Source organism: Commensalibacter sp. A3DC (assembly GCF_047307945.1).
Lineage (GTDB): Bacteria > Pseudomonadota > Alphaproteobacteria > Acetobacterales > Acetobacteraceae > Commensalibacter > Commensalibacter melissae.
Window position 1 is genome coordinate 1 of record NZ_JAXOQA010000008.1, and the last position, 41,933, is coordinate 41,933.

A 41,933-nucleotide genomic window follows, 5' to 3' on the forward strand; every position below is an offset into this window, starting at 1 on the left:
TGTCGATGATTGTTTTTTTGGCTAATGCCTGGCAAATCTTTTGCGGGAACGGAATAGGATAAGGTTGAAATCGATATAAATATCGTACATACAAATATCCTGATAAAAATATTCAATTTTCCATCCCTTATCGCTATTTCTTTTTTCCTTAATAAAGAATAATTATATTATTCTATCCTACTGTTTTTTATAGATTGTTATAAAATCAGTATAATATTATTTTTTTTCCGACTAAAGGCTTTTTGATTAATGTCATCTTCTAAAACCGAACCTGAAACAAATTATCAAACCCTTTTACAAACGCATCCAGACTTTATTATTGATGAAAAGAAGGGGCTCTGTTTTGGTAAAGTTCCACTTCAATCTCTTACTGATCATTATGGTAGTCCTGTATGGGTAATCAATGCAGATATATTAACATCACGTTTTCAAAAACTTTCTAAAGCATTTCTGCAAAACAAAATGGACATTTCTATTCATTATGCTGTGAAAGCAAATGATCATCTGGCCATACTTGATCTTTTGGCAAAAGAAGGAGCGGGAGTTGACATTGTCAGTCTGGGTGAATTAAAGAGAGCACTAAAAGTCAATATCAACCCACGAAAAATTTGTTTTTCAGGAGTGGGAAAAACAGAGGAAGAATTAAGAGCCGCCATTCAATTAGAAATAGGCCAAATCAATGTTGAGAGCCGTGAAGAGCTTCATCTTATTTCTAAAATAGCAATGGATACAGGAAAAAAAGCTGCAATTTGTTTAAGAGTCAATCCTGATGTCGATGCCAGAACGCATCATAAAATTACTACAGGTTTGGCGGAAAACAAATTTGGTATCGCTTATGAGCAAGCTCTTCAGGTTTACAAAGAAGCAAGCCAACTGGATAATATTCTCCCATTGGGATTTGATGTCCATATTGGTAGTCAGATTTCATCTGTAGAGCCCTATAAAAAAGCTTTTTTAAAAATGGCGAAACTTGTTAAACAAGCACGTAAAGAAGGATTAGAGGTCTCTGTTCTAGACTGTGGAGGTGGTTTTGGCATTTCTTACTATGACGAAAAAGAGTCCGACCCATATGCTCTAGCTAATTTAATGCAAGAAATTTTCTCTTCCCTTAATATCCGTATTTGCATTGAACCTGGCCGCTGGCTGGTTGGTCCGGCAGGCATCCTGATCAGCAAAGTAGTCAGAAGAAAAAACAATGGACCAGATGCATCCCCTTTCATTATTCTTGATGCTGCCATGAACGACCTTTTGCGTCCAGCGATGTACGATGCGTGGCACGGTATCTTACCTATACAGGCTGAAATATATAAGCGTCCCTTGGAAAAACAGAATATTGACGGTCCAATATGCGAATCCAGTGATATTTTTGCTCGCCAACGGTTACTTCCACAATTAAGGGAAAATGATGAAATTGCCATTCTGGATGCCGGTGCCTATGGACATGTCATGAGTTCCTCTTATAATGCCCGTCCCCAAGCTTTACAATTGATGATCAAGGATAAAAGATTATTTGTTATCAAACCACGACAAACATTTGAATCCTTATGGAATAATGAAACTATACCCAACGGATAATTGATTTATATTATACCGAACAAGTAAGCACAGTCATTATGGCATTCAAATTGGTTTTCTTTTATTTATAAAGGTCAATAAATAAAAATATATTTAATAAATATGTTTTTATTTCATTAGGTTTTAATCAAAAAAAGCACTTTATTTTTTTAGTGCTTTTTTAAAAATTATTTCAGTCTATAGCTCACACCATAATCGCATCAAATTATGATAAACATTTGTCAACTCTAAAATCTGAGGATCATTATCATCCATTCTGGTTCTTAACTTAATAATCGACATATCCAGATCAAATAAAACCCGCCTCTTGTCAGAATCTCGAATCATTGACTGGGTCCAGAAAAAAGATGCCCAACGACTGCCACGCGTTATTTTACTGACAGAATGCAAGCTGTAGGTTGGGTAAACAATCATGTCGCCAGCAGGAAGCTTGATTGATTGCGCACCACTTGGATCATGCATGATCAGCTCTCCACCATCATAATCCACAGGATTATTTAAAAACAAAGTCGAGGATACATCCGTTCTGATACGCATATTGGCTTCATGAATTGGACGTAACGCATTATCAACATGATCGGGAAACTCCATGCCTTCATCATAACGGTTGAATAAAGGCGGGCAAACCCGATAAGGAACAACTGCGGAATTGAAAATCGGATTACGTCCCAGAGCTTTCAATATAATTTCTCCCAATTCTTTACTTTCGGATGATTTCTGGTCAATTTGTATATTACGCTTGACCTGGGCAGATTGTTCACCTGCTGTTACCTTACCATCTACAAAAGGCGCCCGTCTATAAACAGACTGAACGTAAGCCAACTCTTCTTTATTTAAAACTTGAGGAATATGAATGATCATCAAACTAACCTAATTATATTTTGAAGTTATTCTAACATGTTCAAACTGAACATAAATGCTCTACCATTAGATGGTGTCACACGATTACTGAATAAAGAGTCATAGTTCAAACGGTTGGTCAGATTGTAAATATTGAACGACACTTTCCAATGATCGTCGAATTTATGAGAAAGCATGGCATCAATCGTTACATTTGATGGTACTTTTGCATTGTTTCTGTTATTCAAATAAACTGGTCCACGCCATGTTACACCTCCACCAATCAACAGGTTGTATGGTGTATTGGGCATTATATTATACGTTGTCCATAAATTTCCCTGATGAGAGGGAACATAGAACATGCGATTTCCCTTGACATTAGGCGTTAAAGAACCTGTAACTTTGCTATGATATGCAGCAAAGGCACCATAAACGCTCCAATTATTCGTAATATTACCGGATATACCCAATTCAATCCCCTGATTGTAACCTTTGTCACCCGTACTTGTCACCGCTCCTGACAATGGATCACTAACCATCTGGTTGCTTTTTTCAAGATGGAACAAAGATGCTGTCAGTCCCAACCGCTGATTCAAAAGACTCCATTTTCCACCCAGTTCATATAAATGGCTTTTTTCCGGTTTCATTCCGTTTTGACCATCCTTCATCGGTGCATACGAATTCGTCAAATACATACCTAATGGCGTTGTAGAGGATGACCATGTGAAATAGTAGGCCTGATTTTCATCAGGATTGAAGAGCAAACTTACTGTCGGATTGAACACATTATCGTTCGTCGACATACGGTGCGTTGTAAAGGATTTGCCCCCTTGGGTATTATAAAACGCTTCCCAGTTGTCATAACGGAAACCACCCTTAATTGACCAGGCTTTGGTGAACCATATCTGGTCATACAAGAAAACACCAACATCACGGGAATGCCCATATCTACGGGATGGATCCCCTACTTTACTGTTGGGATCACCAGGCATGATATGTATTGGATAATCAATCGCATCCGTTGGATGAACAAGATTGTTGTTTGGCAGGGATGCGGAAAATTGCCCGTAATGACGGCTTTCATGAGCATAGGCAATGTCAACACCAGCCGTTAATTGATGTTTGATAAAACTTGTATTGAAATTGGCAATTGTTGATAAAACGTTTTGGAACGACCAAGTGCTCTGTTCATATGGACTTGGACCTGCCGTTTGAATAATAGCATCCTGAGGACGACCATCAAAATATGGGTCACTACAATCTGCTGGCGTACATTTAGGTCGTGTAACAGAAAACTGACGTTGATAATTACCATATCGAGTATCGTTATGGATAACAATATCAGGAGTGATGTTATAGGTTAAGCGTCCCGTAACCTGGTTATCCTGGGTTTGGTCCTTATCCATTTTGTTACCATACCAATTTCCCCTTCTTATTCCATATTCAGTCGCAGGTCTACCAATTGTATGACCAGGTTTTGTAATTACAGGAACACCATAATCAGGAATGCGATCATCCTGTTGATGTACAAATTGCAAAACATAACTTAAATCTGTTCCCAGACCAAAAGCTATGGATGGCGCCAGACCCCAACGATGGGAATATAAATTATCTCTTCCCACAACATTATTGCTGTTGGCCATACCTTCCATACGAACAGCAATATTATCATTAATCTGCTTGTTCAAATCAAAAGTGCCACGGTAATAATCACCGTTTCCACCAGTAAATTCAGCTTTATATTGATCTTTCAAAATTGGTTTTTTTGTTACAACATTAATGGCACCACCCGTAGTTCCATTCCCAAATACAGATGAAGATGGACCCTTAATAACCACAACATTTTCATAATTGAAACTGTCACGGCTATAAACACCGAAATCTCTCAGGCCATCTTCATAAATATCATTCTGGGCCTGAAAACCGCGGATGAGAAACTGATTTCCGGACATGCCGCCACGTCCCTCCCCAACGGAAGAGGTTACCCCCGGTACATTTTTTAATGCTTCATCAAGAGATTTGACATTTTGCTCTTCCATAATTTTGGCCGGAACAAGATTGATATTCTGAGGGGTATGCATGATATCCTGTGGCATCAAACTGACACCTGTATTCTGCGTCAGAATATTATCATTCTTTTTTCCACGAACAAGAATATGCTCATTCGTTGTTGACTGGTTATCTGTTGTTTGATCTTTTGTTATTTGTTGATTTACTTTATTTGCTGATGCTGCAACAGCATTGTTCGATTTTTCTGCATTTGCAGATTTGGTGATAGCGGCATTCCCTAATAATCCGACCATTACTGCCAATGATACAGGTTGAAGCGTCCTTTTTATTCCTGACAATTTAAAAATCCATCCAATAAAATACTGATAATGATAATTAATAACATGAGATATTGAGAATCATTATCAGTATACAGATACAATTGCAACTGGCGGAAATCAAATAAATCATGATGGTTTGCAAATGAATAAATGGACAACAAATATTGTAAAATTGTTTTTTACATATTTTTAAAGAGTTATAATAAATTTCATCCGTTTGAGATTGACTGAATTTTAATTCAAATTTTCAAAATATGTGATAATAATACAATAGGTATAAAAAATAAATGTTTTATAAATATGACAAATTATTGGTTAATTAAATCGGAACCTTCTGCTTTTTCATGGCAGGAACAATTGAGAAACAAAATCGAACCCTGGACAGGGGTGAGAAATCATCAAGCGAAAAAAAATCTACAATTAATGAAAAAAAATGATCTGGCTTTTTTCTACCATTCCAATGAAGGTAAGGAAATTGTTGGTATTGTAAGAATTGATAAAGAGGCCTATCCCGATCCGACCGATACAGAACACAGATGGTTTTGTGTGGATGTAGAGACAATATGTTCGGTACCTGTACCCATTACCCTAAAAAAAATCAAATCCATTCCTGAACTGGAAGATATAACACTTATTAAACAATCCAGATTGTCAGTAATGCCAATCAGTTCAGAACATTGGAAAATTTTATGTGATCTTGGAAATGTGAAATTATAAGTCAATTCATTTTTTCTTGCTAAAATTTAATAAACACTTGGACAAATTATGAAAAATAACAATAAACAAATTCCCGATCATATTCATCTTTACCAGCATGATATACCTTCCGGACTAGATCTTGGAAAAATAGTCGCAATTGACACTGAGACCATGGGATTAAATCATGATCGAGACCGGCTTTGTTTGATTCAGTTAAGCAAAGGGGATGGACAGGTTCATATTGTCCAGTTTGTACCCGAACGGCTTGGTGGTAAAGGGTTCAATTCCTGCCCCAATCTAAAAAAATTACTTACTGATCACTCCATTGCAAAATTAATGCACTTTGCCCGATTTGATGTCGGGATATTACAAAAAACCTTTCAAATAAGTATGAAATCCGTAATTTGTACAAAAATTGCAGCTAAATTGGTCAGAACTTTTACGGATAAACACGGACTGGCTGTTCTATGCAGAGAATTACTCAATATTGAATTAAGTAAACAGCAACAAACTTCAGATTGGGGTTCACCAACCCTGAGCATTGAACAATTGACCTATGCAGCTGCAGATGTTCTTTATCTTCACCAATTGTGGGAAATCTTGAAAGTTTTATTAATCAGGGAAAACCGTTTGGAAATTGCAGAAGCCTGTTTTTCATTTTTACCAACAAGAGCCACCCTGGATCAGCTCGGATATCTAGATCCTGATATATTCGATCATCGTGGTTAAGAATTTAACAGTTTCATTTCATTTTGAAACTCTATATATATTATTATATCTGTTTTAATAATAATTAAATTTAATCAAGTGCATTGAAATGACCAAAATTGCCTCATCAGAGATTGATACAGCTCTTGAAGCTCTATCTATAGAATCTAATGGCATCCTGGATTTGATTAATGCACTTCGAGACAAAACCGAACTTACTCAATCTTTCTTGGAAACCGCCAATCTCATATCTGAAATTAATGGTCGGGTGGTATTAACCGGAATTGGCAAATCTGGGCATATTGCAAAAAAAATTCAATCAACACTGGCTTCCACTGGTACACCATCTCTCTTTGTTCATCCTTCTGAGGCCTCTCATGGAGATCTGGGAATGATTCAAAAAGATGACATCATTCTGGCTGTATCCGCTTCTGGTGAAACCCAGGAATTATTCAATATAATTATTCATGCAAAACGATTCAGCATCCCATTGATTAGCATAACAACCAATCCGCAATCGACCTTGGCAAAAAATTCCAGCATAATTCTCTCACTTCCCCATTCAAGGGAGGCATGCCCACTGGGATTGGCACCAACGACCAGCACGTTAATGCAACTGGCAATGGGAGATGCCCTGGCAATAACGTTATTGAAAATGAGGCACTTCACCGCATCAGATTTCGGTATTTATCATCCCGGAGGTAGATTGGGCAGCAGACTTAAGATTGTTGAAGATTTAATGCACACAGACAAGGATATCCCCTTGGGGCATTCAAGGATGCCTATCACAGATGCAATCATGGAAATGACTCAAAAAGCCTTGGGTTGCATTGGTATTATTTCTGAAAATGGGAGACTGATCGGGCTGATAACAGATGGCGATCTAAGGCGAGCATTCAACAAAGATATAAGAAAATTGACAACTCAAGAAATCATGAATCCCTCGCCCCTGACCATTAAATCCGATATGCTGGCTGCTGAAGCGCTGAAACTCATGAATAATGATAGTCATCCCATTACCTGTTTATTCGTCGTGGATTCCAGAAATCATCCAATAGGGGTTTTGCACATTCATGACCTTTTACGAGCGGGCATTGCATGAATATGTCAACAAACAGTCAACCGAATGAAGAATCTAGTTCTAAAAACAAAATTGAAAGAACCGATTTTCAGGACAAGGAAAAATATTTAAATCATAGATCACAAAATATCATTGAAAGACGGCATATTCCTAAACCCGCAGAAATGGAACGCCGGAACACCATTATGAAGTGGGTTAAATGGGGCCTACCAATTACAGCCCTTGTTTTGTTAAGTTCCATTGCTGTCTGGCCGGAGATTGATCGGGCTTTGCATACCAACAAGGAAGTGATGAAACAGCTTTCCCGTATCAAGATTGAAAGTGGAACCATGATTGACGCTACTTTTCATGGCTTGGATACACATAATCGACCCTACACCATAACATCTGAAAAAGTTGTTCAGAAATCTAACAATAGCAATCTTATCCATCTAGGCAATCCAAAAGCTGATATTTTATTGCAGGACAATGTTTGGATGATGGTCACGGCAGACAAGGGAAATTATACACAGCATGAACAGGATTTAGGATTGATAAAACATGTTGTTTTATACCGAAATGATGGAGTTTTCATGTATAGCGATATGGCAGACGTTGCTTTAAAGTCTTCTGTTGTGACTGGCAACAACTGGATTCATGCTGAAGGACCCTTTGGCATCTTGGATGCCCAAACCTATTTCCTTGACTTGCATGCCGGAATTGCTCAATTTAAGGGACCAGGCCGATTGGTCTTGAATGATGATAAAAAAAATAATTCCTCCAATCCTACTCAAGCTAAATCATCGGAATAAAATTGATGAATAAACGCAATTTATTACCTTTTGCCATTTCAAGTATCTTTTATGGTTTTTTCAACATCCATACTGTCCATGGTCAAAGTATAGATCTATCACATGGTGGACAGATTACGGTTACAGCTCTTGGAGGATTTGACTGGGATCAAAACGCCAAAAAAGTGACCGCCTATAATCAAGCCAAGGCAGTTCGTGAAAATGTAACGGTCACAGCAGACAGACTTATCGCCTATTATCGAAAAAAAGCTGGCGATACAGAATCAAAGTCCTCCCAAAACCCCAATCCTCAACAAAAAAGCGGTGATATAACTCAAAGCGATTCAGGTTCAAATGAAATATATCGTCTGTACGCTTATGGTCATGTTCATATTTATACGAATACCGATCAGGCCTGGGGAGATAAAGCAGTTTATGATATTGATCAGGCAACCCTGGTTTTAACGGGTAAACATATGAAATTAACCACCCCTCAAAATGTCATGACCGCAAAAGATGCCATGGAATATCACTCCCAAACCAGAATGTCAGTTGGTCGGGGTGATGCAACCGTAATTAATATCAAGGATGGTCGACAAATCAATGCGGATGTACTGGTTGGCTATAGCAGCCCTGATGATCAAAAAAAACCTGAACAAAAAAATAACGTGACTGACAGTAAGAAATCTGATGACCTTACCAAATCCGGAAAGTTGGAAAAAGTCAACGCATTTGGTAACGTTGTCGTGCGAACCCAATCTGAAACTGTTCGTGGAGACCGCGGTGTTTATGTTCCCAATACAGGAATCGCCCGCATCGTGGGCAATGTTCATATCACAAGAGGCCAAAACCAGCTAAATGGTCATGCTGCCATTATCAACATGCATACCGGTATTGCTCACATGACAGAAATGCCTGGTCAAAGAGTCCAGGGACTGGTCGTTCCAAACCAAGCAAATCAAAATAATCAACCAAGCGATAAAAAATAGTTTTTAATTTTTATAAGTGAGTTTCAAATTCCATGCCTGAAACCGAATCTGCTTCCAATAATACATCATCAACCAAAAATTTACCTGATAATGAAGGGCTATTTGCAGACAACATAGGAAAAACCTATAAAAAACGACAGGTTGTCAAAAACGTGTCTTTACGCGTTCATCGAGGAGAAGCTGTCGGTCTTTTGGGCCCAAATGGTGCTGGCAAGACTACAAGTTTTTATATGATTGTTGGGTTAGTTCAGCCAGATACAGGATCAATTCGTCTTGATAACACAGATATTACCAAATTGCCAATGTATCGGCGAGCAAGACTTGGCATTGGTTATCTGCCTCAAGAGGCAAGTATATTTAGGGGGTTGAATGTAGAACAAAATATTATGGCAGTTCTGGAAGTTGTTGAATCCAATGCCGATAAAAGACATGAAACGCTTGATGGATTATTGGCGGAATTCGGAATTTCACATTTACGACATTCCCCCTCCCTTTCCCTATCTGGTGGAGAAAGACGCCGTTTGGAAATCGCCCGAGCGCTTGCCAGCGATCCGAATTACATTCTTCTGGATGAGCCCTTAGCTGGAATTGATCCAATTGCTGTCGGAGAAATTCGTGATCTTGTTTCCCATCTCAAGGATCGTGAAATTGGTGTGTTAATTACGGATCATAATGTAAGAGAAACCCTGGAAATTATTGATAGGGCATATATCATGAACAGTGGCCAGCTTCTTATGGAAGGACGTCCTGAAGAAGTGGTCGCTCATGAAGATGTACGTAGAGTTTATTTGGGGGAAAAATTCACATTATAATTCACCTTAACGGTTAAAAGTTAACTATAGATCTTACCGTTAATCAAAATGATAGAACAATTACCACCCACGCGTTGATAAAGCTTTAATTTTGAAAAATTAGATACTAGAATAGTAAGGAATATAACTAAGGGAGAACCGTAATGGATATTTCCATCTTTGGTAATAAAATTGATATTCCTGATTGGTTTAGAAACAAGATTAATCAAAATCTTCAAGAAATCACGCAAAAATATTTTAAAAATATCGTTGATTGTTCAGTAACATTTAACAAATCCCCATCCGATTATCGTTGTCAGATACATATCCATGCTTCTCGATCCCTTTCATTACGTGGAGAGGCAAATGCAGATAATGTACAAGAATCTTTTAATATTGCCCTTGAACATTTACATAACAGACTGAAAAAATATAAGGGAAGGTTGATTACAAAAAGAGATCATGCCCCTCCCGCTCATGAATTATTCGAAGGCAACCAATATATTATTGATAATGATATCCCCTTGGAAACATCGGTGGAATCTCAAAAAGATGCAAAAATCATTGATAAAAAAACGACTCATATAGACACATTATCGCTTCAAGATGCCATCATGGTTCTAGATTTATCAGAAAGACCGGTATTGATGTTTAAAAATCTGGATAATAACCGTATCAATGTCATATATAAGCAAAATGAAGATAGGATAATCCTACTGGATTCAGGAATGATATCTTGAACAAAAAACAGGGAGTTATCCCTGTTTTTTATATTGAATATTATCTTGTTATTATCAATTAATGAACCATGATAGGCATCATTTCCTGCTGCAAGATCGCAGCATATGCTGTCTTGGCATTATCTGTCACTGCCATAGGTGTCCCATCAGCCGCATGAATGGCAAATGCCTGTTCACCATTGATCGTGATTTCCTTTACGTAAGCCAGTTGGGACACACCCAAGGCTTTTAGCTGATTGTCTGTTAAATGACGAACATCAACAACGTCACTACCTTCCTGGGTCGCAATTAATTTAGATTTTTCCTTGATGTCGAAATCTTTCATAATTGATCAAGACCTCCTTTAAAAACAGATGGCAAGATAATCCTGCATCTTTTAATATAATATCATTCTTTTTCTGTAAGTTGCAAACTTCGTATCGCACCAGAGCGATAGGCATCTGATGTGCCAACTTTCTGTGACATAACTTTATTATATGATTTACGCCTTGCATTGGAATTTTGTACTATTTCAATATGGCGAATTCTTGTCTCCGGTTTGGGACGGATAATATCAATATGAAGCAAACCATTATCCAGCCATGCTCGTTCAACCTTGATACCCTCAGCCAAAATAAAAGCTCTCTGAAATTGCCTTGCCGCAATTCCTCGGTAAAGAAATACACGCTCTTCATTATCTTCAAGCTGCCTGCCACGAATGACCAGCTGATTATCTTCCTGCGTTATTTGCAAATCTTCCATCATGAAACCAGCCACAGCCAAGGTAATCCGTAAACTGGAAGATCCAATTTGTTCTATATTATAGGGCGGATAACCATCAGAAGTCGATTTTGCCGCTCGTTCTAAAATCTGTTCCAAATGATCAAAGCCCAGGAACATAGGCGATGTAAAAAGCCTTCCTGACATGAAAGCCCCCTCCTTTAATATATTGAAGCGAGACATATAACTAGGCCCAAAATGGCACCTATCTATATTTATTATATGGAATAATCGCCAAGGACTACAAGTATTATATCTTTTAAAATTAGATTTCGCACTATAACAAAATATTGTATTAATATATTAAATCTTTATATAGACAATGATAGAATAATTTAAACTATGGCACAAATTTAGAAAATGAATGACGATATTGAAACAAGACCTGTTTTACTTGCAACCAACCCTTTTTTACGTAAAAAAAACAAAATCGTTGAAAAAGAGGATTTGAAAGACGTAAAAGAACTTTTACCCATGATGTTTGAAACCATGTACAAGGCAGGTGGTATCGGTTTGGCTGCTCCTCAGGTTGGAATTGGGCTGAGATTTTTCGTTATTGATCTCATGCAGAATAATCAGTCAGAAAAAATTGTCATTATAAATCCTGAAGTTATTGAGAAATCAGAAGAATTGGAAAGTTATAAAGAAGGTTGCTTGTCTTTTCCAGATCAATATTCCGATGTAATTCGCCCTGAAAAAATTAAAATCAGCTATATGGATATTAATGGAAGTCGCCAAGAAATGGAGGCTGATGGATTGCTTGCACGTTGTATTCAACATGAAACAGATCATCTTGATGGAATATTGTTTGTGGATCATATTTCAAGCCTTAAACGTAACATTATTATGCGTAAAATTATCAAAGAGCAAAAAAGACACCGCTAATTATATATACGAGAAGCTAGGATGCGTATTGTCTTCATGGGAACACCGGATTTTGCTGTTCCCGCTTTACAGGCACTTTATCAAGCCGGACATGAAATTGTTGCCGTATATTGTCAACCTCCCCGCCCTGCTGGCAGAGGGAGGAAAATAACTCCCTGTGCCGTGCAAAATATTGCCGAGCAATTGCATATTCCCGTCTTTTCACCCATCAAATTAAAAAACCAGCCAAAAGAATTTGAACAGTTCGCTTCTTTTAATCCTGATATAGCCATAGTTGCAGCTTACGGACTTATTCTACCTGAGGAAATACTTACACTACCTAAATTAGGCTGTATCAATATCCATGCAAGTCTTCTTCCACGCTGGCGAGGAGCCTCGCCCATTCAGACGGCAATCTGGTCAGGTGACCAAAAATCAGGTGTCAGCATAATGCAGATGGACAAAGGTCTTGACACAGGAGCCGTTTATATTGAAAAGTCTATTCCAATTACAAAAAAAACGACAACTCAAATTCTTCACGATCAACTTGCGCAATTAGGGGGTGAACTCATACTTGAAACCCTTTCAGAATTGACAGAAAATCCAAATTCAAAACCAGTTCCACAATTATCAGGGCTCGCAACCTACGCTAGGCAATTGACAAAAGAGGATGGCAAAATTGATTGGAATCAATCAGCTGAATCTATTGATCGACAAATTCGTGCCTTGACACCCTGGCCTGGGACATTCTGCTTTCTAGAAGGAAAATTACTTAAGATTCTTAAAGCTGAGCTCAGCTCTCAATCAAGCATGGCAGAATCTGGAACAATTATACATCCTGATTTTTATGTGGCATGTGGTGAAAATCAGGTCCTTAAAATTCTGGAATTACAATTGACTGGAAAGAAAAAAATGCCAATCAATGAATTTCTCAAAGGTTATCATCTCAAATTAAATACAAAACTTGTCTAATGAATTTTACCATACAGAGATGGGCCGTCAAAATCGAATATGATGGTACAGGTCTTGTTGGATGGCAACGGCAGGATAACGGCCTTTCTGTTCAGCAAATATTAGAAGAGGCTGCCTGCAAACTATGCAACGGTCAATTTAAAATAGCCAGCATTACCGCCGGTCGGACAGATGCCGGTGTTCATGCCTTGGGACAAGTGGCCCATCTTGATTTTCCGGCACATATACCCTTAACAGCCAAAAAAATTCGCGATGGCTTAAATTACTATATGAAACCTCATGCCGTTACAATCTTGCAATCAGGGCTGGTTAATGCAGAATGGAATGCACGTTTTTCTGCAATAAAACGAAAATATATTTATGTCATTCTCAACCGTCAGAGCCGTCCTGCTTTGGATATTAATCATGTATGGCATGTACGAAAGAAATTAAATGTCGATGCTATGAACGAAGCTGCTCAAACCTTATTGGGAAGCCATGATTTTACATCATTCAGAGCTACTGCATGTCAGGCAAAGTCACCAATCCGTATTTTGGACAAATTTAACGTTTATCAAATTGATGATAAAATTTATTTTGAAACACAGGCCCGTTCATTTTTACATCATCAAGTACGTAATATGGTAGGAACCCTTAAAATGATTGGAGACGGATATTGGCCAATAAAACAGGCCTATGCAATTTTACAGGGTAGAGATAGAAAATTGGCAGGAATCAAAGCTCCTGCAACTGGTTTGTTCCTCAAGGAAATAACCTATCCAGATGACCCTTTTCAGTGAACAGCTGACAATTCATGTGATAATCTGACAAGTGTATCACTGTTACAAATTGACAAAACAAACAACAATATTACTTCTGAAAAAAACAAACTGATAACAACGATTAGAGATTGTTTATTGTTAATCTGTAATCCCACTTTAATCGTCATCCATGATATCCAGATCATGTAAGCCAGATATAAAATCATTAAAACCGCCATAAAGCCCAATATAATTGATGGCGTAAAACCAGGTAACGATACAATCATCATACCTATAATCAAATCTAAAATTGGCATCCATTGACACCAACAATAACTTGAAACTGTTCTTTTCCAAAATCTTTCCTTATGCCAAAGGACGGAAAAAGAATGAATCAAAATCGGTATAAGTAATACTGTACATAATTTATATAAAAATAATGATATGGTAAAAATAAATAAATATGCTTTTTTTGCCTGAACAATACTTAATATATTAAAACCATCAATGACCACTAATAATGCTATCCACGGTGCCAGAGCACTTAACACTCCATCTGTTGAAGAGGGAAACAAATTTATCCCTTCTTCTTTACCACCCCCCAGAGCAAGCATTCCCTTGAAAATATCTTTGAGCTTTGAATCAGAAGATTTCTTTTGATTATTTGAATTAAGTGTCATAGGAAATAATTTTTCAAAAACTGTGTGTAAATTGAACTTAATTTTTTTAAATCTTCAATGGGTACAGCTTCATTCACTTTATGCATAGTTTGCCCGACAAGACCAAATTCAGCAACATTACAATAATTTGAAATAAACCGGGCATCGGAGGTTCCCCCCCCTGTATCCAGACGTGGTTTGACAGATGATATTTCTTCAATTGCCAAACGAATTGCCTGCACTTCATTTCCTGGTTCTGTCAAAAATGCCTCACCAGATACAACTATATCTATTTGACAATGTTCTGCAACACGTCTTGCTTGAGTTTCAATCCAGCCTATTAAAGAATTTCCATTATGTAAATGATTGAAACGAATATTTAACCGCGCCGTCGCAGTGGCAGGAATTAAATTTGTCGTTTTATTCCCTACATCAATAGATGTCACTTGAACAGATGAAGGCTGAAACCATTTATTCCCCTTGTCTAAAGATAATGTTGTTAAAGAGGATAATATTTCTATCAATTTATGAATTGGATTATCTGCAAGATGAGGATAGGCGACATGTCCCTGGATACCTTCAACAGTAATAACCGCATTCAAACTACCCCGACGCCCAATTTTAATTACATCACCCAACTCCTGTGCTGATGTTGGTTCACCCACCAGACAAAAATCAGGAATATGTTTTTTTTCCTTCATCCACTCAAGTACTTTAACAGTACCATTAACACCGGGCCCTTCTTCATCTCCGGTAATCAAAAAACTTAATGACCCAGTAAAATTAGCTTGAAGAGATAGGAAATTTTCAACCGCTGTTACAAATGCAGCAATGCCACCTTTCATATCACAGGCACCACGTCCGTAAATGATATTATCTTCAATAACGCCTTGAAAAGGATTGTGTTGCCAATGATTATTCCCCGCAGGAACAACATCTGTATGACCAGCAAAACATAAATGTGGCTTTCCTGTCCCGTAACGCGCAAAAAAATTCAAAACGTTGTCATTACCTTCACCATAAGGCAAATCATATATTTCAAAACCGATCTTTTTCAGTCTTGTTTTTAAAATATCCTGCGCTCCAAGATCTTGTGGTGTAACTGACGGACAACGAATCAGATCTTGCAATAGCTTCACGGGATCGTGCATATTAAATGGAACCAATCTTTTTCAGTATTTAACTTCTTAACAGCTCATTGATTGAAGTTTTTGAGCGTGTCCTTTCATCTACACGTTTGATAATAACCGCGCAAGCCAATCCAGGTAAAGTATTGCCGTCTTCACTTACCGCTTTTTTAGGCGGAAGGGTTCCGGGAACAACAACTGAATAAGCTGGTACCCGTCCCATGAACACTTCTCCGGTATTACGATCAATTACTTTCGTTGACGCACCTAAAAATACACCCATTGAAAGGACACTGCCTTTTTCAACAATAACTCCCTCTGCCACTTCACAGCGGGCTCCGATAAAACAATCATCTTCAATAATGACTGGAGCAGCCTGCAGGGGTTCCAATACTCCACCAATACCCACACCACCACTGATATGACAGTTTTTACCGATTTGTGCACAGCTCCCAACCGTTACCCAAGTGTCAATCATGGTTCCACTATCCACATAGGCACCCACATTGACAAAACTTGGCATCAAAACAACATTTGAAGCAATATAGGCTGAACGACGTACAATTGATCCTGGAACAGCACGAAAACAGGCTTTTGCAAAATCGGCATCCCCCCAGTTGTTGAATTTTAATGAAACTTTATCATAAGCGGCAATGCCAATTTCACTTTTCATGGCATGATTATCGTAAAGACGAAAAGACAAGAGTACCGCCTTTTTAATCCATTCATGTATTGTCCATTTTTGATCGGCTTGTGTTGCAACCCGTAACTTGCCAATATCAAGAAGATTTAATACTTGATCGACCGTTTCCCTTGCAACTCCCTGTGTTGTGGGCGATAATTGGGCCCGATTTTCCCATAATTTATCAATTTCATTTTGCAAGGCATCTATATCTGTCATAAATTTTTTCCCTTATCAAATAATAAAATAATTTATATTATAATACTTTACCAGAACGAATTAAGGTCCCTGATCCACCTTCAGTAAATAATTCCAGTAAACAGGCATGTGGTACTCGTCCATCCATAATTACTGCAGCTTGGGCGCCAGCTTTAACTGCCTCTAGACATGTTTCAATCTTTGGAATCATTCCACCTGTTATAATTCCTGATGCTATTGCTTCCTTGGCTTCCTCTTCCGTTAATTCAGAAATAAGATTTCCATCTTTATCCAAGACACCCGGTACATCAGTTAACATAAATAATCTTGATGCCCTGACTGCTCCGGCAATTGACCCTGCGGCAATATCGGCATTAATATTATAGGTTTGCCCCTGTTTATCGGTTCCAATAGGTGCGACAACAGGAATTAGTCCAGAACCAGATAAAGCATATAAAACCCTAGGATCAATATGAACAGGTTCACCAACCAGTCCCAAGTCAATTGTTTTCTCACACTTGAGAGTTTCATCCCAGACATGTTTAACAAGCTTGTGCGCCTCGATTAAGCCGCCGTCTTTACCTGATATACCCACTGCCAAAGCGCCAGCCTGATTAATGAGGGTCGCAACCTGCTTGTTGACTGTCCCGGCCAGAACCATTTCAATCACATCAATTATAGCCTCACTCGTAATACGCAAACCATCAATGAAATTCGATTCAATTTCCATCCGCTTCAGCATTTGATTTATTTGGGGACCTCCCCCATGAACAATTATTGGATTGATTCCAACCTGTTTCAAAAGCGCAATATCATGACCGAAATCGTTTGACAAGTGATTGTCAACCATGGCATGACCACCATATTTGATAACAATCGTATCACCCGTATAGCGTCTTAAATATGGCAAGGCTCTTGCAAGCGTCTTGGCTTGTTCATGCGCCTCTTTGGCAGCTTCCTTAACTGACTCTAACGATTGATGATTACCCATAATAGTTAAATCCTGATGATTCTCTTAGATAAGCTGAGCCAAATCAGCCCGAAGTTCTTGAATACCTATATTTTTTTGACTGCTTGTAAAACGTATATAAGGATAGGCAGCAGTATGTTTTGCAATCAAGTCCTTTATCTCTTGTTCTTTTTGTGAAAATTGAACCGAGCTCAAACCATCACATTTTGTCATTACAATCTGAAATGTAACAGCCGCTCTATCCAATAAATTCATAATCTGATGATCACTTTCTTTAAGCTCTATACGAGCGTCAAGCAAAAGCATAACCCTTAAAAGCGTTGGTCTTCCCCTTAAAAAGGAAAACATCATCTTTTGCCAATCTTTTTTAACGGATTGAGAGGCCTTGGCATAACCATAGCCTGGCATATCAACAAAGACCAAACAACCACCAATATTGAAAAAATTCAATTGTTGAGTTCTTCCTGGCTCTGAAGAAGCTCTTGCCAGCATTTTTTGTCCTGTTAACGCATTAATCAAACTCGATTTACCTACATTTGAACGTCCGGCAAAAGCAACTTCCGGTAATAAGGAGGGTTCAAGCTGATTTAACCGTTGTGCACCAAAGAAAAATTTTGCTTCTCGAGAAAAAAGAAGCCGCCCAGCTTCAATAAACTGGGCATTTTCATCATTTTGATGAGTGGATATGCCATCTTTTGAAAACATGGCCACCTATCCTTTTTTTGATTTAGAAATGGCTTGCTTTTCCTTGATTGCCATATGTTTTTGAATAACAAGCTGCTGAATTGCTGTTAACAGGTTATTCCAACTATAATAAATTACCAATCCAACAGGTTGCGTAGCCAGTACAACCATAAAAATAACTGGCATCAATTGAAACATTTTCTTCTGGACAGGATCAATTACTGCAGGATTCAATTTTTGCTGCAAGAACATTGTTGCCCCGAATAACAAAGGCCAAATACCGACATGCAACAAAGGTGAAATAACAGAAGGATCAAAAGGAATAAGACCAAATAAATTCAGTATATTCGTTGGATCCGGTGCTGACAAATCATGAATCCATCCAAAAAACGGCGCATGTCGCATTTCAATTGTGACGTACAAATCCTTATACAAACACCAGAAAATCGGAATCTGAATTAACATCGGCAAACAACCACTGGCAGGATTTACCCCCTGCTCCTTGTACAATAGCATCATCTGCTGATTCATCTGTGCCTGGTCGCCTTTATAGCGTTCACGAATTTCTTTCATTTTTGGCTGCAATTCTTTCATCTTGCCCATCGAATGAAATTGTTTTGAAGCCAAAGGATAAAAAACAAGCTTTACAATCAAGGTAAATGTTAATAAAGCAAGACCGAAATTACCCCATAAACTATTTAACCAATCCAGAACGATAAAAATTGGATAGGTAAGAAATGAAAACCACCCGAAATCAACAGATTTCCAGAAATTGGGAATATGATATTCTTTTTCATAGCGGTTAAGAAGGTGAAGTTCCTTCGCACCAGAAAATACATTTCCATCCGTTACGACAACCTCACCAGGTCCTACAGAAATTGGCTGTTGTGAAGTGAAACCAACCTGGTATGTCCCTTTTTGATTTTCTGAATCTCCTGAATTATTCGCATGATCTTCTGGAACAAATCCATAATGAACTGTCACATTCTTATCCTGTTGTGGAACAATGGCATTTAACCAGTATTTATCGGTTATACCCGCCCAGCCCCCTTTACTGTTCTGACTCCAGGCAATATGATGTTCCCCTTTGGAATTTTCCCGCAGATATTTATAGGAATTTTGTTCCAGACGATCATTTATAATTCCTAATGGCCCTTCATGCATTAAATAGCCGCCAACCTCTTTTGGTGCATATCCACGATTAACACGTCCGTAAAAAACAAAATGAACGGGTTGACTTGATTTATTCTTAACCTTTTGCTCAATATGAAAAAGATATTCCTTATCAAGTGAAATAATTTTCTGGAATTCAATTCCTGCACCATTATCCCAAGTCAGGGTTAAAGGGTGGCCAGGAGTTAATTTTTCTTCATCCGCCTTCCATACAGAAGTTGAATCAGGAAATTTAACAGACGTATTATCCGTATTAAACCAACCTGTTTCAATATAATTGGGTTTTTTACTATCTGCCTTGTCAAGGACTCTAACCAATGGTGAATCAGCTTTAACCGTTTCATGATAGTTTTTTAAAACCAAATCATCGAAAACAGCACCCCGAAGATTGATTGATCCTTTTACAGCGTTTGCCTCAAAAGGAATTCTCACTTCAGGACCAGTCACTTTTGCTATTGTTTTAATTTCATGAGGAATATTGGACTGGGACTGTCCGGTTCCAGTTTGTTGAGTCACCTGTTTTTCATTTTCATGCACTGAAGACGTTTGAGGCGTAAAATATTCAAATGCAAAAAGAATTAAAACAGAAAGTAAAGTCGCCAGAAAAAAGCGCTTATTATCCATTCAAAGCCAGCCAATCATTCTTTGTTTTAGAAAACTAATAACTTGTTTTTTTTGGAGGAACAGGGTCATTTCCACCCGCATTCCAAGGGTTACATCGCAAAATGCGCCATCCACCAAATAAAATGCCCTTTACAACACCATGTTGTTCTATAGCTATCTTCATATATTCACTACAACTTGGATTAAAACGACAATTATGTCCCAAAAATGGGCTTATACACAACCGATAAAAATCAATTGAATGAATAAGCAATTTTTTCATTTACGCATCAAATTTCATGCCAGCCTTCTTTAAAGCATGGTAAAAATCGTGGACGATATGGGGATAAGGTTTTGAAAAAGTTTTGTTACGTCCTATTAGAACCAAATCAACCCCACATAGACATATTTCTTTTCCAGCTTGATAAATCACGGCTCGCAATCGACGTTTTATACGGTTTCGCACAACCGCGTTTCCTACTTTTTTTGTCACGGTAAACCCTACCCTTCCCGGTTGATTATCATGCCTGTTCAAGAATTGTAATACCAAACTGGATGTAGGGATTTTTTGCCCTTGAGCAGCCACTTTCAAAAAGTGCACTCTTTTTTTCAAGTGTAAAAGCTTAAAATCTGATTGAATTGACTGAACCCTTTGTAACCTTATCTTTCTAAAAAGTCGTTCTGACAAAGCAGATCTTACGCAGAAAGACGTTTACGACCTTTGGCCCTACGACTTGAAATAACCTTGCGACCGCCAACAGTAGCCATACGTGCACGAAAACCGTGGCGATGTTTACGAACAATTTTGGAAGGTTGATAGGTACGCTTCACGAAATTTCTCCTTAAAAATATTGCAAATTGTATTTATTCCAGAATAAGCCATCAAAGGTCAACAGAATAATAACTCTTAAAAAGCTGTTTATAATCTGATTATGGGAAATCGTCAATCAAACTCAATAGCCATAAAATGTTTTTTATGATATTTTAAGAGAATTACTCAATATATATAATGCTTGAAAATGACATTTCATAAAAATCAATTCCATTTATGCAAAAATTTATTAAATTATGTTGTCTATTTGCTTGAAGGCGTTTTGGTTTATTTAATTTTAATGTTACTCTATAAATACAATTTAGATATAAAGCTGATTTTGCTATCTGGTTGCCTGATTTTTTGTGCAACTCTTTTTCTAATGAATTTCTTGTTTCAATCGCAAATATATAAAGTTAAAAACAATCATTATCGACAACTTTCACTTTTAAGACATGATGTTAAGGGCTTGTTATCACCAGCCTTATTACAGGCCGATCGCATCATCCTCAATAAGTCTGCTGATAAAAAAATTATTCAATCAGCAGAATCAATCGCCAGTTCTATTGAAAAAACTTCTGATTATCTAAATTCCACAAAAAAGATTGATAATTTATTCTAATTATTTTGAATGAGTTCAATTTTGTAACCGTCTGGATCCTCCACAAAAGCTATGAATGTTTTCCCAAATTTAACGGGTCCTGGTTCACGAGTAATTTTGCCACCCGATTGTCTAATTTTCTCAACCAATTGGGTAACATCATCAACACCAAAAGCAAGATGACCAAATCCTGTTCCCACATTATAGGGCGTTTCACATCCCCAATTATAGGTCAGTTCGAGTTCTGCCCCACCTTTGTCATTACCTTGATAGGCCATATAAACCAATGTATACTTACCCTCTGGCACATCCTTACGACGCACTTCATGAAGCCCCAGTGTTTTATAAAATGAAATGGACTTGTCAAGATCGAAAACCCGAAGCATTGTATGTAAAAACATTGACATTCAATTTTCCTTACGCAAATATTTTTGTTCAAATGTCACAGGATTATAGCTTAACAGAAACAGGCCTTTTTGATTTGCAATTGCAACCATTTCGTCTTTGTGGATTAATAACGTTCCCTCTGCCTCGAAGGCGATACCTCTTAATCCGGAATAATGGGCATTATATACCGTTTTTGGACCAATGGTTGGCATATCGGCTTTTCGTTCCTGATTCGGTTTGACCTGTTTGATCAAAATGCCGCCCAAACCTGGTTGCTGACAGTCTTTCGCCCGTTTTAACATGGCATCAGTTCCTTCCATGGCTTCTACAGCAATAACCAATTCATTTTGAACAATACAAGCCTGTCCAATATCAAGCTCTCCTATAACTTTATTAATTTTAATTCCTTTAACAATATCCTGTAAAGCCAATTTATCTGGAATAACATCTCCTAAAATTCCCTCATATACAGGCTGTAAAAATTCATGAGCTCCTCGTACCGTAAACCCTTCCTCATTTAGCACACGAACAAGGGAGGCAAGCAATCCATCATCTCCAGCAAAAAGGGCCTTACCTATTTTTCCTAATATTCTTACCCCTTCCGAGTCTGGACGAAGATCAAAAAACGATGGTCGTTTCACTGGTCCAATCAAGACAAGTTCTTTACAATTATTCTGGCGTAAAATATTTAGAATATGTCCTGCAGCGGCTAATCTTACATATTCATGTGGCCAAGAGCTGACAATATGAGGTTCTGCAAAATCCTTAAAAGCCACAATAAAAATAGAATATCCTTTTTTCTTTGCAGCTTCTGCAACCTTTCCTGGCAAAGGTCCTCCTCCTGCCAAGATACCTAAAACAGGCTGTTGTCGGTTTTTATCCATCTAATATTTAATCATCATTTTCAGAAGAGGAAATCATGCGTCCAACTTTAACCAATCCACGTCGGCTCGGATTCTGAATAAAATCCAGTATTTCCTTTACACGCTCAATATGTCCATATTTTTCGTGCGCTAATTTCAACCGTTCATCAAAAACCATTTCTTGTTCATTTTCTTTCGGGAAAAGTATTCGATAAACACCTCTTAAAGCATGCAACTCCTGATTTTTAACCCCATTTCGTTTCAGCCAAATCCAATGCATTCCCACCAAACGGGCCCGATTACCTATTACACTACCGTAGGGTATGACATCAGATTCAACTCCTGTTACACCCCCTACCAAGGCCCCTCTACCAATTCTTACGAATTGATGAATAGCTGCACATCCCATAATTCGGGCATCATCATCTATGTGAACATGCCCCCCTAGGACAACATTGTTCACAATGATCACTCTATCTCCTAAATAGCAATCATGTGCAATATGAGAGTTAACCATTATCAGACAATCGGAACCTACGCGGGTCACCCCATTTCCGATAGCTGTTCCGCGATGAATTGTCACTTGTTCCCGAACAATGGTACGGGCACCAATGATACAGCTTGTCAACTCACCTTTATATTTCAAATCTTGCGGGGCCAAACCAATTGTAGAGAATGGATAATAGACTGAATCTTTACCCAAAACAGTTTTTCCCTCGACAATGACATTTGCTATAAGTTTTGCACCATCTTCAACAACAACATCATCACCAACAATACACCATGGACCAATATGTATTCCCTGTCCCAACTTAGCTTTTTCAGACACAATTGCCGATGGATGGATATAACAATCACGAGAGGAACGATTTTTTTGTATATTTTTTGTCAGAGTTTCCTCCATCCCCTTAAAATACTTTAAAAATAACTCAATATCTATAATTATGATAAAATTAAGTTTATATTTTAAATATTTCCATAAATGAATTTTTAGCCAACAATCATGGCACTGAAAATTGCCTCAGCCACTGAAACTCCATTAACTTTTGCTATACCGCGAAATTTCCAGACATTTGCACGGTTACGTTCTTTTTCCACATGAATATGCAATTGATCCCCTGGAACAACCGGCTTTCTGAATTTCGCGCTATCCACAGTCATAAAATATACAAGTTTACCTTCGAATTCACTTCCGAGTGTTTTTACAACCAAAACCGCTGCCGTCTGAGCCATAGCTTCAATTATTAAAACACCAGGCATAACAGGATGTCCCGGAAAATGCCCAATAAAAAACTGATCATTTACCGTAACATTCTTAATTCCTGTTGCAGAGCTTCCCAATTTTACATCAACTACACGATCAATAAGCAAAAATGGATATCGATGCGGAATAGCCTTCATTATTCCCTCGATATCAATAACAGATATATCGATTTCACTATTTATTGTATCTGATTGAACTGTAGAATTTTCTAGATTTTTATTCACGTTTTCAAACCATTATAAGAACGAAAAAATTAATTATTATTGCAAAACAAGAATGTTCATTCCTTTTCTTTTGAAGACGACTTAACAAGACGCCTTAAAAAAGCAACATTTCTGAAAAACTCTCGAAAAGGCATTGCCGGACTACCAATTACATCGGATTTAGCATCAATATCCGACATTACACCACATTGTGCACCTATTCGGGCATGTTCCCCAATATGGATATGTCCAATCAAACCTGCCTGTGCAGCAATTGTAACGAAATCCTCCAATCGGGTCGAGCCGGATATTCCAGCCTGGGCTACCACAATGCAGCATTTTCCCATTTGGACATTATGTCCGATTTGAACTAGATTATCTATTCTCGATCCCTCACCAATAACCGTATCTCTTACCGATCCCCGATCAATTGTTGAGTTAGAACCAATTTCAACATCATCTTTCAGGATAACTTTACCTATTTGAGGCACACTTAAAAAACCATGTTCACTAATGGCAAAACCAAATCCATCCTGTCCTATCCTAACTCCTGGATATAATGTAATTCTATTCCCCAGAATTGCACAGCTCAAAGAAACATGACTTCCAATTCGACAGTTTTCACCAATTTCCACACCCTGTTCAATAACAGTATGGGACCCAATAATTGAACCCTTTCCAATTTTCACGTTTGCCTTTATCACTACAAATTCCTGGATTTCAACTTCATCATCAATCTGGGCAGTTGAGTCAATACAGGCAGAAGAATGAATACCGGCTTGAACCGAACTTTTAGGATAAAACAAAGATGCTATTCTCGCCCATTCCAAATACGGGTTTTTTGTTACCAATGCATGAGAATGATGGGGTATTTTATCTGCAAAAGCAGGTGAAACAATTATTAATCCGGCTTTTGTTTGAGATAGCAAGTCAATATATCGTTTATTATCAAGAAAACTAACCTCATTTTGCGTGGCTGATTGCAAAGGTGCAATTCCCATTAAATCAAAAGATTTATCTCGACCATTGCATGCTGGAACAAATTTGGCTTCAGAAGTCCCAATAATCTGTTCCAAGGCAATAGGCGCAGACTTTTTAAAAAAACGAGAATCACCAGGACAATTATTAATTGTATTCAGATTCACTTTATAATAACACCTGATTTTATTAATTATTTAGTTGTTTTCTTTGGTTCAACCGCTTTGGTCTGAGGTTTTTGAGGTTCAGGGTTCGCTGTTGTTGGCATTGTTCCACTTTTTGCCAATTCTTCAGGATCGACATTTGCCGCAGGCACAAAAACAGATGGTAGATTTTTATTAAGCTCTTTTAAAACATCATTTGTAATATCGAGCTCATTAACGCTTAATGCGACTTGCTCACGATGTAGTACCAAATTCATATTATGACTGGAAGCCACATTCTGAATGATCTGAATCAATTCACGTTCAATCTGTCCAAAAGAAACTTGTGCCGCCTCTTGAATAATCCTGCTTCGATTGCGAAAATCCTTTTGTGCCTTTAAAACACGTGCCTGTAACTGACGTGCACGCGATTGAATTTGTTCAGAAGTCATTGTTCTAGCTTTTGCCTGAATTTGCTGCTGTTCCGAACGCCAAACTTTTTGTTCTTTTTGAACATCCTGTTGCAGATTGTCCCTACGGGCTTCCAATAATTTTGAGGCTTCAAGATAAGCGGTTGATTGACGCATAACATCCGGAACACTGATTACCCCAATTACAGCCTGTGGTGGTGGATTGGATTTTGCAATAGGGGCTGGTGTCGGAATTGGTGGTAATGGCAAAACAGGCTGATTTTGATTCTGCATGTCGGTTTCATCGGAATCATCCGTGTCAGGAACAGAAGCAACCGGTACAGCTTTACTAACATTAGCAGTGGAATGCTTTACTGTTTTTGGCGTATTGATAACAGGTTTTGTCTGGCTCCCTTTAGGAATGAACCATCCATTATTCTCGTCCGCGGCATGGACAGAATTATTAAATCCAGAAAATGAAGGAATAATCATTAACCCTGTCACCGCCAAAAAAAGCTTTAAATTTTTTGCCATTATAAATCCTTAAAACTGTTGTCCAAAACCAAATCTTAATAGTTGTACCCGGTCACGTCTCTGTTTGACAATAGGTATACCAACATCAACATTCAACATACCGAAAGGACTTTTCCATGAGATACCAGCACCAGTACTTACACGCGGTGTCATTGAATTTCCCCAAATCGGTGTATAACGATCTCCATCAGTCGCTTTATTGGTATAACGGCGTTTGACACGCATTCCTCCCAAAGCACCCATATCCACAAAATAACGACCCATTAAACCCAGATCACGTGAAGCGGGCATGGGAAAATTAACTTGTGCTGAAGCCGTGTACATGAAACGACCTCCCAGGAAATCTTCCTCACCATGGGATTTACCCTCAACCACATGACTGATTGGATGGGTTCTTGGTCCAACTCCACCATCATAGAAACCACGCAGATTGTTACCACCAAGATAAAAGTTATCAATAACGCTTCTATGATTATGTCCTGAAATATCGCTTATATACCCTGCACCACCACTGATACTCAATGTCCAATCACGATTACCGGTAAAATCATCCAGGGGGAAATACTGGGCAGCATCAATTTTACCGCGAACATATTTCGTGTCACCACCGACACCAGCAAAATCACCACCCAGGCGAACCAAGGTTCCACTGTGAGGATTCATTCTTGAATCTCTCGTGTCATAAGTAATCGTCGTACCAATTTGCGACAAGAATGAATAGCCTTTTTGATCAAGAATATAGAAAGATGAGTGGCTCCAAATATCATGAACCCTTCTTTCCATAATCGAATATGTCCATTGCTGTGACAGAACGTTATTAAACGCGTATCCGATACGGAAAGTTGCGCCATACCTGTTTTCGGCATAGTTCTGATAAGTCTGATAATTATTTTCAAGATAGAATATATCAATTCCCGCAACCATATTTTTACCCAGAAAATATGGATCTGTTATCGAAAAATCAGCTTGTCGAGCATAATAGGCCATCGTACCGTTAATTCCCGCATCAACCCCTGTTCCAAGGAAATTACGCTGCCTTAACCCTATATTTCCCAACACACCGGAATCCGTAGAATATCCTCCCCCTAGTGAGAATTCACCTGTTGGTTTTTCCTGAACATTTACAGAAACCATTCGTTTATCAGGAGCGGAACCTTTACTTTTTTCTACTTTGACAGTTTTGAAATATCCCAAATCCTCAACTGATTGCTTTATATATTTCTCGGTTGTATCAGTAAAAGGATCATTTTCAGCTATAGGCAACTCACGACGGATAACCTTATCCTGAGTCACCGTATTACCGTTAATGTCTATCCTCTCAACATAAACCCTCGGCCCTTCCATAACATCAAAAAGCAGATCAACAATCTTTTTTTCCGGGTTACGCGCAATTTCAGGTCTTACCACAGCAAAGGGATGCCCCTGTGACTGCAATGTCTCCTGAATATCTTTAGCTAAGTCATCAATTTCCTTGCCATCATAGATTTGCCCTTTACGTATTGGAATCATCCGTTGAACTTTTTCAGCTGTCACATTTTCAACATTTGAGCGGGCATCAACCTTACCCAGACGATATTGAGGCCCCTCTTCCATTGTATAGGTGATGTAAAAAGATTTATGGTCAGGTGATAATTCACCCGTAGCATTGATCATTTTGAAATCGACATAACCGTTACGTAAATAAAATCTTCGAATCAATTCCGCATCATAACGGACACGTTCCGGATTATACTGATCGGAAGAGGAAAAGAATCGATACCACGCAGCTTCTTTTGAAGAGGTTACCTGACTTAAACGTGCCTCACTGAATGCATGGTTACCAACAAAAGTAAGTTTTTTAATTAAGGTTTTAGGACCCTCATCAATTCTAAAAACAACATCAATACGATTATGAGACAGGTTGATAATTTGTGGCGTAACAGTTACTGAATAACGTCCTTTTGCACCATACATGGCTAGGATACGCTGACGATCAGAAGCAATCAGTGAAGGGGAATAAACAGAACGCGCCCTCAAGGAAGTGTATTTCTGAATATCCGTATCCTTGAGTTTGGAATTACCCTCATAAGCTACACGATTGATAATCGGATTCTCTATAACCTTGATTTGTAACGTACTGCCGGAACGATGCAGACTTATATCTTTGAATAAACCTGTGGCATAAAGTGTTTTTAAAGAACGATCCAATAAATCCTTATTAAATGGATCACCTGGTTGAGCCAGCATATAAGAAAGAACTGTCGGGGTTTCAACTCGATCATTTCCATATACTTCAATTGATTGGATAATGCCGCCCTGTTTCGTTATTTGATTATCAACAGAACGCTTTTTATTACGGGATTTTTTTATAAAACTTCGACGATAATCCGCTTTTTTATGATGAGATGCATAAGAAGTTTTACTTGTTGTTTGAGCATGTAACGATACGCACATAAAAGGAAATATGCATACAGAAGCAAACAACGCCGAACGTTTACCGGACAAATCAGCCACCCTTTATTACCAAAACAAATCCATTCAATTCAATATCACAAGAAATACAACAATTAAATCAAATTTTATTTCTTAAACTAAAGGGGTAACGATTTTTAATCCTTTTTACAAGTTTTTGATTACAGAAATTGAATAGAATTTATTTACTGTGGCTTGTAAACCAGCTTATCAAACCCAATTGTGATATATCGTTATATGTTGAAAATAAAAAAAGCAACAAAATCAATCCGAAACCGATTTGAAATGCCCATGCCTGAATTTTTTTATGCACAGGTTTACGACATACAGCTTCAATAACATAAAATAATAACCGTCCTCCATCCAACATTGGAATCGGAAACAAATTGATAAGACCTAAATTAATGGATAAAACTGCCATCATTAATATTAATTGATCAAAACCTTTTTCTGCAACTTGACCAGAAATCTGGGCTATTTTTATTGGTCCGCCCAGTTCACTCAAGGAACGTTGTCTGGTGACCATCTGCCCCAGTCCAATAACAGTGTCAGCGGTTATATTCCATGTTTCACGGAATGCATACACGACAGAATCTTCGATTGACAATCGATGTTTTTCAACAAAAATTCTGCCCATGACAATCCCCAACTGCCCTACTGATTTATGGTCAATTAATTTTGAACTAATTGTGATCGGCAATGAAACTCCCTTACCTTCTCTCTTCACAATCACCGTTGTCGTCATTCCCGGATGCTTTTTCGCAAATAAAGCCAGGGATTGAGCATCAGGATTTTTATATTTGTCAATTTGAATAATTATATCATGAGGCTTAATACCAGCTTGACTGGCAGCACTATTGGGAACAATATTTTCCACCACTGGTTTAATAAAAGGTTTACCTGAAATTGCGAATACACCGGCAAACAGGATCACGGCTAAAACAAAATTAAAAAAAGGTCCTGCAAAAATAACGATTGAACGATCCAATACAGGTTTTGCATGAAATGTCTTCCCCGGAATCCAATTTGCTTTTTGTTCATCCGTGGTATCTTCCGGATCTTCAAATCCATGCGGTTTTACGTAACCACCCAACGGAATAGGACATAACCGCCATTCGGTTCCAACTTTATCACGCCATTTATATAGCGGTTTGCCAAAACCAATTGAAAATACGTCGACATGAACCCCACGCCAACGTGCAGCCAAATAATGACCAAGTTCATGAATGAATACAAGCACTCCTAATACAAATATGAAAGAGATAATTGTTACTATAAACGCATGCATCCAGTCTTACCCTATATTTCTTAGATTAGTTATTGTAATTGTTCAGCCACTCTTTTGCGCAACGACGAGCTTCCATATCCCAATGCAACACATCTTCTAGTGAATTCGCCGTCGGTGCACCAAGTTTTTGCATGACGGTTTCAACTAGAACCGCTATATGGAGAAAACGAATTTTTTCATGAAGAAATGCATCAACTGCCACTTCATTGGCTGCTGATAGAATAGTTGGCGCACATTTACCAGCTTTCAAGGATTCACGCGCCAATCTTAAAGCTGGAAATCTTGTTTCGTCAGGTGCTTCAAAATCCAACTTTCCTGCCTTGGCAAGATTCAATCGTTCAACATTTGAATACATTCTCTTCGGCCACGCCAGAGTATGAGCAATTGGAATTCTCATATCTGGAGAACCCAGTTGCGCCAAGATACTTCCATCTTCATATTGTACCATACTGTGTACAATGGATTGAGGGTGGATTAAAACATCAATTTTATTCTCGCTTACGGAAAACAACCTGGCCGCCTCAATAATTTCCAACCCTTTATTAAACATTGTTGCTGAATCAATGGTAATCTTGGCACCCATCGTCCATGTCGGATGTTTTAAAGCCTGATCTAGTGAAACATTTTTCATCTCTTCAAGGGAAAATTTTCGAAATGGCCCACCAGAAGCGGTTAGAATGATTTTTTCAATTGCATTATATTGTTTGTCCGCCATTGACTGAAAAACAGCATTGTGCTCGGAATCAACAGGAAGTAATGTCGCGCCAGCCTCTTTCACGGCCTTTAACATCACATCTCCAGCTGAAACCAAGGCCTCTTTGTTAGCCAAGGCAACATAACGACCATTTTTAACGGCGGCCAAAGTTGGTTCCAAACCAATGGCACCAGTAATAGCCGCCATTGTCCAATCAACAGGAATAGCTGCCGCTTCCAAGACAGCCTGACGCCCTCCCATTACCTTTACAGGGAAAGAATTCAGCAATTCTTTCAATTCTGGTAAAAATTGATCTTCTGCAATAACAGCATATTCAGCATTAAGCCTAATTGCCTGTTCAGCAAGTCTTTTATAATTCTTGCCCCCAATCAAGGCAACCGTTTTGAACGCCTGGGGATCTTGCAACAAGAGATCAACTGTCGAACACCCAATACTTCCTGTACAACCCAATATTGAAACCGTCTTCATTTCCTGAAAATCCTCTTCATGTCCAAAACCAGAATGCTCCCTTAATTATTTAAACAAATATAAAGGTATATTAGGTTTTATATTAAATATTAATTGATTATTAGCTAGCGATCCACCATTCCATTTGACACCCTCTATTTCAGATGGCAGGAAGAAAGTAAGAAGAGCAACCAAAATTGATACTGTCAACAAAGCATCGCAACGATCCAGAACCCCCCCATGTCCCGGAATGATTTTGCCTGAATCTTTAACACCTAAAATACGTTTAAGTTTACTTTCAAGCAAATCACCAATTTGCGCCATAATACCGATAAGAACACTCAAGACACATCCGATAAGATAGGAATGTTCAATTCCTTGATTCAAATATCCAATGATACAGGCACCGACGCAGCCAGCACCAATCAATCCACCTATAGCCCCTGACCAGGTTTTGCCAGGAGAGACAGAAGGAATAAGTTTGGGACCACCAACAAGTTTTCCAACAAGATAGGCACAACTGTCACTTGCAATAACAACCGAAACAATCCAGATGACCATCCAGGTTTGAAAGCCTGTCATAAACCGTAGCCATAATAAAGATAAACCAGCGCCACCGATAATCACTGATCCCAACCATAATTGCGGTCCAAAGATAAAGGCAAACCCCAATATGATATAAAGTGATTGTGTCCACATCCCTTCAAGGGCGGCGCAATAGGCTATAACGGGCCAAAATAAAAACAGACATCCTTTAAAATTTTTATAACTTATTTTAAAAAGATTTTCCCATTCATATACCATTACGATACTTATAATGGAAATCATACCGATGTAATACCATTCACCCCATACGATACAAATCAAAGCAACAGGAACAATAATCACTGCAGAAACAATTCGTACAGGCAAATCCTGCCAGGAAGCTTGCTGATTACTATTCACTATCTTCTAATCCCGGTCTGACACCAAAACGTCGTTCCCGACGAATATAAATATCTATAACCCTATCAAAATCCTTTTTGTCAAAATCTGGCCAAAGCGTATCAATGAAAATTAATTCAGCATAAGCGGCCTGCCATAAAAGAAAATTCGATAATCTGCTTTCACCACTTGTTCGTAAAATAAGATCTGGATCTGGTATATCTGCCGTAAAAAGATATGATGCAAATAAATCTTCTGTTATGTCCCGTGAATCAAGCAACTTGTCAACCCGATCCTGACAAATTCTCTTAACTGCCTGAATAACCTCTCCTCTCCCTCCGTAGGAAAGAGCCAAAGTCAGGACAAGCGCATCATTATTCTTTGTCAAATATTCCACTGCATGCAAATCGTTTTGAAGATTTTGGTCAAAACGTGTAATATCACCGATTATACGAATACGAATATTCTGCTTATGAAGCTTTTTAACTTCACTTTTAAGGTAAAATTTCAAAAGGCCGGTTAAATCTGATACTTCCTCTGGAGTTCTTTGCCAATTTTCAGAAGAAAACGCATAAAGAGTCAACCATCTTATCTTTTTTTCAATAGCAAATTCTATACTTCGCTTAACCGCCTGTGCACCTGCACGATGTCCGGCAATTCTCGGCAATCCTCTTGCAGCCGCCCAACGACTGTTGCCATCCATAATGATCGCAACATGTTGGGGTATTTCACAATCATCCATAGTTGATGATATTTTGACATTATCATGAACAGTAGGTAAAACCATTAATTATCAACCTGATGTTTATGATCTATACCTGTTTAATGTCACGTTCTTTTTCAGCAAAAACCTCATCAATTTTATTGACATACTGATCTGTTATTTTCTGAATTTCATCAGACCAATCTTTTACATCATCTTGGCTGATTTCACCTTTTTTTTCAGCAGCTTTGGTTTTGTCCATTCCATCACGACGAACACCCCTCACCGCAATTTTTGCATTTTCAGCATACCGGCTTGCAGCCTTAACCATTTCATTACGTCGCTCTTCGGTTAACTGTGGAATAGGCACTCTAATTAATTGCCCGTCAGGAATAGGATTCAATCCCAACCCACTTTCCCTTATCGCCTTGTCTACAGCGGATGCTAGCGTCTTGTCCCATACTTGAACAGATAACATTCGTGATTCTGGCGCTGTAATGGAAGCGACCTGAGTAATTGGTGTAATGCTTCCATAAGCATCAACGCGAATAGGCTCCAGCAAGGCCGGAGTTGCACGTCCCGAACGCAACCCTGCCAGATCATGCTTAAAAGATTCAATAGCGCTCTGCATACGTCGTGTCAGATCCTGCTTTAAACTATTAATATCATCAACCACATCAACACCTTTTAAAATTATTAAGATTATTTAATTTATCTTTTACTTATGATTTGAAGAAGAAGCAACCACTCTGGTACAAACACCATTACCCAACAACACATTTTCAAAATTGCCCTCTTTGTGTACATTAAACACTATCATTGGCAACTTATTATCCTGAGCCAGACTGAAAGCCGTCGCATCCATGATATTTAATTCCTTGATGAGAGCCTCAGAATAGGTGATTGTATCATATCTTTTGGCATCAGGATTGTTCTTGGGGTCGCTATCATAGACACCGTCAACCTGTGTCCCTTTCAGCATAATATCACATCCCATCTCAATGGCTCGCAACGCTGCAGCTGTATCCGTAGTAAAATAGGGATTTCCCGTACCCGCCGCAAAAATAACCACCCGTCCCTGTTTTATATGTGAAATGGCCTTGTTTCTTACATAATTTTCTGCAATCTGAGGAATATCAATCGCCGACATGATACAGCTTTCAATATGATGCTGTTCCAAAACATTATGCAAAACAATTGCGTTAATCACTGTAGCCAGCATTCCAGCATAATCACCATGAACACGATCTATTCCCTTGGAGGCTGCAGTCATGCCACGAAAAATATTGCCACCACCGATTACCAAACAAACTTCCACACCAGACTTAACAACATTGGCGATATCGCTTACAATAGCGTTTGCAACTTTGGGATCGATACCATAACTACCTTCACCCAGTAAAGCCTCACCTGAAATTTTCAATAAAACTCGTTTAGGAACAATTTTTTCTGAAGAAACCATTATAAATTCACATTGTAAATAAAGTTTTTTTAAGTGGTTAAAGATATTATATCAGCCATTAAAATTTTGAAAGAATGAAAATAAATTTTAATTGATTAACAAACAATGCTTATCCTATGAAAGATCAAGCCCTATGGCTTTTAATCGATTATTTTCACTATCCCAATTCTTTCTTTCCTTAACTGTTAAAAAAACGTGACATGGCCGTTCCAATAAACGAGAAAGTTCTTTTCGGGCCCGTTCACCGATCATTCGTATTTTTTGTCCTTGATGCCCAATTATAATCGCTTTGTGATTGGGTTTAGAGACATATATTACCAAATCAACCCGTATTGAATGATCAGATTTTTCTTTGAAACTTTCTGTTTCAACGGTTATTGCATAAGGAATTTCTTCATGAGTCTTCATAAAAATTTGTTCACGCACCAACTCGGCAGCAAGCAACCGGTCTGGCAAATTGGTCAAATCATCATCTGGATATAGCCATGGCCCTTCAGGAACCTCTTTTGCCAGTGCTTCCATTAAATCATTTACACCATTCCCCTTTTTCGCACTCACCATAAAACTACGTTCTATTGAAAGTAAACTATTAACCTGATCTGCAAGAGGCAACAGTTTCTGGGGGATAATTTTATCAATTTTATTTAATACCAGCCAAATACGGCGGCTAGTTTCCTTCAATTTTTGAATTATAAGGTTAATCTCTTCATTTAATCCATTATGTGCATCCAGAATAAAAAGGGTTATATCTGAATCCACCGCACCGGTCCAGGCATTTGAAACCATCAATTCGTCCAGACGTCTCTTAGGCTTAAATATACCTGGTGTATCGACCAAAAGAATTTGAGATTGCTGATGCATAACAATTCCCAATATCCTCATTCTTGTTGTTTGTGCCTTGGGGCTGACAATTGACAATTTCGCCCCTACCATTTGATTTAACAAAGTTGATTTACCAGCATTTGGCGCGCCTATTAATGCAACAAAACCGCAACGCATCACTTATTACCCTGTCTCTTGATTTTATTAACCTTATTTAGTTTGCCCAGCAAATCCTTGGCTGCCGCACTCTGTGCACTTCTTTTGCTTCCCCCTTTACCTTGTCCCTCCATATTTTGTGCCTTGACGTTTATAATAAATACAGGCGTATGGGACGGACCCTCCTGGGAAACCAATTCATATACTGGTAAAGGCAATCCTCTTGTCAACAGCCATTCTTGCAATGCTGTTTTTGAATCTTTGGGAGGCAGCGCCTGCGCTTTCATAATATCAACCCATAATTTACGGACGAATTTTCTGACAGGTTCAAGTCCTCCATCAAGATACATCGCCCCCAAAATAGCCTCTACAGCATCAGCCAGAACACTTTCGGTATAATTGACCCCGGCTTTTTCTTCATGTGACGCAACATGAATACTGTTATGAATTTCAAGTTTTGATGCTATTTTTGCCAAAACTGTTTTGGACACAAGATTGGCATGACGAGGTCCAAGATCACCTTCCTGCTCATCCGGAAAACGTTCCAATAACCATTCCGCCATCACCAATCCTAAAACACGGTCACCAATAAACTCCAACCGTTCATTTGACCGGGCTCTTTTCTTTTTTTTATGTGCATATTTTTGTTCATACACTGCGGAACGATGGGTTAAAGCCTTTCGGAACAATGACTTTTTTACAAATTCATATCCCAGTTTATTTTCAAGTTCTTTTTCAGAAGAATTCAGGGAGTTAATAGTTATTTTTGTCATTTTACCGCTTTAAACAATCTATCCCAACGTATTTCAACTGGCCAATACCAAAATTGCCAAACTGGATGCTGACTATCATAAGAATAAAAAATAAACTGCACTTTCCCGATTAAGTGATCAATTGGGACATATCCAAGATAATCTGGCGAATTAGGATCTGTGAATCGACTGTCCGCACTATGTTCACGATTATCACCCATAGCGAAAAAATGTCCCTGAGGCACCTTGTAGATAACAGTATTATTTACGTTTAATTCCCCATTCCATAAATAGGGAGATTGTTCATATTCATCAAAATCTTTTTGCAGAATATCGTGTTTAACAATTTTACTATTGGCTGGTAGGAATTCAGTAAATCGATGATCCACTTCAACAGGAACAGAAGAATTCTCTTTATAGTGATATTCTCCTCTAAATTGACGTTCAACGGCCTTGCCATTTACGTATAAAACACTATTTTTTACCTGAACAGTGTCTCCCGGCAAACCGATAATTCTTTTTACGTAGTAATCGTAGGGAGGCTTAGTACTTCTGAAAACAGCTACATCTCCTCTTTTCGGAGCTTTATACCATAGCCTGCCTTTAAGATCCGGATGATAGAAAGGTAAGGAATAGCGAGAATACCCATAACTGTATTTACTAACAAAAATATAATCCCCAACCAGAAGGGTCGGGATCATTGAACCAGATGGGATATTGCAGGGCTCGAATAGTAAAATGCGTATAACAAGAATAATAAGACCACCCCAAAAGATAGTAGAAATCAATTCCTTGATCTGATGCCATATTGAATCATGTTTTTCATTATTTCCTGTATCTTTTACAGGTTTATTTATCTTATCCTGATTATTTTCCATATAAACAATCTATCTTGTTAAATTCCTAATAGGTGCCCGATTTAGATGCGGTATTTCAAAGTTTCACGATCACTGTTCATTTACGGTATTCATTGGAAGCATTTCAATAATAACTTGCGCAAATGCATAAGGATATTCATCACTCATGGTCAGTAAAATATTCGTTTTTTTATTTTTATCAATTAATTTTTGTAAAGATCTGAAAGCGCCATTATATAATCTTAATGTTGGTTTACCTTTTTCGTTATTGACAATTTCAATATCCTTGTAAAAAACCTCTTCTGTAAATCCCGTACCCAATGCCTTGGCACAGGCCTCCTTTGCTGCCCACCGCTTGGCATAAGTCCCAGACTTAAGTTTGTCTGATCGCGTTTCAGCCTTTTTTATCTCTTTATCAGTAAATATACGATGAAGAAAACGTTCCTTATGGTGTGTAATGACTTTTTCGATACGACGAATGTCACATAAATCTGACCCAATACCAATAATCACTTTATTTCTCCATTAATCATGAACATGATCGTTCAACATGGACAATCCCCTTGACCATTTGCAAACCATTGATAACCTGATTTAAATGTGTAAGGTCTTTAACTTCCACATCCAAAAGAATTTCGATGAAATCCATATGTCGGTTAACAATTTTCAAATTTATCAAAGAGCCATCATACTGAACAATACGATTGGCAATAGTTGCCAGAATGACGTTGTCGTTTTCCGCCACAATTTTAATACGCGCTGTATAATTTTTCTGTCTATTCACCTGGTTTAATATATCATAGTCCCAATCCAAACTCATAAAACGTTCTGGGGTAGCAGAAAAACTGTTTAATGTTGAACATTCCTTGCGATGAATAGTGATCCCCTTGCCTGTTGCAACAATACCAACAATGGCATCATCGGGAATTGGATGACAGCAACCCGCAAAATGAACCACAATTCCCTTATCCATACCTTTCAATGGGGAAGAGAATTTATGATCGTCTTTATTTTTATTTTGGCTAATACGGCCTTTATCGCTTAACCCGGGCACAAAACGAGGGGCACGTTTAATAGGTTTTAATTCTGGGTAAGCAACATATACTATATCTTTGGCAGAAATATTATCGCTACCCACCGCTATATATAATTCATCAAGAGAGGTTTGTTTAAAATTCTTTAGAACAGTTTCAAGAATTTTTTGTGATCCATCAACACCTTCCTGCCGAAAAGCCTTAGCCAACGCAACGCGTCCAGCTTCCATTTTCAATTCTTTTTGTTGATTACTGACAAAATGACGAATTCGAGCTCTTGCTTTTCCAGTAACTACAAATCTTTCCCAGGATGGAGAAGGGTTACCTTCCCGTGCAGTCATAATTTCCACTTGATCGCCATTTTTTAATTTTTGGCGCAAGGGGATAAGTCGTCCATTCACTTTTGCACCAACACAACGATCCCCAACCTGACTATGAACCGCATAGGCAAAGTCGACAGGTGTCGCTCCTCTTGGTAGCTGGATCAATTCCCCTTTCGGTGTGAAACAAAAAACGAGATCCTGATATAATTCCAGCTTCGTATTTTCCAAAAATTCATCTGGGGCTGTTGAATCTTCAAGAATTTCAAGAAGATCCTGAACCCAGCGTAATTTTTTCATCTTGGCAGCAATGCCAATAACCTGGTCATTATTTTTACTGTTTTTGTTAATAATCGGCAGCTGCTTATATATCCAATGAGACGCAACACCATTTTCAGCAATATCATGCATCTCTCTTGTACGGATTTGAATTTCAATTTTCTGATTGCGGGGAAAACGCAAGGTTACCCCCGTATGAATACTCTGATAACCATTGGCCTTGGGCGCTGAAATATAGTCTTTAAAACGTCCGGCTACAACAGGGTAATGACTATGCACTATTCCAAGGGCTGTATAACAATCCTCTTTGGTTTCAACCACAATTCGAAATGCCATTATGTCGGAAAGCTGTTCAAAGGTAACCTGCCTTCGCTGCATTTTTTCCCAAATAGAGTAACAAGATTTTTCCCTTCCCGTTACCTCGACCTGCTTCAACCCACCCTTTTGGCAGATTGCCTTAAGCTCGGCACAGACTTCCTCAATAATATCTGCACCCTGTCCACGCAAGAAATTTAAACGCGCTTTAATAGAAGCATCTGCCTCAGGTTCCAAAACAGAAAATGCAATATTTTGCAATTCCCTTTTCACATTATCCATTCCGATACGTTCAGCCAATGGCGCGTAAATATCCATTGTTTCACGAGCAATACGCTGCCTACGATCCAGTCTTTGAACATAGTGTAAAGTACGCATGTTATGCAGACGATCAGCAAGCTTGACAATCAATACACGTATATCCTTGGACATCGCCAAGACAAGTTTACGAAAATTTTCAGCTTGTTTTGTCTTATCAGATTGTAATTCAAGCCTTGTCAGTTTGGTAACGCCATCCACCAAATCTGCAACAACCTTGCTGAATTCTTTTTCTATAAATTCTCGGGTAATTTCTGTATCTTCTATCGTATCATGCAAAAGACCTGTTACGATAGAGGCAATGTCAACTTTCATATGAGCCAAAATATTTGCCACAGCCAAAGGATGTGTAATATATGGAGCCCCATTGTCACGATACTGTTTCTCGTGTGCTTGAACAGAAATTCTAAAAGCTTTCTCTACACAAGCAACATTCGCCTCCGGCTCATATTTCCGAATACGATCAATTAGTCCAGCGCAATCAATTTGATTGCTTTCACTCAAGGCTATGGGAAAGCTGATATTTTCCACTTATAATCCAAAAATTAAATGACACTCTTATTTAATTTTATAGATTATAAAACTGAAAAATAAAATTAAATTATTCCTCTTTATTTTCAGAAGCCATACGACGACGATCCAATTCATGCATTATTTGATTAATGTTCTCAAAGGAATTTGTCGGTTTGGCCTGTTCTTCCTCGATTGAAACATCTTGAAGGCCAAAGATATTTTTTTCCGCTGGGATCAGATCTGCAACCTCTTCCTCCACTGGTTCAGGTTCAGGAGCACGAGTCAGGGTACGGATAATATCATTTTTAATTGTTGCAAGATCAATTTTTTCATCTGCAATTTCTCTTAGGGCAACCACTGGATTTTTATCATTGTCACGATCTATAGTTAACGCCTCACCTCTTGAAATGTTGCGTGCTCGTTGTGAAGCATAAAGCACCAATTCAAAACGATTAGGAATTTTTTCAACACAATCTTCTACAGTCACGCGTGCCATTCAAATTAATCTCCAGATTCAAAAGGATTTTACCAATATCATATTTTTATCAAGAAATCAAATGTAAGGTTCAATACCCTGATCAGGTGGTAGTTCTGATATTAATTCATCAAGTGATTTCTTGCTTTCGGGATGAATCCAATTTGGCAATACATCTCTTAAGGGATATAAAACAAAAGCCCTTAAATGTGCCCGGGGATGCGGCACGATCAATCGTGATGAATCTTTGATGATTTTGTCATGATATGCGATTATATCGAGGTCAAGCGGGCGAGATTCATTTATCTTTTGACGTATTCTACCTGCTTTGTCCTCCAAATCATTTAAAATTGACAGTAAATCTTCGCATGGAATTTGACTATCAAATAATATGACACCATTTATATATAAAGGTTGAGATGACGGCGGAATTGGTGTAGTTTGGTACATTGGAGAAACGATCATGGAGGTATCATTAAGTTTTTTACCCAAATAATAAAATGCTTTTTGACACATTTCATAAGGGTTGTCTCCCCATGCTCCTGGAAGGTTACTTCCTACTGAAATAATAATCATAGTTTTGTAATAATTACCTAAATAAATAAATTTACATCAAAAGGATACAAAATATCTCGCCTTTTAATGTAAAATTGATATAACCTATAAAATGTTGATATAACTGATAAAACAAATTATGTATAACGATTTTTATTCTTATTTAACTCCTGCTTTCAAAAATTTTAAGGTGCTTATAAATGTTTCTTAAAAATAATGAAAAGGTCTGCTTATTTATCGATGGAGCAAACCTTTATTCCGCATCACGTAATCTGAATTTTGATGTCGATTACAGAAATTTACTCAATTTTTTTAAAAAACAATGTAACGTCATTCGTGCCTATTATTATTCTGCTGTTCTGGATACAGAAGAATATTCTCCATTAAAACCCCTGACTGACTGGTTGGCCTATAATGGGTTTCTTCTGGTTACCAAGAATGCCCGTGAATTTACAGACCAAAATGGTCGGCGAAGGGTAAAAGGAAGCATGGATATTGAATTGGCTGTCGATATGATGGAAATTGCTCCAAAAATTGATCATGCCATATTATTCAGTGGTGATGCCGATTTACGACGCCTTGTTGAATCCGTTCAACGACAGGGGGTACGTGTTTCTGTCGTATCTTCTATCAAAACCAACCCACCCATGATTGGTGATGAATTAAGAAGACAAGCCGATCAATTTATTGAATTAACAAGCATTGCACCCGAGTTCACTCGACGGCCAAATGAAGCCCAACAATAACTATACATAATCTTTATATCCAATTTTATTACAGTCTATTTTTTCAAAAAATATTTAATTTCATGATAAATTTAACACCTGACATAAATTGTAGCATTTGTCCTCGTCTTAAAAATTTTAGAGAAGAAAATAAAGAAAAATTTCCCACAGGCTGGAATGCACCTGTTCCAACCTGGGGGAATATTGATTCAGAATTACTTGTTGTTGGTCTAGCTCCGGGATTAAAAGGGGCAAACTTGACCGGGCGTCCTTTCACGGGAGATTATGCAGGCATTTTACTCTACAATACTCTTATCAAATACAAATTTGCCTCTGGAACTTATCAGGCTGATCCCAATGACGGTTTGACCCTGATCAATTGTAAAATCTTAAATGCCATTCGTTGCGTGCCACCTCAAAATAAACCCACAACGCAAGAGGAAAAAAACTGTCGCCCTTATTTGAAATCAGCAATTGAAAATATGATGAATTTAAAAATTATTTTGGCGTTGGGTGTAATTGCACATAAAAATATTTTGTCATGTTTTAACATTTCGAATTCTAAAGTGAAATTCAAGCATGGACAATATATTCAACTAAATGAAAAAATATCGCTGGTCGACAGCTATCATGTATCAAAATACAATACGAGTACCAGATTATTAACAACGGAA

47 protein-coding genes are annotated in these 41,933 nt (G+C 38.1%); 14 read left to right on the top strand and 33 right to left on the bottom strand.

Features of this window, described 5'->3' with window-relative positions:
* The first annotated feature begins 249 nt into the window (after positions 1–249).
* On the top strand, positions 250–1,575 hold the full coding sequence (gene lysA / locus U0839_RS01695) for a diaminopimelate decarboxylase (RefSeq protein ID WP_413549944.1): 1,326 nt from the start codon (positions 250–252) through the stop codon (positions 1,573–1,575).
* 177 nt (positions 1,576–1,752) lie between these two features.
* On the opposite strand, the gene U0839_RS01700 is transcribed toward lysA, so the two are convergent.
* The gene (locus U0839_RS01700; protein WP_413549945.1) at positions 1,753–2,436 is read right to left on the bottom strand and encodes a Fe2+-dependent dioxygenase; all 684 of its coding nucleotides are present in this window, start codon (positions 2,434–2,436) and stop codon (positions 1,753–1,755) included.
* Positions 2,437–2,462: 26 nt separating this feature from the next.
* A complete protein-coding gene (locus tag U0839_RS01705; RefSeq protein ID WP_230882760.1) occupies positions 2,463–4,763 on the bottom strand; it encodes a TonB-dependent receptor in 2,301 nt (766 codons plus the stop codon).
* A gap of 282 nt (positions 4,764–5,045) precedes the next feature.
* On the opposite strand from U0839_RS01705, the gene U0839_RS01710 reads away from it, so the two are divergent.
* From U0839_RS01710 to hpf, 7 genes are all read left to right on the top strand, one after another.
* On the top strand, positions 5,046–5,462 hold the full coding sequence (locus U0839_RS01710; RefSeq protein ID WP_155565563.1) for an EVE domain-containing protein: 417 nt from the start codon (positions 5,046–5,048) through the stop codon (positions 5,460–5,462).
* Positions 5,463–5,510: 48 nt separating this feature from the next.
* Positions 5,511–6,173, top strand: coding sequence for a ribonuclease D (locus U0839_RS01715; protein ID WP_155565564.1), 663 nt, complete (start codon positions 5,511–5,513; stop codon positions 6,171–6,173).
* Positions 6,174–6,261: 88 nt separating this feature from the next.
* Entirely contained in the window at positions 6,262–7,254 is a 993-nt protein-coding gene (locus U0839_RS01720; RefSeq protein ID WP_155565565.1) for a KpsF/GutQ family sugar-phosphate isomerase, read from the top strand.
* Entirely contained in the window at positions 7,251–8,024 is a 774-nt protein-coding gene (gene lptC / locus U0839_RS01725) for an LPS export ABC transporter periplasmic protein LptC (RefSeq protein WP_230882761.1), read from the top strand. The genes U0839_RS01720 and lptC overlap by 4 nt, the downstream gene beginning before the upstream one ends.
* A gap of 5 nt (positions 8,025–8,029) precedes the next feature.
* A complete protein-coding gene (locus U0839_RS01730) occupies positions 8,030–8,992 on the top strand; it encodes an LptA/OstA family protein (RefSeq protein ID WP_155565566.1) in 963 nt (320 codons plus the stop codon).
* Positions 8,993–9,024: 32 nt separating this feature from the next.
* Positions 9,025–9,804, top strand: a complete 780-nt coding sequence (gene lptB / locus U0839_RS01735) for an LPS export ABC transporter ATP-binding protein (RefSeq protein WP_122123696.1) — start codon at positions 9,025–9,027, stop codon at positions 9,802–9,804.
* Positions 9,805–9,947: 143 nt separating this feature from the next.
* Positions 9,948–10,523: a ribosome hibernation-promoting factor, HPF/YfiA family gene (gene hpf / locus U0839_RS01740; protein WP_413549946.1), complete on the top strand. Its 576-nt coding sequence runs from the start codon at positions 9,948–9,950 to the stop codon at positions 10,521–10,523.
* A gap of 58 nt (positions 10,524–10,581) precedes the next feature.
* Here hpf and U0839_RS01745 read toward each other — a convergent pair whose 3' ends face one another.
* Both U0839_RS01745 and U0839_RS01750 read right to left on the bottom strand, forming a co-directional pair.
* Positions 10,582–10,848, bottom strand: coding sequence for a DUF1150 family protein (locus tag U0839_RS01745; protein ID WP_413549947.1), 267 nt, complete (start codon positions 10,846–10,848; stop codon positions 10,582–10,584).
* Between the two features lie 62 nt (positions 10,849–10,910).
* Positions 10,911–11,429: an Hsp20 family protein gene (locus U0839_RS01750; RefSeq protein WP_122123698.1), complete on the bottom strand. Its 519-nt coding sequence runs from the start codon at positions 11,427–11,429 to the stop codon at positions 10,911–10,913.
* Positions 11,430–11,642: 213 nt separating this feature from the next.
* Between U0839_RS01750 and def the strand changes: the two genes are divergently transcribed.
* From def to truA, 3 genes are read left to right on the top strand one after another with little or no spacing between them, the layout of a single operon-like run.
* Positions 11,643–12,167, top strand: coding sequence for a peptide deformylase (gene def, locus U0839_RS01755; RefSeq protein ID WP_413549948.1), 525 nt, complete (start codon positions 11,643–11,645; stop codon positions 12,165–12,167).
* A 21-nt stretch (positions 12,168–12,188) separates the two neighbouring features.
* The gene (gene fmt, locus U0839_RS01760; protein ID WP_122123700.1) at positions 12,189–13,118 is read left to right on the top strand and encodes a methionyl-tRNA formyltransferase; all 930 of its coding nucleotides are present in this window, start codon (positions 12,189–12,191) and stop codon (positions 13,116–13,118) included.
* Positions 13,118–13,897 carry a tRNA pseudouridine(38-40) synthase TruA gene (truA, locus tag U0839_RS01765; RefSeq protein WP_155565569.1) on the top strand — a complete coding sequence of 260 codons (780 nt, stop codon included), beginning with the start codon at positions 13,118–13,120 and terminating at the stop codon, positions 13,895–13,897. The genes fmt and truA overlap by 1 nt, the downstream gene beginning before the upstream one ends.
* Here truA and U0839_RS01770 read toward each other — a convergent pair.
* Genes U0839_RS01770 through rpmH form a run of 9 tightly spaced genes read right to left on the bottom strand, consistent with a single transcriptional unit; the run spans position 13,891 to position 20,785 of the window.
* Positions 13,891–14,538: a hypothetical protein gene (locus tag U0839_RS01770; RefSeq protein WP_155565570.1), complete on the bottom strand. Its 648-nt coding sequence runs from the start codon at positions 14,536–14,538 to the stop codon at positions 13,891–13,893. The two genes, truA and U0839_RS01770, sit on opposite strands and share 7 nt — an antisense overlap.
* Positions 14,535–15,668, bottom strand: a complete 1,134-nt coding sequence (dapE, locus tag U0839_RS01775; protein WP_155565571.1) for a succinyl-diaminopimelate desuccinylase — start codon at positions 15,666–15,668, stop codon at positions 14,535–14,537. The genes U0839_RS01770 and dapE overlap by 4 nt, the downstream gene beginning before the upstream one ends.
* 28 nt (positions 15,669–15,696) lie before the next feature.
* Positions 15,697–16,545, bottom strand: a complete 849-nt coding sequence (gene dapD, locus U0839_RS01780) for a 2,3,4,5-tetrahydropyridine-2,6-dicarboxylate N-succinyltransferase (protein WP_155565572.1) — start codon at positions 16,543–16,545, stop codon at positions 15,697–15,699.
* Between the two features lie 37 nt (positions 16,546–16,582).
* Entirely contained in the window at positions 16,583–17,515 is a 933-nt protein-coding gene (argB, locus tag U0839_RS01785; RefSeq protein ID WP_155568211.1) for an acetylglutamate kinase, read from the bottom strand.
* 24 nt (positions 17,516–17,539) lie between these two features.
* Entirely contained in the window at positions 17,540–18,199 is a 660-nt protein-coding gene (gene yihA, locus U0839_RS01790) for a ribosome biogenesis GTP-binding protein YihA/YsxC (protein WP_155565574.1), read from the bottom strand.
* A 6-nt stretch (positions 18,200–18,205) separates the two neighbouring features.
* The gene (gene yidC, locus U0839_RS01795; protein ID WP_413549952.1) at positions 18,206–19,975 is read right to left on the bottom strand and encodes a membrane protein insertase YidC; all 1,770 of its coding nucleotides are present in this window, start codon (positions 19,973–19,975) and stop codon (positions 18,206–18,208) included.
* 34 nt (positions 19,976–20,009) lie between these two features.
* Positions 20,010–20,237, bottom strand: coding sequence for a membrane protein insertion efficiency factor YidD (yidD, locus tag U0839_RS01800; RefSeq protein ID WP_155565576.1), 228 nt, complete (start codon positions 20,235–20,237; stop codon positions 20,010–20,012).
* Entirely contained in the window at positions 20,238–20,594 is a 357-nt protein-coding gene (rnpA, locus tag U0839_RS01805) for a ribonuclease P protein component (protein ID WP_198185369.1), read from the bottom strand.
* Between the two features lie 56 nt (positions 20,595–20,650).
* Positions 20,651–20,785, bottom strand: a complete 135-nt coding sequence (gene rpmH, locus U0839_RS01810) for a 50S ribosomal protein L34 (RefSeq protein ID WP_110438144.1) — start codon at positions 20,783–20,785, stop codon at positions 20,651–20,653.
* 188 nt (positions 20,786–20,973) lie between these two features.
* On the opposite strand from rpmH, the gene U0839_RS01815 reads away from it, so the two are divergent.
* Positions 20,974–21,387, top strand: a complete 414-nt coding sequence (locus U0839_RS01815; protein ID WP_413549953.1) for a hypothetical protein — start codon at positions 20,974–20,976, stop codon at positions 21,385–21,387.
* On the opposite strand, the gene gloA is transcribed toward U0839_RS01815, so the two are convergent.
* The 20 genes from gloA to folK all read right to left on the bottom strand — a co-directional run bounded on the left by gloA (position 21,384) and on the right by folK (position 40,555).
* Positions 21,384–21,773 carry a lactoylglutathione lyase gene (gene gloA, locus U0839_RS01820; protein WP_155565579.1) on the bottom strand — a complete coding sequence of 130 codons (390 nt, stop codon included), beginning with the start codon at positions 21,771–21,773 and terminating at the stop codon, positions 21,384–21,386. The genes U0839_RS01815 and gloA overlap by 4 nt on opposite strands.
* Positions 21,774–22,637: an LpxI family protein gene (locus U0839_RS01825; protein ID WP_155565580.1), complete on the bottom strand. Its 864-nt coding sequence runs from the start codon at positions 22,635–22,637 to the stop codon at positions 21,774–21,776. It abuts the gene before it with no gap.
* Between the two features lie 7 nt (positions 22,638–22,644).
* A complete protein-coding gene (gene lpxA, locus U0839_RS01830) occupies positions 22,645–23,520 on the bottom strand; it encodes an acyl-ACP--UDP-N-acetylglucosamine O-acyltransferase (RefSeq protein ID WP_155565581.1) in 876 nt (291 codons plus the stop codon).
* A gap of 86 nt (positions 23,521–23,606) precedes the next feature.
* Entirely contained in the window at positions 23,607–24,062 is a 456-nt protein-coding gene (gene fabZ / locus U0839_RS01835) for a 3-hydroxyacyl-ACP dehydratase FabZ (protein WP_347400847.1), read from the bottom strand.
* Positions 24,063–24,160: 98 nt separating this feature from the next.
* Positions 24,161–25,228, bottom strand: coding sequence for a UDP-3-O-(3-hydroxymyristoyl)glucosamine N-acyltransferase (gene lpxD / locus U0839_RS01840; RefSeq protein WP_413549955.1), 1,068 nt, complete (start codon positions 25,226–25,228; stop codon positions 24,161–24,163).
* Between the two features lie 26 nt (positions 25,229–25,254).
* Positions 25,255–26,106 carry an OmpH family outer membrane protein gene (locus U0839_RS01845; RefSeq protein ID WP_122124277.1) on the bottom strand — a complete coding sequence of 284 codons (852 nt, stop codon included), beginning with the start codon at positions 26,104–26,106 and terminating at the stop codon, positions 25,255–25,257.
* Between the two features lie 51 nt (positions 26,107–26,157).
* Positions 26,158–28,581: an outer membrane protein assembly factor BamA gene (bamA, locus tag U0839_RS01850; protein ID WP_155565941.1), complete on the bottom strand. Its 2,424-nt coding sequence runs from the start codon at positions 28,579–28,581 to the stop codon at positions 26,158–26,160.
* Positions 28,582–28,780: 199 nt separating this feature from the next.
* On the bottom strand, positions 28,781–29,887 hold the full coding sequence (rseP, locus tag U0839_RS01855; protein WP_155565582.1) for an RIP metalloprotease RseP: 1,107 nt from the start codon (positions 29,885–29,887) through the stop codon (positions 28,781–28,783).
* Positions 29,888–29,912: 25 nt separating this feature from the next.
* Positions 29,913–31,070 (bottom strand): 1-deoxy-D-xylulose-5-phosphate reductoisomerase, encoded by a 1,158-nt coding sequence (dxr, locus tag U0839_RS01860; protein ID WP_155565583.1) that lies wholly within the window; start codon positions 31,068–31,070, stop codon positions 29,913–29,915.
* A 45-nt stretch (positions 31,071–31,115) separates the two neighbouring features.
* Positions 31,116–31,994 (bottom strand): phosphatidate cytidylyltransferase, encoded by an 879-nt coding sequence (locus U0839_RS01865; protein WP_413549956.1) that lies wholly within the window; start codon positions 31,992–31,994, stop codon positions 31,116–31,118.
* Positions 31,987–32,760, bottom strand: coding sequence for an isoprenyl transferase (locus U0839_RS01870; protein ID WP_155565585.1), 774 nt, complete (start codon positions 32,758–32,760; stop codon positions 31,987–31,989). The genes U0839_RS01865 and U0839_RS01870 overlap by 8 nt, the downstream gene beginning before the upstream one ends.
* 25 nt (positions 32,761–32,785) lie before the next feature.
* Positions 32,786–33,307, bottom strand: coding sequence for a ribosome recycling factor (gene frr / locus U0839_RS01875; RefSeq protein WP_155565942.1), 522 nt, complete (start codon positions 33,305–33,307; stop codon positions 32,786–32,788).
* Between the two features lie 87 nt (positions 33,308–33,394).
* Positions 33,395–34,138, bottom strand: a complete 744-nt coding sequence (gene pyrH / locus U0839_RS01880; RefSeq protein ID WP_110438157.1) for a UMP kinase — start codon at positions 34,136–34,138, stop codon at positions 33,395–33,397.
* A 114-nt stretch (positions 34,139–34,252) separates the two neighbouring features.
* Complete coding sequence (gene era, locus U0839_RS01885) at positions 34,253–35,137, bottom strand: GTPase Era (protein ID WP_155565586.1); 885 nt, start codon at positions 35,135–35,137, stop codon at positions 34,253–34,255.
* A complete protein-coding gene (gene rnc / locus U0839_RS01890; protein ID WP_155565587.1) occupies positions 35,137–35,889 on the bottom strand; it encodes a ribonuclease III in 753 nt (250 codons plus the stop codon). The genes era and rnc overlap by 1 nt, the downstream gene beginning before the upstream one ends.
* Entirely contained in the window at positions 35,886–36,746 is an 861-nt protein-coding gene (gene lepB, locus U0839_RS01895) for a signal peptidase I (protein WP_155565588.1), read from the bottom strand. Before lepB ends, rnc begins: the two co-directional genes overlap by 4 nt.
* Before the next feature lie 69 nt (positions 36,747–36,815).
* The gene (gene acpS, locus U0839_RS01900; RefSeq protein ID WP_198193030.1) at positions 36,816–37,238 is read right to left on the bottom strand and encodes a holo-ACP synthase; all 423 of its coding nucleotides are present in this window, start codon (positions 37,236–37,238) and stop codon (positions 36,816–36,818) included.
* Between the two features lie 16 nt (positions 37,239–37,254).
* A complete protein-coding gene (locus U0839_RS01905) occupies positions 37,255–39,522 on the bottom strand; it encodes a RelA/SpoT family protein (protein ID WP_110438162.1) in 2,268 nt (755 codons plus the stop codon).
* A 70-nt stretch (positions 39,523–39,592) separates the two neighbouring features.
* Positions 39,593–40,000 carry a DNA-directed RNA polymerase subunit omega gene (gene rpoZ, locus U0839_RS01910; RefSeq protein WP_110438163.1) on the bottom strand — a complete coding sequence of 136 codons (408 nt, stop codon included), beginning with the start codon at positions 39,998–40,000 and terminating at the stop codon, positions 39,593–39,595.
* Positions 40,001–40,057: 57 nt separating this feature from the next.
* Entirely contained in the window at positions 40,058–40,555 is a 498-nt protein-coding gene (folK, locus tag U0839_RS01915) for a 2-amino-4-hydroxy-6-hydroxymethyldihydropteridine diphosphokinase (protein WP_413549958.1), read from the bottom strand.
* A gap of 179 nt (positions 40,556–40,734) precedes the next feature.
* On the opposite strand from folK, the gene U0839_RS01920 reads away from it, so the two are divergent.
* Both U0839_RS01920 and U0839_RS01925 read left to right on the top strand, forming a co-directional pair.
* On the top strand, positions 40,735–41,280 hold the full coding sequence (locus U0839_RS01920; protein ID WP_110438165.1) for an NYN domain-containing protein: 546 nt from the start codon (positions 40,735–40,737) through the stop codon (positions 41,278–41,280).
* A gap of 62 nt (positions 41,281–41,342) precedes the next feature.
* Positions 41,343–41,933, top strand: a 591-nt coding sequence (locus U0839_RS01925) for a uracil-DNA glycosylase (RefSeq protein ID WP_413549959.1), incomplete at its 3' end; no start/stop codon positions are given.

What these genes read in the sequence shown, in the direction of transcription:
- U0839_RS01750 (WP_122123698.1), bottom strand. Translation starts at nt 11,429, where the DNA reads ATGTCAGGAAGGCTTTTTACATCGCCTATGTTCCTGGGCTTTGATCAT.
- argB (WP_155568211.1), bottom strand. Translation starts at nt 17,515, where the DNA reads ATGGGTAATCATCAATCGTTAGAGTCAGTTAAGGAAGCTGCCAAAGAG.
- fmt (WP_122123700.1), top strand. Translation starts at nt 12,189, where the DNA reads ATGCGTATTGTCTTCATGGGAACACCGGATTTTGCTGTTCCCGCTTTA.
- gloA (WP_155565579.1), bottom strand. Translation starts at nt 21,773, where the DNA reads ATGTCAATGTTTTTACATACAATGCTTCGGGTTTTCGATCTTGACAAG.
- U0839_RS01745 (WP_413549947.1), bottom strand. Translation starts at nt 10,848, where the DNA reads ATGAAAGATTTCGACATCAAGGAAAAATCTAAATTAATTGCGACCCAG.
- pyrH (WP_110438157.1), bottom strand. Translation starts at nt 34,138, where the DNA reads ATGGTTTCTTCAGAAAAAATTGTTCCTAAACGAGTTTTATTGAAAATT.
- era (WP_155565586.1), bottom strand. Translation starts at nt 35,137, where the DNA reads ATGCGTTGCGGTTTTGTTGCATTAATAGGCGCGCCAAATGCTGGTAAA.
- U0839_RS01700 (WP_413549945.1), bottom strand. Translation starts at nt 2,436, where the DNA reads ATGATCATTCATATTCCTCAAGTTTTAAATAAAGAAGAGTTGGCTTAC.
- def (WP_413549948.1), top strand. Translation starts at nt 11,643, where the DNA reads ATGAATGACGATATTGAAACAAGACCTGTTTTACTTGCAACCAACCCT.
- lepB (WP_155565588.1), bottom strand. Translation starts at nt 36,746, where the DNA reads ATGGAAAATAATCAGGATAAGATAAATAAACCTGTAAAAGATACAGGA.
- rseP (WP_155565582.1), bottom strand. Translation starts at nt 29,887, where the DNA reads ATGCATGCGTTTATAGTAACAATTATCTCTTTCATATTTGTATTAGGA.
- bamA (WP_155565941.1), bottom strand. Translation starts at nt 28,581, where the DNA reads ATGTGCGTATCGTTACATGCTCAAACAACAAGTAAAACTTCTTATGCA.
- dapD (WP_155565572.1), bottom strand. Translation starts at nt 16,545, where the DNA reads ATGACAGATATAGATGCCTTGCAAAATGAAATTGATAAATTATGGGAA.
- U0839_RS01815 (WP_413549953.1), top strand. Translation starts at nt 20,974, where the DNA reads ATGACATTTCATAAAAATCAATTCCATTTATGCAAAAATTTATTAAAT.
- rnc (WP_155565587.1), bottom strand. Translation starts at nt 35,889, where the DNA reads ATGACAAAAATAACTATTAACTCCCTGAATTCTTCTGAAAAAGAACTT.
- U0839_RS01730 (WP_155565566.1), top strand. Translation starts at nt 8,030, where the DNA reads ATGAATAAACGCAATTTATTACCTTTTGCCATTTCAAGTATCTTTTAT.
- hpf (WP_413549946.1), top strand. Translation starts at nt 9,948, where the DNA reads ATGGATATTTCCATCTTTGGTAATAAAATTGATATTCCTGATTGGTTT.
- rpoZ (WP_110438163.1), bottom strand. Translation starts at nt 40,000, where the DNA reads ATGGCACGCGTGACTGTAGAAGATTGTGTTGAAAAAATTCCTAATCGT.
- lptB (WP_122123696.1), top strand. Translation starts at nt 9,025, where the DNA reads ATGCCTGAAACCGAATCTGCTTCCAATAATACATCATCAACCAAAAAT.
- yihA (WP_155565574.1), bottom strand. Translation starts at nt 18,199, where the DNA reads ATGTTTTCAAAAGATGGCATATCCACTCATCAAAATGATGAAAATGCC.
- U0839_RS01870 (WP_155565585.1), bottom strand. Translation starts at nt 32,760, where the DNA reads ATGGTTTTACCTACTGTTCATGATAATGTCAAAATATCATCAACTATG.
- U0839_RS01720 (WP_155565565.1), top strand. Translation starts at nt 6,262, where the DNA reads ATGACCAAAATTGCCTCATCAGAGATTGATACAGCTCTTGAAGCTCTA.
- lysA (WP_413549944.1), top strand. Translation starts at nt 250, where the DNA reads ATGTCATCTTCTAAAACCGAACCTGAAACAAATTATCAAACCCTTTTA.
- yidD (WP_155565576.1), bottom strand. Translation starts at nt 20,237, where the DNA reads ATGAAAAAATTGCTTATTCATTCAATTGATTTTTATCGGTTGTGTATA.
- U0839_RS01715 (WP_155565564.1), top strand. Translation starts at nt 5,511, where the DNA reads ATGAAAAATAACAATAAACAAATTCCCGATCATATTCATCTTTACCAG.
- U0839_RS01845 (WP_122124277.1), bottom strand. Translation starts at nt 26,106, where the DNA reads ATGATTATTCCTTCATTTTCTGGATTTAATAATTCTGTCCATGCCGCG.
- lpxA (WP_155565581.1), bottom strand. Translation starts at nt 23,520, where the DNA reads ATGGAGGAAACTCTGACAAAAAATATACAAAAAAATCGTTCCTCTCGT.
- frr (WP_155565942.1), bottom strand. Translation starts at nt 33,307, where the DNA reads ATGCAGAGCGCTATTGAATCTTTTAAGCATGATCTGGCAGGGTTGCGT.
- U0839_RS01770 (WP_155565570.1), bottom strand. Translation starts at nt 14,538, where the DNA reads ATGACACTTAATTCAAATAATCAAAAGAAATCTTCTGATTCAAAGCTC.
- U0839_RS01710 (WP_155565563.1), top strand. Translation starts at nt 5,046, where the DNA reads ATGACAAATTATTGGTTAATTAAATCGGAACCTTCTGCTTTTTCATGG.
- lptC (WP_230882761.1), top strand. Translation starts at nt 7,251, where the DNA reads ATGAATATGTCAACAAACAGTCAACCGAATGAAGAATCTAGTTCTAAA.
- U0839_RS01920 (WP_110438165.1), top strand. Translation starts at nt 40,735, where the DNA reads ATGTTTCTTAAAAATAATGAAAAGGTCTGCTTATTTATCGATGGAGCA.
- U0839_RS01825 (WP_155565580.1), bottom strand. Translation starts at nt 22,637, where the DNA reads ATGGATAAAAACCGACAACAGCCTGTTTTAGGTATCTTGGCAGGAGGA.
- truA (WP_155565569.1), top strand. Translation starts at nt 13,118, where the DNA reads ATGAATTTTACCATACAGAGATGGGCCGTCAAAATCGAATATGATGGT.
- yidC (WP_413549952.1), bottom strand. Translation starts at nt 19,975, where the DNA reads ATGGATAATAAGCGCTTTTTTCTGGCGACTTTACTTTCTGTTTTAATT.
- dapE (WP_155565571.1), bottom strand. Translation starts at nt 15,668, where the DNA reads ATGCACGATCCCGTGAAGCTATTGCAAGATCTGATTCGTTGTCCGTCA.
- dxr (WP_155565583.1), bottom strand. Translation starts at nt 31,070, where the DNA reads ATGAAGACGGTTTCAATATTGGGTTGTACAGGAAGTATTGGGTGTTCG.
- folK (WP_413549958.1), bottom strand. Translation starts at nt 40,555, where the DNA reads ATGATTATTATTTCAGTAGGAAGTAACCTTCCAGGAGCATGGGGAGAC.